The following is a 56,160-nucleotide window of genomic DNA, read 5'->3' as shown; positions in this document are numbered from 1 at the left end:
AACGACGGCCCTCGTGACGGGCGCCAGCTCGGGGATCGGCGAGGCGACGGCTCTCGCCCTCGCCGTGGAGGGCGCCGCCGTGAGCCTCGTCGCCCGCCGGGGCGACCGCCTCGAGGCCCTCGCGGAGCGGATCCGCGGCGCCGGCGCCCGCGCGCTCGTCGTCGAGGCCGACGTGACCGACCGCGACGCCGCGATCGGCGCCGTCGAGCGGACCGTGGGGGAGTTCGGCCGGCTCGACACCGTCATCAACAACGCCGGCGTGATGCTGCTCGGGCCCGTGGAGGACGCGCCCGTCGACGAGTGGGACCGGATGCTCGCGATCAACGTGCAGGGCCTCATGTACGTGGCCCACGCCGCGCTCCCCCACCTGCTGAAGGCCGCCGCCCACGACCCCCGCGGCGTCGCCGACCTCGTCAACGTCTCGTCCCTCGCCGGCCGCATCGCCCGCAACGGCTCGGCCGTCTACAACGCCACGAAGCACGCCGTCGGCGCGTTCTCCGAGGGCCTGCGCCAGGAGGTGACCCAGCGCCACGTGCGGGTCTCCCTGATGGAGCCGGGCGCCGTCGAGACCGAGCTCATCAGCCACAACCGCGACGAGATCCGTCCGACGGTGGACAGCCGCTTCGAGGGCGTGGAGAAGCTGCGCGCGGAGGACATCGCCGACGCGATCTCCTACATCGTCACGCGCCCCCGCCACGTGGCGATCAACGAGGTCCTCGTCCGCCCCACCGAGCAGCAGAGTTAGCCCACGGCGCGGAGGTAGGCGAGGACCGCCAGGACCCGGCGGTGGTCGCCCTGCGAGGCGGGGAGGCCGAGCTTCGCGAAGATGCTCGTCACGTGCTTCTCGACCGCGCCGCCGGTGACGACGAGGGCCTCGGCAATGCCGGCGTTCGTGCGGCCCTCGGCCATCAGCTCGAGCACCTCGCGCTCCCGCGGCGTCAGGCCGTCCAAGGCCGAGTTGCCGCGGCCGTGGTCACGCACCAGCTCCGCCACGACCTCGCGGTCCAGCGCGGTGCCGCCGTCCGCGACGCGCCGCACGGCGTCCATGAACGCGCGGACGTCCCCGACGCGCTCCTTCAGCAGGTAGCCGACGCCGCCTCCCCCGCCCGAGGCCAACAGCTCCGCGGTGTAGACCGGCTCGACGTAGGCCGAGAGCACGAGCACCGCCAGGGTGGGGTGCTCCGCGCGGGCGGCGATCGCGGCGCGCACACCCTCGTCCGTGAACGTCGGCGGCAGGCGCACGTCGACGATCGCCAGGTCCGGTTGGTGCCCGCGCACGATGCGCAGCAGGCCCTCGGCGTCCTCCGCGTGCGCGACGACCTCGACGTCGTGCTCGCGCAGCAGCGAGATCAGGCCCTCCCGCAGGAGCGCGTGGTCCTCGACGATCACGGCACGCACGGCAGCTCCGCCCGGACGAGGGTCCCGGTCGCGGGGACGTCGCGCACGACGAGCGTGCCGTCCAGCGCCTCGACGCGGTGGCGCAGGCCGGTGAGGCCGGAGCCCGAGGCGTCCGCGCCTCCCCCGCCCTCGTCGAGCACCTCGACGATCAGGCGGTGCTCCGCCGTGGTCAGCGCCACGCTCACGGGCGCACCGGGCACGTGCTTGGCCGCGTTGGCCAGCGCCTCGGCGACCACGAAGTAGGCGGCCGACTCCACGACGGGCGCCGGCCGGTCGTCGAGCCTGGCGCTCACCGTCACGGGCGAGCCCGAGCGCCGGCCGAGCGCCTCGGCGGCCGCCGCCAGGCCCCGGTCGGCGAGCACGGGCGGGGCGATGCCGCGGGCCAGGTCGCGCAGCTCGGCGATCGCGGCCGTCGCCTCCTCGCGCGCACCCCGGACGAGGTCGCGCGTGACGGGGTCGCCGGCGTCGTCGAGCCGCGCCTCGGCGCGGCCCAGCCGCATCGCCAGCGCCACGAGCCGCACCTGCGCGCCGTCGTGGAGGTCGCGTTCGATCCGCCGCAGCTGCTGGGCCTGGACGTCGAGCGCGCCGCTGCGGGTGCGGGTCAGCACGTCGACCCGCGCCTCGAGCGCGGCCTGGGCCCGGACCCACGGCAGCCGACGGCGGTGGACGATCGCGGCCAGCGTCGCCGCGATCGCCGCGATCGCCAGCAGCGGCCACGCCGGCCAGAACGGCCCCTGCCCGCCGAGCAGCCAGACCACGGGCTGGATTGCCGCCACGATTGCCAGGGCGCCGAGGGCCACGCGGTAGTCGCGGCGGCCGCCGGCGGGCGCCCGCACCGCGTACCGCACCAGCACGTGGACCGCCAGCAGCGCGACGAGCCCGAGCCACGCCCAACCGGCCCAGAACTCCGCGGATCCGGTGAGCACCCAGACCACGGTGACCACGCAGCCCGCGACCGCGGAGAACGCGACCTGCAGGCCGAGGACGGTGTCGGGCTCCTCGGCCGGGTCGTGGGGGTGCTCAGCGTGCATCGGCGTCCGTCGGGCCCGCCGCGACGGCGGGGACCGGGGCCGCATCGTCCCACGCCACGGGCGCGCGACGCCGATCCCCGCGGTCACGCCGGGCGCGCGGCAGCCGGAACGCGCGCTCGCCGAGCAGGGTCACTGCCGCGGGGAGGGCGACGCCGCGGACGATCGTGGCGTCGACGAAGATCGCCACGGACAGGCCGACGCCGAGCTGCTTGAGCTCGAGCAGGCCCAGGGTGGCGAAGATCGCGAACACGGCGACCATCACCACCGCGGCGCTCGTGACGGTGCCCGCGGTGGCGGCGATGCCCTCCGCTGCCGCCTCGCGCGGCGAGCGCCCCGCGATCCGCGCCTCCCGCATCCGCTCGAGCACGAGCACGCTGTAGTCCATCGAGAGCCCGAACAGGATCACGAAGGCCACGAGCGGGAACCAGGCGACGATGCTGCCGGAGGACGTGAACCCGAGCAGCCCCTCGGCCCAGGTGCCCTGGAACACCGCGACGACCGCCCCGTAGGCGGCGCCGACGGAGAGCAGGTTCAGCCCGACGACGGCGCCCGCGAGCCGCGGCGAGCGGAACACGGCGAGCAGCAGCAGGAACGCCAGGCCGAGCACGAACCCGAGGACCAGCGGGAGCTTGGCGGCGAGGACGGCGTTGAAGTCGGCGCTCTCCGCCGCGGTACCGGTCACGAGCGCGCGGGCGCCGGGGACGACCGTCGCCGCGGTCGGCGCGACGTCGTCGCGGAGCCGGCGCAGCGTCGCGTCGGCGGCGTCGTGCCCGCGGTCGGGCATCGGGGCGGAGACGAGCGCGGTGCGCCCGTCCCGGGCCACCCGCACGTCGACCGGACCGCGGCCGCCGGTGGCGCGCGCGGCCCGGGTGCCCAGCGCCGCGAGGCGCGCGGTCGCGCCGGCGCCGTCCAGCCCGGTGCCCGTGACCACGATGCGCGCGTCGTCGGGCGCGCCGGGGAAGGCGCGCTCGATGGCGACCTGGGCGGCGACGGTGGGCCGGTCCTGCGGGAGCCAGTCGATGCCGCTCTCGGCCGTGCGCATGTTCAGGGCCGGGGCGGCGATCGCGAGCAGGACGGCGGTGGACGCGATCAGCGCGACGGCGGGGCGACGCGTGACCGCGCCGGCCATCCGGCCCCACACCGTCGGCCGGGCCGCGGCGCCCGCGGCGGCCGCGGCGGCCCGGCGACGGTCGCGGCGGCGGGCGACGAACGGCAGGCGGCCGCGGTCGACGCGGTCGCCCAGCAGGGCGAGCGTCGCGGGCAGGACGGTCAGGGAGCCCAGGAGCGCGATGGCGACGACGAGGATCGTGCCGACGGCCATCGAGGTGAAGGCCGGGATGCCCGTCAGCAGCAGGCCCGCGAGGGCGACCATCACGGTGACGCCGGAGACGAGGATCGCCCGGCCGACGGACGACGAGGCGGCCCGCAGCGCAGCCTCGGGGCCGCGGCCGGCCCGGCGCTCCTCGCGCTCGCGGCGGACGTAGAAGAGGGAGTAGTCGACCCCGACGGCGAGCCCGATGAGCACGACGAGCGACCCCGTCGTGTCGCCGCTGGGCACGAGCTGCGAGACGGCCCCGAGCGCGCCCATGGCCGCCGCGACCGCGGTCACGCCGAGCAGCAGGGGCACGGAGGCCGCGACGAGGGCCCCGAACGCGACCACGAGGATGACGAGGGTCAGGGGGAGCGAGATGAGCTCGGCCCGCTTGAGGTCGGCCGCCACGACGGCGTCGATCTCGCGGTCGAGACTTCCGGACCCGGCCTGCTGGAGGCGCGCGCCGGGGTGGTCGCGGGCCACCGCGCCCACCGCCGCCTGCACCGGCTCGACCCGCTCCTTCGCCGTGGCCGGGTCGCCGCGCATCGTGACCTGGACGAGCGCGACGCGCCCGCCGTCCGTCGTGAGCGCCGCGGCGCGGCGGCCGCTGTCGAACGGTCCCTCGATCGCCCCCACGCCCCGCACGGTGTCGAGGCGATCACGCAGGTCGCGGGCGACCGCGGTCGTCGTCGCGGCGTCGCCCGTGCGAATCAGCACCGTCTCGGACGCGGGGGTACGGAGGTCGGAGCCGGCCAGCCGGGTGTTCGCCCGGCCGGACTCGCCGATGCCCTGCTCCGCCGCCGTGAGGCTGCGGGTGCCGGTCATCGCGCCGCCGACGATGCAGGCGACGACGAGCAGGAGCCAGAGGGCGACGACGCGCTTGGGCCGCCGGGCGGAGGCCCCCGAGACGGCGGCGACCGCGCGGGCGATCCCCCGCGGCGCGGGCTCGGCGGACGGCGTTGGCGGGGCGGCCGGGGGACGGGTGCGGCGGGAGCGGTTCATGGGTCCCAGCCTGCTGCGCGGCGGGCCGCCGAACCATGGGGCCCCACGCCGTGCCCGGGGCCGGGCGCCCCCGGCCCGGGCGGGGGTTGTCCCCACCCCCGGGCTGCCCCCGGACGTGGCGTCCCCCCACTCGTCTGGCATCGGGCCGCGGGGTCACACGACGGTCACGGACCGATCGGATCCGCTGATAGCTTGGGCGCCGATGAGCGTCCCCCGTCCGGCCGAGAGTCCCCCGACCGCAGGGGCGCCCCCGGGCGCCGGGGTCGTCGTGGACGACCTGTCCAAGCGCTACGGCGACGTCGAGGCCGTCCGCGGCATCTCGTTCTCCGTGCAGGCCGGCGAGGTCTTCGGGCTGCTCGGGCACAACGGCGCCGGCAAGACGACCACGATCCGGATGCTGACGGGCCGCACGCCCCCGTCAGGCGGCTCCGCGACCGTCGGCGGCCACGACATCGTCCGCGAGCGCGACCGGGCCCGCGCGCTGCTGAACCTCGTCTTCGAGGACCAGAACCTGTACGAGCGCCTGAGCGGCCGCGACAACCTCGCGCTCTTCGGCGAGCTCTACGGCGCCCCGAAGGCGCGCACGGACGAGCTGCTCGAGCGCGTCGGGATCGCGAGCGCCGCCAAGCGCAAGGTCAAGACGTACTCCACGGGCATGAAGCAGCGGCTGCTCCTGGCCCGCGGGCTCATCAACGACCCGCAGGTGCTGTTCCTCGACGAGCCGACCCGCGGGCTGGACCCCGTGTCGGCCCGCAACCTGCGCGAGATCGTCCGCGAGCTCAGCGCGGCCGGCACCACCATCGTGCTGACGACGCACGACATGGTCGAGGCGGACGAGCTCTGCCACCGCGTCGCGTTCCTCTCCGAGGGACGGATCGTCGCGCTCGACACCCCGCGTGAGCTCAAGCTGCGCCTCGGCGACGGCGACGCCCCCGGCGCCACGCGCCCCCGCCGGGCGCGGGTGCTGCTGGACGACCGCACGGAGCACGTCGTGGCGCTCGATGACCCCCAGGACGACGAGCGGCTGTCGGGCTGGCTCCGCGAGGGCCGGGTCCTGACGGTCCACAGCGACGAGCCCTCCCTGGCCGACGTCTTCGTCGCGCTGGCGGGTCGCAGCCTCGACGCGGACGACACCACGACGGAGACGGAGGCGACGCGATGAGCCTCGCACGCATCTGGGCGATCCTCCGCAAGGACCTCGTCGACGCCATCCGCGACGGCCGGGTGCTGGCGATCATCATCGTCCCGATCGCCCTCGGCGTCCTCTACTCCGTCATCTACCCGGACGAGGAGCCGCGCCCCACCGCGACGGTCGTCGTCGTCGGGTCGGCCGACGCGGGACGGGTGGCCCAGCAGCTGCCGCGCGACGTGCGGCAGGCGCTGGACCTGACCGTGAAGCGGCAGGCCGACGAGCGCCAGGCCCGCAAGCAGGTCGAGGACGACGACGCCGACGTGGCCGTGGTGATCCCGGACGGCCTGCTGGGTGAGGCCCGCGCGGGCCGGGCCCCGCCGCTGCGCATCCTCGTCGGGCCGCAGGCCTCCCCCGCGGCGCGGGCCGTCGTGGAGCTGGTGCCGGGGACGATCGGCCGGCTGACCGACCGCGCGCCGGCGGTCACGGCCGACGTGCAGGCCGTGCAGGCCACGTCGCCGTCGGTCATCGACGAGCTGGGCCTGCGCCGGTACTTCGTGCTGGCCGCGATCGTCATGGTGATCGGCTTCATCGCGCTGCTCGCCACGCCGATCGTGCTGGCGGAGGAGATCGAGAAGCGGACGATCGAGGCGCTGCTGCTCGCCGCGCGCGGCTCGGAGGTGCTGACGGCCAAGGCGCTCGTGGGCGTCGTCTACTCCGCGGTCGCGACGGCGATCACGCTCGCGCTGACCCGGGTCCCGATCGAACGCCCGGGCCTCTTCGTGCTCGGGGTGCTCGGCACGATCGTCTCGCTCGTGGGGTTCGGGCTCGTGCTGGCCTACCTGTTCCGCTCGGCGGACAAGCTCAACACCTGGGGTTGGGTGCTGCTGATGCCGATCCTGGTCCCGGCGTTCATCGTCGGCGTCCCGGTGCCGGACTGGCTCGACGTGGTCGCGCAGGCCACGCCCACGGGCCAGGGCATGCGGACGATGGTCGACGGCTCGCTGCCGGCCGACGTCTTCGGCGGGCTCGGGGTGGCTCTCGCGGTGTTCGCGGTCTGGGGCGTCGTGGGGTTCCTCGTGCTCTCCCGCGTGCTCCAGCGCCGCGGCAGCTGAGGACCCGCGGGCGGTCTCCGGGTGGCGCGCCGCGCTGGCGCGCCACCGGGACGCCCGCTACCCGGCCAGTGCCTCCGTCGGGGGCGTCCGCGCAGCGCGGATCGCGGGGTAGAGGCCCGCAGCTCCCCCGAGCACCGTGGTGAGCGCGACCCCGGCGACGAGCACGGGGACGGGGATCACGGGCGCCCACCCGTTGACCGCCGCGACCGTCGCGCTGATGCCCGCTCCGAGGGCCGCGCCGGCGAGCCCGCCGAGCGTCGACAGGACCAGCGCCTCCGCCAGGAACTGCAGGCGGATGTGGCGCCGCGTCGCGCCGAGCGCCCGCCGAAGTCCGATCTCGCGGCGGCGTTCGAGGACGGAGATCACCATGGTGTTGGCCACGCCGATCCCGCCGACGAGGAGCGCGATCGAGCCCACGGCGAGCAGCAGCCCGGTGAACGCGTCGTCCGCGGCGTTCTTCGCGGCGAGCGCGTCCGACGGTCGGGAGATCTGCACGCCGCTCGGGGACTCGGGCAGGACGGACGGACCGAGCAGCGCGCGGACCGCGGGGACGGTCGCGTCGGTCGAGCGCTCGTAGAGCGTGGTCGGCGCGCCGTCGTAGCCGAGGTCCCGGCGGGCGTTCGTCGTCCCGACCAGGGCGGCGTTGTCGAGCTCGGGCGCCAGCGGGACGGGACGCAGCACGCCGATCACGGTCGCGTTGCGACCCCCGAGCCACACGAGGCCGCCGGGGCGCTCGATCGCGAGACGGCGGGCCGCGTCGTGGCCGAGGACGACCGTGGGGTAGCGAGCGGTGACGGCGTTCAGCCACCGCCCGGCGGCGACCCGGCCACCCACGACGTCCAGCAGCCCGAGATCGCTGGCCTGCACCGCGATGCCGCCCGTCAGTCCCGGATCGACCATGCGGTTGCGGTAGACCTTGGCCTCGGTGAGCCGGCCCGTCGCCGCCGCCGCGCGGACGCCGGGGATGCGGGCGACGCGGGCGGCGGCGTCGGCGGGCAGCCGGACCGGGGGGCCGCCGAGGTTCTCCCCCGGCCCTACGGTCAGCAGATTGGTGCCGAGGGCGGCGAGTCGGGCGTTCAGGTGCTCCCGGCTCGACGCGGAGATCCCGACGACGGCGATCATCGCCGCGATGCCGATCGCGATGCCGAGGGCCGACAGGACGGCCCGCATCGGTCGGGCCCGCAGGCCGGTGGTCCCGAGGCGCGCCACGTCGGCCGCGCGCAGCCGGGACCTCGAGACCACGCCGGTGGACGCATCCGGGGCGGACCCGCCGACCCGGCGTGTCGTCCGGCGGCTCACGCGGGGCTCCCTGCAGGGGTGCCCGTGTCGGAGACCAGGCGACCGTCGCGGATCGCGATGCGTCGCGGCAGCAGCTCGGCCAGCTCCGTGTCGTGGGTGATGACCAGGACGGTCGTCCCGGCGCGGTGTAGGTCGTGCAGCAGGGCGATGATGCTCTCGCCGGCGTGGGTGTCGAGGTTGCCGGTCGGCTCGTCGGCCAACAGCAGGGGCGGCGCGCCGACGACCGCACGGGCGATGGCGACGCGCTGGCGCTCGCCGCCGGACAGCTGGTTCGGGGTGTGGTCGAGCCGGTGAGCGAGGCCGACGCGATCCAACGCGACGCGGGCGCGCTCCCGTCGCTCCCGCCGCGCCACGCCGGTGTACAGCAGGCCGTCGGCGACGTTGTCGACCGCGTCGACGCCCTCGCTCAGGTGGAACTGCTGGAACACGAAGCCGATCCGGTGAGCGCGGAGCGCCGAGAGCTCGGCGTCGTCGAGGCGTCCGACGTCTGCGCCGTCGATGAACGCCCGGCCCGACGTCGGGCGATCGAGGGTGCCGAGGACGTTGAGCATGGTCGACTTGCCGGAGCCGCTGGGGCCGACGATCGCTGCGAGCTCGCCGCGCTGCACCGTCAGGGTGACGCCGGCCAGCGCGTGCACGGGCGGCGAGCCGTACTGCCGGCCGACGTCCTCCAGCCGCACGATGGCGCTCATGTGCGCGGCACCACGACGCGCAGTCCCCTGCGGACCCGGGGCCCGCGGACCTCGACGAGGCCGCCGGAGAAGAGGCCGACCTGCACGGAGACGCGCTCCGTCGACCCGCCCGGCGTGGGCACCTCGAGGCCGAACCGCCGGTCGTCGAGCGCCACGAGGGCGGCGACGGGCACCCGCAGCACGCCGAGGCGGGCGGTGGTGACGAAGCGGACGTTGACCGACGTGCGCGCGAAGCGGGCGACGCGGCGCCCGTCCCGCGGGGTGACCGTCGTCGGGATCACCACGGTCGTGGCGCCCGAGTCGGGGTCCTTGCGCTCGACCGGCCTGGCGACCCCGGTGATGCGGCCCTCGGTGGACCGGCCGTCCGGGAGCAGGACGGTCACGGACGCTCCGCGCCGGGCCAGTCGGCCCTCGGCGAGTGGCACGTCGGCGCGCACCTCGGTGCCCCCGGTCGCGACGCCGAGCGCAGGACCGCCGACGGCGACGGTGCCGCCGACGGGCGTGGGATGGCTCGCCACGCGGAACCCGCGCTGGGCGAAGACCACCGTCCCGAAGGGCAGGATCCCGGTCCGTCGCAGGCCCTGCGCGCGCTGCCACCGCTTGATCGCCGCGGTCGTCGCGGCCCCGAAGCGCGCGTCGGCCGGTGTCCGCAGGTCGCCCCGGCGGTGCAGGGCGGACTCGAGCTGCCACACGTCCGGACCCGGAACCATGCCCCGCTCGAACGTCCTGAATGCCGGCACGGTGCCCCGCAGCAGCAGGACGGGGTGGGCGTCCACCGCCACGAAGGGCTGACCGAGCTCGACCCGCGTGCCGACGGCCGGCAGCCACGTGACCACGCCCGCGAGCCCGGCCCGGAGCGTCCGGCGGCCCACGGTGCGCGGCGTGCCCGGGAGCATCTTCTCCTGCCGCACCGCACCGCGAGTGACGGTGGCGGTGGCGTACGCCGGGGCGTTCCGGGACGGGGTGCGGTCGTCGGGCCCGCCCGTTCCGAGGATCACGCCTCCGCCGACCGCGGTCGCGGCGACGAGGCCGCCGGCCACGACGGCCACGCGACGCGGTCGTCGGGGCAAGCCCGTCGGTGCGCGCTGCTGCCCCGCGGTCACCGCTTCTTGACCGCCTCGTCGGCACACGCGTTGTACACGTTCTCGTCGACGCCCTCCTCGAGCTGGACGAACTCGCCCGGGGCCGGATCGGGGGTGTCGATCCCCTCCTTGCGCATGCACGCCGCCTGCCGGAGGGAGAACTCGTGCATCTCGCGCTCCTTGCCCGCGTTGCGCTTGACCGAGGGCGGGGCGCCGACGACGCCCTGGCACGCCTTCGACGCGGCGAGGTACGCGTCGTCGTGCTCCACGTCCGGAGCGCCCTTGACGGGGTCGGGATCCGCCACGTCGATGCCCTCCTTGCGCAGGCAGGCCGTGAACTTCATCTCCCAGCGGAACTGCGCGTCGCGGAACCGCGCGTCGTCGCCCGAAGCGGACTCGACGGGGGCCGTCTGGGCGTCCGTCTTGGCCGGCTCGTCGCTGCCGCCGCCGCACGCGGCGAGGGTGAGCGCCGCGAGGGGTGCCGCGGCGAAGGCGAAGCGGCGGGTCCAGTGCGGGCGGGTCATCGTGGTCGTGTTCATGCGTGCTCCTGAGGTCGTGCCCGGCGTACCGGGTCGTGGGTCGCTCGCAGTGCACCAACGCGGTCGTTGCACGACCGTCTGCTGCGGACCACACATCGACGCAACACGCCGCCGCCGGGGCTGCGCCTCACCCGCTCGTGGCGTCCGTACGCATGGCGGGGCAGGTCCCGCCGGGCTCGATCGGCCGCTCGAAGTGCCACACCTCGTTCGCGTAGATCTGGCACAGCCCGTAGGCGCTGCCGTGCTGGATGGTCCAGTAGGCCGCGTCCGTGGGGCCGATGTCGACCGCCCGACCGGTGACGTGCGAGGAGTCCTCCGGCGCCTTCACGAACCGCCGTGCGGCGTCGCGGCCGCCGTGGCGGCGGACCGCCTCGTCGAACAGCGAGCGCTGGTACGCGGCGCTGCGCCACCCGCTGTTCACGCGTAGGTCGATCCCGTCGGCGCGGGCGTCCTGCGCGGCGCGGCGCACGGCGTCGCGCAGTCCCGGATCGAGCCGTTGGATGGCCGGGACGTCGTCGAACGGCGAGAGCGACCCGCCGACGGGCACGAAGCCGTCGGCCGGGCCGGGCTCGTCGCCGCCCGGGAGCCCGCCGCCCGGCACGTGGTCCAGGACCGCCGTCGTCACGCGCCGCAGCCGCGACTGCGGATCGTCCCCCGGCACCCGCTCCGCCAGCCACGCGCGCGCCGCGTCGCCCTGCGATGTCCGGGGGAAGAACGAACGGTCACCGACCCACACGAACGCCGCGGTGGCGATGGCGGCGAGCAGGACGAGGGCGACGAGCCTGCGGCGCAACAGCCTGCGGCGGGGCGAGCGGGATCGGGACTGCGACATCGGGCGGACGGGCTCCTGGCGGTGGCGGGGCGTCGTGCGACGCGCCTCCGACACCACCAAGCCCGACGTTGCGTCCCCGTAGGCCCGCGGGCATACGGGGACGCAACATCGGCCGACCTAGACTGGCCCCGTGTCCGTCGCCGGCCCCGTGCCCACCGCCTCCTCCCCCGCCCCGTGCGCGTCCTGATCGCCGAGGACGAGCGCTTCCTCGCCGAGGCGCTCGGGACGGGCCTGCGGCGCGAGGGGATGGCCGTCGACCTGGCCCTCGACGGCGACGAGGCGCTGCGGCGGATCGCCGTGACGGAGTACGACGTGCTCGTCCTGGACCGCGACCTGCCCGGCACCCACGGCGACGAGGTCGCCGCGATCGTCGCCCGTGACCACCCCGGCCTGCGGATCCTCATGCTCACCGCCGCGTCGCGCCTGGAGGACAAGGTCGAGGGCTTCGAGCTCGGCGCGGACGACTACCTGACGAAGCCGTTCGCCGTGCAGGAGCTCGTCGTGCGGCTGCGCTCGCTCGCGCGGCGTCCGGCCGCCGTCGCCCCGCCGGTGATGGAGTTCGGCGACCTCCGCGTCGACCCGTTCCGGCGCGAGGCGTACCGCGGCGGGCGCTACCTCAAGCTGACCCGCAAGCAGTTCGCCGTGCTGGAGCTGCTGCTCCGGGCCGATGGCGGCGTCGTCAGCGCCGAGACGCTCCTCGAGAAGGTCTGGGACGAGAACGCCGACCCCTTCACGAGCGCCCCGCGGGTGACGATGTCGACGCTGCGCAAGGCGCTCGGCGCCCCCGACGTCATCGAGACCGTGACCGGGGTCGGCTACCGGCTCGTCGACCCCGCCGCCAACGCATGACGGCCGTCGACGGCACGGACTGGCGGGGCGGCGAGCCGGTCTCCTCCCGACCGCGTCCCCGGCGCGGGATGAGCGCACGGCTGCGGCTGGCCTTGAGCTACGCCATCTTCCTCGTCGCCGCCAGCGTCGCCGTGCTGCTCGGCGTGTTCGTCGTGCTGCGCTACGTGCCCAACGTGCCGATCGCGGACGAGCGGTTCATCGGGGGGCCCGGGGTCTCGTCCCGGGACGAGGTCGTCCGCACCGTCCTCAAGATGTCGGCGGGCGTCCTGGGAGCCATGGCCGTCATCGGCCTCGCGGGGGGCTGGATGCTGGCGGGATGGGTGCTGCGACCGCTGGAGGAGATCTCCGCCGCCGCTCGGATCGCCGCGACCGGACGGCTCGACCACCGCATCCGCATGACCGGCCGGGCCGACGAGTTCGGCGAGCTGGCCGACGACATCGACCACATGCTGGAGCGGCTGCACGACGCCTTCGGGGCGCAGGAGCGGTTCGCCGCCAACGCCTCCCACGAGCTGCGCACGCCGCTGTCCGTCACCGCCGCGATGCTCGAGGTCGCCCGCGCCGACCCGGAGGGTGAGGACGTGCCGAGGCTGCTCCAGCGCCTGCAGGTCACGAACGGCCGGGCGATCGGACTGACCGAGGCGCTGCTGCGGCTCGCCGACGCCAACGCGGTCCGGGCCGCGTCCGAGCCCGTCGACCTGGCCGCGATCGCGCGCGACGTCGTGACGGACCACGCCCCGGAGGCCCGCCGCCGCGAGGTCGTCCTCGAGACCGATCTGGCGGCCGCACCCACCGTCGGCGACGAGCCGCTCCTGTCCCAGGCGGTGGCCAACCTCGTGCAGAACGCGCTGCGCCACGGCACCGCCCCGGGCACCGTGCGGGTGGCGACCGGCCGCGACGCGGGCGCGGCGACGCTGCGGGTCGAGAACGACGGCCCGGTCTTCACCCGCGAGGCCGCCGCACGGCTGGTCGAGCCGTTCCACCGGGGCGCCGGGCGCACCACCCGCGACGGCGACCCGTCCGGCTACGGCCTCGGGCTGGCGCTCGTCGCCCGGATCGCGCAGCTCCACCACGCCACGCTGGACGTCACGCCCCGCCCCGGCCCCGCCGGCGGACTCGCGGTCCACCTGCGGGTGCCCGCCCCCGCCCCGTAGCGCGCGGAGGCGGCGCGTCGTTCACACCTGCGTTGCATATTTCACAACTCGGGGTGTGGGACGGCGCCACAGATCGCTACGCTTGTGGCGGAGCGCCGGGGCGAGTCCCCCGGCGGCAGACGGCGTGGGTGACCCGCCGCGCTGCCGCCGCCCCGGCCCGGTCGTCGTCCGCACGGCGACCGCCCCGCCCCCGCCCCCAGGAGCCCCATGAGCACACCCGCGCCGCAGATCCACGCCGACGACCTGGAGGTCCGCCTCCCCCGGACCGAGGCCCGCGCGGACACGCCGGACCAGGACGAGGAGTGGTGCGAAGTCGTGCTGCCGACCGGCACGGAGCGGCTGCGGTTCCACGACTACGACCGGATCTTCACGATCCCGGGGCTCTACGAGCGGCTCTTCTACACCGAGCTGCACTGCGACTCGCCCCGCGTGGTCCGCGGGCTGCTCCAGGAGCGGCTGACCGAGGCCGGCGTGTCCCCGACCGCCCTGCGGGTGCTCGACCTCGGCGCCGGCAACGGCATGGTGGCCGAGGAGCTGCGGACGATGGGAGCGCAGGCGCTCGTCGGCGTCGACATCCTGCCCGAGGCCGAGGCCGCCGCCGCCCGCGACCGCCCGGACGTCTACGACGACTACGTCGTCTGCGACCTGACGGACCCGGACCCGACGTGCGTGGAGCGTCTTCGCGACTTCGGCCCCACCGCGCTGACGACCGTCGCGGCGCTCGGGTTCGGCGACATCCCTCCGCGCGCGTTCGCCACGGCCTTCGACTACCTCGCCCAGGACGGCTGGGTCGCGATGACCATCAAGGACGACTTCCTCACGGACGAGGACCCGTCCGGGTTCAGCCTCCTCATCCGCCGCATGCACGCCGCCGGCGCGCTCGAGGTCGTCACGGACCACGTGTACCAGCACCGGCTGGCCGTCTCGGGCCAGCCGCTGCACTACCACGCCTACATCGCCCGCAAGCGCGGCGAGATCGGTGCGGGCTGGCTCGACGAGATCGAGGCCGCCGCGGGCTGAGCGGCTGCCGCGGGGCTCGCGCGTCACCGCACGCGGCGCCGCCCCGCCGCGCCGTCGCGCCGACCGCCCCCTGCGGGCGGTCGGCGCGGGCGCCCTCAGCCGCGGCCGTGCGGCGTGGTGAAGTCGATCTCGGGGCCGACGGGCACGATCCGCGTCGGATTGATCGACGGGTGCGTCGTGTAGTAGTGGGTCTTGATGTGGTCGAGGTTGACCGTGTCGGCCACCCCGGGCTGCTGATACAGGTCGCGCGTGTAGCCCCACAGGTTCGGCAGGTCGACGATCCGCTTCAGGTTCGTCTTGAAGTGGCCGACGTAGACCGGGTCGAACCGCACGAGGGTGACGAAGAGCCGCCAGTCGGCCTCCGTGATCCGGTCCCCGGTCAGGTAGCGGCGCTCGCCGAGGATGCCCTCGAGCCACTCGAGCGAGTCGAAGAGCTGGGTCACCGCCTCCTCGTACGCCTCCTGCGTCGTCGCGAAGCCCGAGCGGTAGACGCCGTTGTTGACCGTGTCGTAGATCCGCTCGTTCAGCCGGTCGATCTCGTCCCGCAGGTCCTCGGGGTAGAGGTCGACCTCGGGGTGCTTCGCGAACGCGTCGAACTCCGCGTTGAGGATCCGCACGATGTCGCCGGACTCGTTGTTGACGATGCGGTTGCTCTCGGTGTCCCACAGCACCGGGACCGTGACGCGGCCGTCGAAACCGGGGTCCGAGAGCTCGTAGGCCTCGGAGAGGAACTTCCAGTCGTGCAGCGGGTCGGCCTGGCCGGGCGGGGTGACGGTGCCGGGGCGGAACGCCCAGCCCTGCTCGTCGCGGTACGGGTCGACGATCGTCAGGTCGATCGCGTCCTCCAGGCCCTTGAGCTGCCGGACGAGCAGCGCACGCGACGCCCACGGGCAGGCCAGCGAGACGTACAGGTGGTACCGCCCGGCTGCGGCCGGGAACGGCCCGGAGCCGTCGGCGGTCACCCGGTCGCGGAAGACGCTCGCCTGCCGCTTGAACTCGCCCTTCTCCCCGATCTCGCGGGTCCAGCCCCCGGCGTCGCGACCCTCGTCGCCGCCCGTGTCCGTGTCCTGGCTCATGCGTTCCCTCGTCCTGATCGTTGCGCGTGCAACCACCAGGCTACCGGGACGACCGGGATCCGTCCAGCCCGTGACTCCGGCCGGAGGGCGAGCACCCGGCGGGACGCCACCCGCACGCTCAACCGGCACGAACGGGAGCGGCGGCGAGCTCCCCCGTCGCCTCCGGGTTCGCGGCGTCGCACGGCTGCCCCGTCCACTGCCCGCCGCCGCAGTCGGCGGAGGCGACCTCGCGGCGTGGGTTGCGGATGCCCGCCGCGCCGACCAGCCCGCCGAGGATCACCAGGCCGCCCGAGATCCCCATGCCCACGCGGAAGCTCTCGACGGACGCGCCCCGCGCCGCCTCGCGCAGCGTCGCGGCCTCGTCCGCCGGCAGCCCGGCGGTGTCGGGGCGCGAGAACGCGCCGTCGCGGAGCTCGGCGGCCGACCGCTCCCCGGCCGCGCTCAGCGGCCGGTCGCCCAGGCGCGCGTCGACGTCGCCGGCGAAGGACGACGCGACGACGACGCCCACGCCGGCGATCGCCACGAGGCCAGCGACCCGGGCGATCGCGTTGTTGACCCCGGACGCCGCGCCGGCGTTGCGGGCCTCGGCGTCCGCGAGCACCGTGGCGGTCAACGGCGCCACCGTCATCGAGAGGCCGAGCGCAAAAAGCGCGACGGCGGGCAGCAGGTCCGTGACGTAGGAGACGTCGGCGTCCATCCGCAGCAGCAGGAGCAGCCCGGACCCGGCGATGAGCGGCCCGACGCCCATGAAGAACCGGGGCCCGTAACGGTCGGCGAGCCCGCCGAACCGGCCGGCGGCCACCAGCATCACCGCGGTCACGGGCAGCAGGGCCGCGCCGGCCTCCAGCGCGTCCCAGCCCGCGACCTGCTGGAGGAAGATGACGAGGTAGAAGGAGAGCAGCGAGAGCCCGCCGTACATCACGAACGTCTCGACGTTGCCGACCACGAAGTTGCGCCGCCGGAACAGCCCCAGCGGCAGCATCGGGTCCGCCGTGCGGTCCTCGTAGGCGACGAAGACCGCCAGCAGCAGGACGCCGGCGACGAGCGGCCCGGCGACGTCCGGGGCGCCCCAGCCGCTGAGCGGCTGCTGGATCAGGCCGAAGGTGATGCCCCCGAGGCCGAGGGCGCAGAGCAGCGCGCCGGGCAGGTCCAGCCGCCGCGCGGGGGTGCTCGGCGCGCCCGGGCCGGCCGGCGCGGGCCGCGGGATCACCCGGGCGATGAGCAGCAGCGTGCCGAGCACGAGTGGGACGTTGATGAGAAACACCCAGTGCCAGGAGGCGACGTCGACGAGCCAGCCGCCGAGCACCGGTCCGACGGCGGCGCCGATGCCGCCCCAGGCGGTCCAGGTGCCGATCGCCCGGTTGCGCTCGCTCGCGTCGAAGGTCGCGACGATCACGGCGAGCGCGGCGGGGGTCAGTGCGGCGCCCGCGGCGCCCTGCAGCGCGCGCCCGATCACGAGCACCTCGATCGTCGGGGCCAGCGCGCAGAGCACGGAGGTCACGCCGAACCCGGCCACGCCGAGCAGGAACACCCGGCGCTCGCCGAGCACGTCGCCGAGGGAGCCCGCGACGAGCAGCAGCGAGCCGAGCGTCAGGAGGTAGGCGTTCGTCACCCACTGCTGGCCGGCGAGGCCGCCGCCCAGGTCGCCGCGGATCGACGGGAGCGCGACGTTCACGACGCTGCCGTCGATCATCACGATCGTCGAACCCAGCACGCAGGCCAGGAGCGTCAGGCGCTTCGTGCGGGCGTCGGCGCCACCGGCTGGTTGGACCCGGAGGTCCGGGGAGACGTCATCCATGGGGCTCATCCTCGCGGCGACGGGCGTCCTCCGCATCCGTCGGACGCCCGTCGCGGGGACGAAATCCGGGGCAGGCGGCCACGGGCATGCGGGGGTACCGCGGGAACCGGTCGTCGGTGCGGGAGAGCCCGCAGAGCGAGAACGACGACCCGCGCGTGTTGCCCACGACGCGCTGGTGCGCGCAGCCGGCGCAGAGGCCGAAGGGGACCGAGCTCACCGCCGCAGTATCGCGGCTGGGGCGGCGCGATCCCCGGTGGCATCTGGCCGCGGGAGCCGGTCCGTACCATCGAACCGTGGGTACGTTTCGTCGCCTGATCGGATTCCTGCGGCCGTACCGCCGTCTGTGGGCCGTCTCCTTCGTCCTCGCGCTGCTGGCGATGGGCGCCACCGTCGTCAGCCCAGCCCTCATCGGCCGGGCCATCGACCGCATCCGCGCGGGCGATCACGGCGGGCTGAACGAGCTCGCGATCGCCATCGCGCTGCTCGGCCTCGGCCGCATGCTGCTGACGATCGGCCGGCGCCTCGTGGCCGGCAAGGTCTCGCTCGGCGTGGAGCAGGACCTGCGCGACCGCCTCTACGGGCACCTGCAGGTGCTCGACCTCGGGTTCTTCGACCGCTGGCAGACCGGGCAGCTCATGTCGCGCGCCACGGTCGACCTGAGCGCCGTGCGGTTCTTCCTGGGCTACGGGCTCGTCTTCATCGTCCAGTCGCTCCTGACCGTCGTGCTCGCCGCGGTGGCGATGACGATCCAGCAGCCGCTGCTGACCCTCGCCTGCCTGCTGCCGGCGCCGCTGATCGTGTTCGTCGGCCACGCCTACGGCACGCGCGGCCGCCCGGCGCAGCAGGACGCCCAGCAGGCCGTGGCCGAGGTCACCGCCGCCGCGGAGGAGTCGATCTCCGGCATCCGCGTCGTCAAGGCGTTCGCCGCCGAGGAGCGCCGCGAGCGCGTCTTCTCCGACGCCGTCGACCACGCGTTCGCCAAGCAGCTGCGTGCGGTGCGGATCGACGCCGGGTTCCAGCCCGTCGTGCAGTTCCTGCCCCAGATCAGCCTGGCGATCGTGCTGCTCGTCGGCGGTCGAATGGTCGTGGACGGCACGATCACCGTCGGCCAGTTCACCGCGTTCTTCGTCTACGTGATGATGCTCGTCCAGCCGCTGCGCTCGCTCGGCGTGATGCTCGGCCTGGCCCAGCGCGCGACGGCGTCGGGCACCCGCCTGTTCGAGATCCTCGACCGCGAGCCCGCCATCGTGGCGCCGCCCGCCGACCGGGTCAAGACGCTGCCCACGGGCGCCGACGGCTCCGCGATCGGCGCGGTCGTCCTCGACGACGTCACCCTGCGCTACCCCGAGCAGGACGTCCCCGCGCTGCAGGACGTGTCCATCGAGGTGCAGGCCGGCGAGCGCGTCGCCGTCGTGGGCCAGACCGGCTCGGGCAAGACCGCGCTGATGCAGCTCCTCCCCCGCCTCTACGACCCCGTCGCCGGCCGCGTGCTGATCGACGGGGTCGATGTGCGCGACCTCGACCCGATCGCGCTGCGCCACGAGATCGCGATCGTCGACGACGACCCCTTCCTGTTCACCGCGACCGTGGCGGAGAACATCGCCTACGCCGCGCCGGGCGCGACCCGCGAGGAGGTCGTGACCGCCGCCCGCCGCGCCCGCGCCGACGAGTTCATCGGCGAGCTGCCCGACGGCTACGAGACCGTGGTCGGCGAGCGCGGCCTGACCCTCTCCGGCGGCCAGCGCCAGCGCCTGGCGATCGCCCGCGCCCTGTTGGCCGGGCCGGAGCGGCCCCCGGGTCCCGACGGCGTGCGGCCGGAGCGCGGCCCGCGCATCCTCGTGCTCGACGACGCCACCTCGAACGTCGACGCCTCGACGGAGCAGCGGATCACCGACGCGCTGCGCGAGGTCATGCGCGGACGCACGACGCTCGTCATCGCCCACCGGCTGTCGACCGTGCTGCTCGCCGACCGCGTCGTCGTGCTGCACCAGGGCAAGGTGGCCCACGTCGGCACCCACGCCGAGCTCGTCGAGCGCTCGAGCCTGTACCGCGAGATCGTCACCTACGGGCTGGCGGACCAGGTGTTCCTCACCCGCGAGGACCGCCCGACGGAGGTGCAGGAGGCATGAGCACCTTCATGACCGACGTGCGGCGCCGGCGCGCCGCCTCGCGCGGCCGCGGCCGCCGCGTGCGCGACCTGCTGGGCATGCTGCGCCCCTACCGGCTGCGCCTGTGGCTGCTCGGCATCGCGCTGCTGCTCTCCACCGGCGCGATGCTCGCCCCGGCGCCGCTCGTGCAGCGCGCGGTCGACGACGGCCTGGCCGACGGCGACCTGAACCAGCTGACGATCCTCGTCGTCTCGTTCGTCGTCATCTCGCTCGTGGGCCTGGCCTCGAGCGTCGCGCTCGCCCGCCTCGTGGGCTGGCTCGGCGCGCGCCTGCTCTCCGACCTGCGCGAGCGGATCTTCCGCCACCTGCTGCAGATGCCGGTCAGCTACCACGAGCGCCAGCGCGCGGGCGTCCTCGTCTCGCGCCTGACGAACGACGTCGACGCGCTGCAGCAGATGATCTCGTCGAGCCTCGTGACGCTCGTGCAGTCGCTGCTGCTGCTCGCGGGCTCCATCGTGATCCTGCTCTCCCTCGACGTGCAGCTCGCGCTCATCACGTTCATCACGATCCCCGTGCTGCTGGGCGCCTCGCTGGCGTTCCGCCTGGCGTCCGTCGACGCGTTCGCCCGGACCCGCGAGACGATCGGCGCCATCACCGCGCACCTGCAGGAGACGCTCTCCGGCGTCCGCGTCATCCGCGCCTACGGCCGCGAGCGCGGCCACCTGCAGCGGTTCTCCGAGCTCGGCGACGACAACCGCGCGGCGAACATGAAGACGGTGCACCTCAACGCGGCGTACTTCCCCGCCGTGGAGTACCTGTCGACGGCCGCGATCGTGATCGTGCTGCTCGTCGGCGGCGGCCAGGCCATCGACGGGGCCGTGACGATCGGCGTGCTGATCGGCTTCGTCACCGCGCTGGACAACTTCTTCGGCCCGATCACCGATCTGTCGAACGTCTACACGACGTTCCAGTCCGGCATGGCCGCGCTCGACAAGATCGGCACGCTGCTCGAACAGGAGTCGACGCTGACCGACCCGGAGGACCCGAAGCCGCTGCCCGACCCGCTCCGCGGCGAGCTGCGCTTCGACCATGTCACGTTCTCCTACGGCGGGACCCGAGGGCCGGACGGCGAGGCCGTGCTCGGCCGCACCGTGCTCGAGGACGTGTGCCTGACGATCCCGGCCGGCGCCACCGTCGCGCTCGTGGGCGAGACGGGCGCGGGCAAATCGACGATCGCCAAGCTCGCCACGCGCTTCATCGACCCCGTGCAGGGCCGCGTGCTGCTCGACGGCGTCGACCTGCGCGACCTGCGCCAGAACGACCTGCGCTCCCGGATGGGCATCGTGCCGCAGGAGGGCTACCTGTTCTCCGGGACCGTCGCGGACAACATCGCCTTCGGCCGCGTCGGTGCGACGCGCGAGGAGGTCGAGGCCGCGGTGGACCGCATCGGTGCGGGCGAGATCCTCGACGCGCTGCCCCGCGGGCTCGACACCGAGGTCGGCGAGCGGGGCACGTCGCTCTCCGCCGGCCAGCGGCAGCTCGTCGCCTTCGCCCGCGCGCTCATCGCCGGCAGCCCCGCCGACCGCCACGTCGGCGCGCCCGACGTCGCCCCGGACCCGGACGGGGGCGCCGGACCGGTCGTCTCCGGCCCCGCCACGGGTGTCGGTGGCCCGGCGATCCTCGTCCTCGACGAGGCGACGGCGAACGTCGACCTGCGGACGGAGCGCCGCATCGAGGAGGCGCTGCAGACGCTGCTCGCGGGCCGCACCGCGGTCGTCATCGCGCACCGGCTGTCGACGATCCGCTCCGCCGACCTCATCGTCGTGGTCGACCGCGGCCGGGTCGCCGAGAGCGGCACGCACGAAGAGTTGCTGCACCGGGACGGGTTCTACGCCAAGCTGCACCGGGACTGGCAGCACGGCACGGAGGACGCCGCGCCGTCGCTCCCCTGATCCGCCGCGCCGCGCGGTTCCCGACGTTCGTCGAGGACCGCAACCCTGCCCGCCCTCGCCTGTTTCGACGATCGATGCTCCCACGCCCCGCCACCGCCCTCGCGCGCACCGCGCTGGTGACCGCCGCGGCGCTCGCCGCGACCACCGGAGCCGCCCACGCCGCGTCGGGCGGCGTCTCCGCCGCCGCCTCGCCGGCCCCGTCATCGACCGCGGGGACGCCCTCAGGGGGCGGAGCCTCGGCGGCAGGGGCCTCGTCCGCGAAGGGCACCGCATCCTCCAAGGGCACCGCCGCCGCGAAGGGCTCCGCCTCTTCGAAGGCCGCCAAGCCGAAGCGTGGAGCGTCGGCGGCGAAGGGGCGGGCCACGAACCAGCGCCCCTCACCCTCCGCCGTCGTCCGCACCGGGGCCTCTCGGCTCTCGGCCCGCGTCAGCCCGACGAGCACGGCGTCCGCCGGCACGCTGCGCCGCGACGAGGCGTTCCGCGTGCGCTGCCAGGTCAACGGCACCCCCACCACCGGCAAGTACGGCACCTCGCGGATCTGGAACCGGGTGAAGCTGAAGAACGGCCGCACGGGCTACGTGCCGGACGCGTCGACGGAGACGTCGTCGAAGAACGCCCTCGTCGCCCCCTACTGCGGCTACCCCGACCCGAAGCCCGCCGCCACCAACCTCGGACAGGGCCGCTGCCTGTCCGTCGCCAGCGTCGCGCTCGACCCGGCGCCCGCGACCCGGGCGGACTTCATCGCCGCCGCCGGCCCGCTGGCGAAGGAGTCGAAGCAGACGACCGGCGTGCCCGCCGCCGTCACCCTCGCCCAGGGCATCCTCGAGTCGGCGTCGGGCACCCTGACCGCCGGGGCGAACAACTACTTCGGCATCAAGGCCCAGCTCGTGTCCCCCGGCACGTTCCGCTGGGGCACGCAGGCCGTCGGCTGCGTCCACAAGCCGACGAACGAGGTCGAGGGCGGCCGGACCGTCCGCCAGATCGGCCAGTTCCGCATGTACCCCTCCATGCGCGAGTCGTTCGACGACCACGGCCTGTTCCTCAAGCAGAACAGCCGCTACGCCCCCGCGTTCGCCCACTCCGACGACCCGGAGAAGTTCGCCCAGGCGATCCACAGGGCCGGCTACGCCACCGACCCGAGCTACAGCAGCCTGCTGATCAAGCTCATGAACGACAAGACCCTGCCCCTCAAGGGCTGGGACGCGTAGGAGCCGTCGACGCGGGCGACCGCGACGGCGCCCGCGCGGCCGCGCGGGCCGCGCGGCCGGAGTCGCCGCTCGACCCCGGCCCCGCCGGCCTCAGTCGCCGCCGCCGGCGGGCTCGTTGACGCGCGGCGCCGTCAGGGCGTCCTCGTCCTTCGCGTTGGGGGCCGGCGGCTCGGAGGCGTCCTCGATCGGGGGCAGCGCGGAGGGGCTGGCGCCGTGGCGGACGGCCTCGCGCTCCAGGGCGATCTGGTCCGGCGTGTCGAGCCGGCCCGGGTGCCCGAGCCGGCCGAGCTCGGAGCCGTCGCGGCCGAAGAAGAGGCCCACGGTCCAGTCTGCGACGAGGCGGACCTTGCGCTTCGTCCCCGGCATCGAGGCCAGGTGGTAGGTGCGGGCGAGGAACCAGGCCGGGGCGCCGCGCCAACGCAGCCCGAGCGTCGACGCCACGGCCTTGCCGCGGCCGAGGTCGACGAACACGCCGAGCGTCTTGTACGTGAAGAGCTCGGGCTTGCGGCCCGAGAGCGTGCGGACGACGTTCTCCCCCACCTTGCGCCCCTGGCGGATCGCGTGCTGCGCCGTCGGCGGCGTCGGGCGCTCGAGGTTGCGGGGGTCCGGCACGTGCGCCGCGTCGCCGATGGCCCACACCCCGTCGACGTCCTGCACCTGCAGCGTGCGGTCCACGAGGATCCGGCCGGTGCGCTCGTGCAGCGGCAGGCCCATGCGCTTGACCACGGGGCTCGGCTTCACGCCCGCCGTCCACACCACGGTGCGGGTGCCGACGGTCTCGCCGCCCGCCAGCGTGGCCGTCGACTCCGTCATCGCGTCGATCGTCGTGCCGGTGCGGATCTCGATGCCGCGGGCCGTGAGCTCGCGGATGGCGAAGTCGGCCAGCGACGTCGGGATCTCCGGCATGACGCGGTCCTGCGCCTCGACGAGGATGAACCGCACCCCCTGGCTCTGGCAGCGCGGGTAGCTGTCGAGGACGTCCGTGGCGAAGTCCTGCAGCTCGGCCAGCCCCTCGAGCCCGGCGTAGCCCGCGCCGACGAAGACGAACGTCAGCCACTCGGCGCGCTCCTGCGGGTCGTCGATGCCCTCCGCCACCTCGAGGCTCTGCAGCAGGCGGTTGCGCAGCGCGATCGCCTCGGGCAGCGTCTTCATGCCGACGGCGTGCTCGGCGAGCCCCGGGATCGGCAGCGTGCGCGAGACGGAGCCGACGGAGACGATGAGCTGGTCGTAGGGCAGCTCCTCCTCGCGGCCGTCGCCGGTGGTGACGAAGACGACCTTGCGCTCGGGGTCCGCGCCCGTCACCGAGCCGAGGCGCAGCCGCGTGCCGTTGAGCTGCTCGCGTAGCGGCACGACGGCGTGGCGCGGCTCGAGCGTGCCCGCCGCCGCGCCCGGGAGCAGCGGTGTGTAGAGCAGGAAGTTCTGGTCGGAGACGAGCGTCACCTGCGCACTGTTGTGCGGCAGGAGCTTCTCGAGCTTGCGTGCGGCTTCGAGCCCTCCGAATCCGCCTCCGGCGATGACGATGTTCCAGGCCATAGGTCGAGCCTATGCCCCATGGCGCCATGAGGCGAACGGCACGAACGCCGCGGGGCCGGCACGGAGCGTGCGCCCCCCCCACAAACGACACGAGCGCCGCCCGGGGGCGACGCTCGTGAGGACTGCGGGACAAGGACTCGAACCTTGAATGCTGGAACCAGAAACCAGTGTGTTGCCGATTACACCATCCCGCAACGGGGGCCACCGAGGCGGCTCCGCGGTAGCGGATGATAGCGAGGCCGCCGCGACGATGCGGCGCGCTCGCGAGGAGGGGTCCGAGTGGCCTCCGCGACCGCCCGTGGGGCCGCCGCGGAGCTCAGGCGCCGACGGCGAAGAGGCCCGTGATGGTGTCCTCGAGGCCCGGGTCGAGGACGACGAGGACCTCGTCGCCCGCCTCGATGACCGTCTCGGCCTTCGGCACGAAGCCGGCGCCCTTGCGCAGGACGGAGATGATGAGCGAGCCCTCGGGCATGGAGATGTCGGCGACGCGCATGCCGGCGGCGGGCGCGGCCTCCGTCACCTCGACCTCGACGATCTCGAGCCGCTCCGCGTGCAGGTCGAGCAGGTGCACCAGGCCGAAGCTCGGGACCTCGTGCTCGATCAGGCGCAGGATCAGGTCGGTCGCGGAGACGACGGGCGCGACGCCCAGCAGGTCGAACAGCTCGCGGTTGCGCGGGTTGTTGACGCGGGCGATGGTGCGCTGGATGTCGTACTTCTCGCGGGCCATCTGGCAGATGAGGATGTTGTCCTCGTCGTCGCCGGTGACCGCGACGACGAGCTCGGCGCGCTGGATGCCGGCGCGCTCGAGCACCCACATCTCGGTGCCGTCGCCGTACTGGACGGCGTGCTCGAGCTCCTCCTCGATCGTGAGGTAGCGCCGGCGGGTCTGCTCGACGAGCGTGACCTCGTGCCCCTTGTCGATGAGCTCGCGGGCGAGGTTCCAGCCGACCTTGCCGCCACCGACGACCACGACGTACATCAGGAGACCTCGACGATCGCCGACTCGAACATGGAGATGGCCTGCAGGGTCGGGCAGATCGTCCGCACCCCCTGCTCGGCGTACCAGGTGGCGCGCGCGGGATCCATCACGCGGGCGATCACCGTCTTGACGACGAACCGCTTCTGCGCGACCTGCGCGATCACGAGGTTCGTGTTGTCGCCCGAGGTCGACGCGATGAAGACGTCGGCGTCGGCGATGCCGGCCTCCTTCAGCGCCTCGAGCTCGATGCCCTGACCGACCGTGAAGCGGCCCCCGGCCTCCTCCCACGAGGACGGCAGGCCCGCGTCGAGCCGCTCATGGCTCAACGGATCCTGGTCCAGGACGGACACGTCGTGCCCCTGCGCGAGCATGGACTGCGCGACGGCAGCGCCGACGCGCCCGGCTCCTACGATCAGCACGAACATACGCGCGGCACTGTAGCGCGGCGGCCGGGCGCGACCCCCGCCCCCGCCCGGCGCGTACGGGCCCTTCGGCGGGCGACGGCCCGCCGCGGGGCGCCCGGGCGACCCCCGCGTCGGCGCCCCGTCAGGCGAGGTCCGCGCGGACGAGCAGCGCCGTGCTCGTCACCCGGAACGCCTGCGGGTCCTCGTTACCGGCCTCGAGCACGTCGATCAGCGGCTCGCGGAGCGCCGCGTAGCGCTCGTCGCCAAGGGTCGCGCGGGCCGAGACCCAGAGCGGGTGCAGGGCGAGCCACTCGTCGGCGAGCGCCGTCGCCGACTCGGCGGTGAAGGCGTGCGGGAACGGATCCGCCTCGGGCACGACGCCGTGCGGGGCGAAGAGCGCGCGGAGGTCCTCCTGGTCGCCCCAGTCCAGCGCCCGGGCGGAGGCGGGGCCATCGGTCCCGCCGGCACCGTCGTCCGTGGCCTCGGCGATCGCCGTGTCCAGCAGGCCCCTGGCGTTCGCGAGCGCGCCGTCGCCCACCCACGTCGTCAGCACGATGCGCCCCTCCGGGGCCGTGACCCGCACGAGCTCGGCGACGGCCTGCTCCGGCGGCGCCGCGAAGATCACGCCGAAGACGGAGAGCGTGGCGTCGAACGTGTCGTCGACGAAGGGGAGGTCGAGCGCGTCGCCGCGCACCCAGTCGGCGTCGATGCCGGCCGAGGCGGCGCGACCCCGGGCCACCTCGAGCAGGCGCGCGGCAGGGTCGAGCCCGGTCGCGCGGGCGCCGTGCATCGCGGCCAGCAGCGCGGCGTTGCCCGTGCCGCAGCCCACGTCGAGCACCCGGTCGCCCGGCAGGATCTCGGCCGCCTCGACCGCAGCGCCGGCCGCGGGCGCCAGCTGCATCGCGGTCCGCTCGTAGCTGCCCAGGCCCCAGTCGATCATCGGTCCGGATCCTAGGCCTCCGGGCATACGAAGGTCGAGTCCGGCTCTACAGTCGATGGCGCGTCGTGGCGGTCCCGTCCGTCCCAGTGGCCGCCCGTCCTTTTCGGACGGGAGCCCGCGGCGCGTCCCTATTCACCTGTCCGCACCGGCGGACGCCCCGACACCAAAGACGTACCCCATGTCCCAGAAGTCACCCCGGCCAGCCGCGCGGCGAGCGCGCCTCGTAGGCGGCCTCGCTGCCCTCGTCCTCGGCGTGGTTCCCGCTGCCGCCGCAGCCGACCAGATTACGTCGCTGCGCGTCGTCAATGGCGACCCCGTCGTGGACCGGCCCATCGTCTTCGAAGGGCAGGGTGCCGTGGAGGGGGAGTACAGCAGCTACATCGCGGTCGACATCAATCCCCAGGGCGTCCCGTGCGCCTCGACGCACGAGCTGAACGCGAACGGGCGGGTCGACACAGAGCAAGTGCGCGTCTCAAAGGGTGCGTTCGCGGCCCGGGTTGACTTCTCACTGCAGTCTTCCGGACCGCGCACCGCTTGCGCATACGTCTACGAGAGCGCGTGGCCCGATGATCGGGCAACGGTGGGGCCCGTTTCGATGGCGTTCGACGTCCGCAACCCGTCCGCATCGCTGTCGATGAGCCTGCTCGGAACGGCGGCTCCGGGCCAGTCGGTGCCCCTGTCCGTCGTCACGTCCTCCGAGGTGCGCCGTGAGCTGCGGGTCGACCTCAACAACGAGGGAATCCCGTGTGGTCTGAATGCCTCTGTGAACAACGGGGACACCGTGCTGTCCGGACTCGCCCTCCTAGGCGGCCCGACGACGACCGTCTCGAACATCGGCCTGCCGTACACCGCCGGCCGATACCACCTGTGCGGCTACATCGGCCGTGATTCCTGGGACGCCACGCCCTTGGTCGTGGTCGACTCCGGCACCTTCCTCGTCGGCACGCCGCCCGCGCCGCCTGCGCCGGTCCCCGCCCCCAAGGCCTCCTGCACCGTCGGCCCGCGCACCGTGGCGTCCCGCGGCACGCTCGGCATCCGCTGCAAGAACGCCTCCGGATCCGTGGAGATCCGGGCCAAGCGCGGCGGGCGCACGGTCAAGGTGACGCGCCGGCTCGTCGGTGGCGTCGCAAAGATCCGTGTCAAGACGCTGCGGATGAAGCGCGGCGTGACGAAGATCAGCGTGTTCCAGGGCCGAGCCAAGCTGGCCGGCCGTTCGGTCCGACGCCGCTGAACAGGACGGGGCGGGCGCTTCGGCGCCCGTAACTCACAGCTGCTCGAGCCAGCGCTCGTCCTCGTCCGTCAGGCCGCCGTCCGTCTCCGGACCCGACTCCGCCTCGCGGCGGCGGCGCATCACGGCCTCCGTCTCGTCGAGCGCCGGGGCGGTGAGGATGACCTGGCAGTCCGCCTTGTCCACGACGTAGCGCGCGGTCTCGCCCAGCGCCTCGCCGCGGCCGCCCGAGGCGCCGAGCAGCGTGCCGCTGCGCCCGCTGCGGGCGCGCCCGGTCGGCGGCGGGGCGACCATCACGATCGCCTGGCAGCCGCGGCGGTGGGCCTCGTCCACGATCGCGCGGCCCAGGGAGCGGGCGCGGACGGCCGAGGTCGCCACACGCACGCCGTCGTACTCCTCGCCCACCGCGCGGGCACGGGCCAGCGCGGCCTTCGCCTCCTGGCGGCGGCCGTCCGGCAGCGGGCCGTCGATCGGCAGCGACATCGGCAGCACGTGGATCCACACGGCCTCGACGACGGCGTAGCCCTCTTCGAGATCCGTCTCGTCGTCGCCGCCCGCGAGCCGGCCGGCGGTCTGGATCAGGTCGTCGTCCAGTGCCGTGCCGAGGACGGGGACCAGGATGGAGCCGTACTCGGGGCGCTTCTCCTCGCGACGCAGCGCGCGCTCCGGGACGGCGACGCGGCCCCGGATCGGCAGGCCACGGTAGCGGCGGTAGGCCACGTAGCCGACGACGCCGACCGCCAGCCACGCCAGGCCGACGGTGCGCGCCGCGGGGTGCGAGACGACGACGGAGACCCAGACCAGGGCGCTGAGGATCGCCCCGAGGACGGCCGGCACGGGCAGGGACGCGCCGCGGAAGGGCACGTTGAACGGCATCCGGTAGGGCCGCTTGAGGTCCGGCTCCGTGAACCGCAGGCGGATGACGGAGACGTGGGCGATCGTCAGCGCGAGGAGGACGCCGAAGGCCATGGTGCCGACGAGCGCGTCCATGTCGCGGAACGAGACGAGCACCGCCGCGACGACGCCCGTGGCGGAGATCACGATCCACGGGGTGCCGTGCTTGTGGTGCAGGCGGCCGACGCGCGTGGGCAGCTGCCGGTGGCGGGCCATCTGGGCGGCGACGCGGCCCGCGCTGGAGAGCGAGGCGAGCGTCATGCCGATGAGCGTGGCCGCCGCGGCGACGCCGACGACGATCTTCAGCGCGTCGACCGGCCACGAGCCCGAGAGCTGGTCCACGATGCCGATCACCGGCGCGTCGATCCAGCGACCGCCGAGCGGCGTCTCGCCGTCGACCACCGGCAGGGCCATCAGCCCGACGACGGCGACGCCCGCGAACAGCACGAGCATCACGAGCGGCAGCGAGACGACGAGCCGCCGCAGCGCCGCGCGGTTGGCCCTCACCTCGCCCGCCAGGCCCGAGGCCGACTCCAGGCCGATCACGACGATCATCGCGGCGCCGAGGCCGAACAGCACGCCCTGCCAGTCCGGGCTCGTGCCGAGGTCGAGGCCCCGGGTCAGGGAGCCCGGGTCGGAGAGCAGCACGAGGCCCACGACCACGACCGCGGCCTGCAGCAGCAGGTCGACGGCGACGACGGCGCTCAGCCGCTTGATCTTCGTGGCGGGCCCGCCCGTGCCGCCCCGCACCGCGCGGACGGTCGCGAAGGTCAGGATGAGCGCCGCGAGCACGAGCTCGACGACGCCGCGCGCGGTCTCGGCCCACACGACCGCCAGGTAGTTCGTCGCCGCCAGCGTGGCCGCGGCCGTCAGGAGCACGGAGTCCAGGAGCAGCGACCACGCCGCGACGAAGCTCCACGCCTCGTCCAGCGCGTGCCGGGCGAACGTCGGAGAGCCGCCGCGCTCGGGGTGCAGCGACGCCCCCTCGACGTAGGTCATGACGGCGAGGGCGAAGAGGAACGCCGCGGCGACCATCACGATCGGGGTCGCGCCCAGGGCGGCGCCCGCGATCGGCCCGAGCAGCAGGTAGAGCCCGCCGGCCACGGACGCGTAGGTGATCGCGAACAGCGTCGGCGAGCCGAGCGTGCGGCGGGCGACGCGTTTCGAGCGGTCCATCGGCTCACCCACGGTCGTCCTCCTCCTTCGGCGTCGCGAGGCTCGCGCCGCGCCACGCCATCCAGGCGCGGCCGCCGCCCGCGAGCACGAAGAGCAGGCCGACGAGCACGCCGCGGGCCAGCGGCCCGCCCCCGCCGGCCAGGGCGATCACGACCATCGCCACGCCGAGCAGCGCCACGAGCGAGGAGAGCACGACGGTGGCCCCGCCGTAGAGCCCGCGGCGGGCCCCGGCGGCATCCTCCGGCGCCTGCGGCCCGGAGTCGTCCGGCCGGCGGGCGCCGCTCACGACGCCACCCCGTCGCGCTCGGCGAGCTGGGCGACCGTCCGCGACTCCGGGTCGGCCTGGAGGATCACGCGGCAGGGGCGTTCGGCCATCACGGTGTCGATGCTGCGGTAGATGGATCCCGACCCGGCCTTGGGCGGGATCGACATCACGATCGCCCGGGCCTTCGTGAGGCGCGCGTCCTCGACGATCACGCGGCCGAACTGCCCGGCGCGCACCTTGACCCAGCGGGCCTGCAGGCGGTTGCCGATCTGCAGCCGGGCCTCCTCGATGAGGGCCTCGGCGGCGCGCTCCTGCTCGGGCATGCGGGCGTCGATGGGCGCGGACTGCGGGACGACGATCGGCACCATCAGGTAGATGCCGCGGCGGCGCTTGGCCGCCACCACCGTGGCCGTGTTCATCGCGGCCTCGGAGTAGCGCAGGCCGAGCAGCGCCACGATCACGGACTCGTACTCCGCCTCGTGGTCGACGATGACGTCGGGCGTGGCGATCTTGTGGGTCGTCTTGAGGTCGAGGCCCTGGTTGCGGCGGTAGAGCGGGTAGATCACCAGCCCGGCGACCATCCAGCCCACGCCGGCCAAGGCGACCGCCGGGTGCAGCGCGACCACGACGACGAACGCGATGCCGGTGCCCAGGCCGCCGACCACCGCGAAGAGCGGGTACGAGACGCCGCGGATCGTGATGTTGCCGGGGCCGCGGTACGGCCGCGGGAAGTCGGGGTGCCGGGCCCGCAGCCGGATCACCGAGATGTGGGCGATCGTGAAGGAGAGCATCGCGCCGAACGCGTACATGTTCGACAGGAACGTGGCCTGCCCCGGGATGACCGCCAGCGCCGCGAGGGCGCCGAAGACGAGGATGCCCACCCACGGGGTGCCGAACTTCGGGTGCAGCGTGCGCAGCCGGTCGGGCATCTGCCGGTGCACGCCCATGGAGTAGACGAGGCGTGAGACGCCGATCACGCCGGCGTTCGTGGCGAGGAACAGGATCGTCGCGGCGAGCAGGCCGACGTAGACCTGCACGGGCTGCTGGAGGACCCCGAGGTCCATGTTCTTCACGACGCCCAGGATCGGGTCGCCGGCGAACCCGCCCTGGTCCTCCTCCAGGCCCAGCAGCGTGAAGTACTCCCCGGTCTTCGGGTCCTGCTGCACCGGGAGCGCCGAGAGGGCGACCATCGGCAGGAAGGCGTAGATCGCGAAGACGGCGATCACGACGCGCTTGATCGCAGCGGGCACCGTCGTGCCCGCGTCCTTGGCCTCCTCGGCCATGTTCGAGATCGTCTCGATGCCCGTGTAGGCGACCATGCCGATCGGGATCGCGATCAGGAAGTCCTTCCACTCCGGAGAGACGCCCAGCTCGACGTTGTCGATGAGCGTCTCCGGGCTGAAGACGAGGAACATCCCCAGGCCGACGAGCAGCACCTGGGTGAGGAAGTCCGTGACCGCCAGCGCGATGTTGACCCCGGCGGACTCCTTCGCGCCGACGATGTTGATCGACGCGAGGATGCCGATGACCACGATCGCGAAGACGACGTCGCCCGGCGCGCTACGCAGGAACTCCAGCGGCTCGAACAGCCCGCCGATGTAGTGCGGCACGAAGTACGAGCTGATCGCGATCGTGATCGTGTAGTTCAGCATCTGCCCCCAGGCAGCGAAGAACGACCAGAACTCGTTGAACGCGCGGCGGGCGAAGCTCGAGGACCCGCCGGCCTCGGGGTACATCGCGGTCGCCTCGGCGTACGTGGCGGCCGTCAGGAAGAAGATGACGCCCGTGATGACGAAGACGACGGGCGTCAGGCCGAGCGCGAAGCCGGCCACGAGCCCGAGGGCGTAGTAGATGGACGACCCGACGTTGCCGTAGGCCGTCGAGAAGAGCGCGTTGGTCCCGAGGACGCGCTGGAGTCCGTGGAGGCGACGTTCGGCCATGGCCGGTCGGGCAGTCTACGCCTCGCCCACGCCGGACCGGCCGACCCCGTTCAGGCGGTGCGGGACGGGCCCGCACCGCGCCGGCCGCGGACCGTCGCCGCAGTGCCCCCGCGACGCGACCGCGCGTCAGCGCACCCGCAACGCGGCCCGCCCGACCGCCACGTCGTTCGAGACGAAGCGCGCCGTCCACCGGCCCTTCGCGAGGCGCCCGACCTTCAGGGTCGCGGTGCCCTCCGCCCCGACCGTCGCGCGGGCCGTGCGGCTGCGCTGGCCCTTGCGGGTCAGCCGGGCCGTCACCTCGCCGGTGAAGTTGCAGCGCAGGCGGGCGGCCCGCCCGCGACGGACGGACGAGGGCCGGAAGGAGCAGCCGGGCTGGGCGACCTGCACCGTGCGCTGGAACGACGCGACGTCGTCGGTGACGTAGCGCTGGTACGCGCAGAGCAGCACCTGCTCGACACCCAGCCGGACGACGAAGGGCGGCGACGTGATCGACCAGTCCTGGCCCGTGGCCGGGGGTGTCGGGCTGATGCGGATCGCGCCGTCGCCGACCACGAACCCGGTCGGGGAGGCCGACGCGTTGAGCCCCGGCAGGTTGATCACCTTCTGGAGCTGGCCGCCGAAGCTCGGGGCGCACGCGGGGTCGATGCGCGGGTCCTGCGCGTACATCGAGACGCCGAAGAGGATGCTCGTCGGCGACGTGGGCTCCCCCCACTCCGCGTGGCCGGAGAGCTTCACGGTCTGGGCCGTCCCGGCCACGAGCGGGCCGTCGGCGTCGACCTGCAGGGTGTTGCCCGGGTAGGACGGGGCCGTCACGCCCCCGTCGGCACCCGCCACCGCGGGCAGGGCGAGCAGCAGACCGGCCGCGAGGGCCAAGGGACGGACGGACGGACTCGGCACGGCGGGCTCCCGGGGACTGGCGGACGACGCCCCCGACCGGCGGCGGACGGGGACCGATCGGTCGAGCCTAGGCCCGCCCGATGCCCGCGGGTGTCAACGTCGCGTGAAGGCCGCGGGCGGCTGCGCCCGCGGCCCCCTGAGCGCTACTGGCCGGGCGTCCAGAGCCCGCTGCCGCCGGCTCCGGGGCCCGCGGGGCCGCCGGGGCCGCCGGACGCGCCGCCCGACGAGGGTGCCGGGGCGCCGGTGATCTTCGTGTAGGCGATCTGGAGCTGCGAGAGCGCCTGATCGACCTGGCTGGCGTTCGGGCCGAGCAGCGGGGCCGCCAGCGGCTGCAGCGCGCGGATGACCTCGATCGCGAGGCCGAGCTGGTCGGGGTCGGTGTCGCCGGCCTCCTCCGGGGGGCCGGCGAGGCCGCCGCGGCGGCCGCCGACCTCGATGATGCTCGCGAGGGCCTGGACGAGCAGCTCCTCGACGCGGATGTTCCGCATCTGCTCCTCGTACGCGGCCATCATCTCCTGCTCGGAGGGCTGGCCGCCCGGCTGGGCGCCGGGGTCGTTCGGGTCCTGGGTGCTCACGTGGATCGCTCCTTTAGGGGTCGGTGCGCGGGCTCGCGGAAGCGGGGTAGGAGTCCTGGGTCTCCTGCACGGCGGCGGCGAACGCCTCGGCGGGCGAGGCGCCCTCGGCGACGCGGTCCTGCTGGCGCTGGGCGCCGTTCCTCTCGGGGAACCGCGGCTCGATGCCGAGCTCGGAGCGCACGGGCGCCGTCCACTCCAGGAGCCGGTCGGCGGCCGCGGCCGCGGGGTACTCCGCGCGGGCGTCCCAGTCGACGAGCTTGCCGGCGCGGCCGTCGCGGATCGCGCGCCACATGTTCTCCTCGACCAGGCGCGCGACGGGCGGCTCGAAGGGGCGGCCCTCGTCGTGGTCGCGGGCGGCCTGCATCGCGCAGGCCACGATGAGCTGCGTGAGCGCCTCGGCCTCGGCCGCCGTGCTCTGGGCGTCGGCGATGCGGATCTCGACGGTGCCGAACGAGATGTGCGGCCGGACGGACCACCACACCTGGGTGTACTCCTGGATGGAGTCCGTGGCCTGCAGGAGCTCGAGGTACTCGCAGAACGCGCGCCACGAGCCGAAGTGGTCCGGCACGCCGCAGCGCGGGAACGACTTCGTGAACGTCTGCGTGCGCACGGAGTGCAGCCCCGTCTCGAGCCCGTCGACGAAGGGCGAGTTCGCCGAGAGCGCCAGGAGCTGCGGCAGCACGCCGCGCAGGCGGTCGCAGACGGCGACCGCCCGGTCGGGATCGCGGATGCCGACGTGGACGTGCAGCGAGAAGGTCGCGTTGCGCTGGGCGACCCAGCGCAGACCCTCCACGACGCGCTGGTAGTGCTCCGTGTCGATGAACGTCTGGTGGCGGTAGTCGTCCCACGGGTGCGTGCCCGTGGCGCCGAGGCAGACGCCGAGGTCCTGCGACGCGGCGAACAGCCGGCGGCGGTGCTCGCGCTGGAACCCGAGGGCGTCCGAGAGCGTCTCGCCCTTGCCCGAGCGGATCTCGACCTCGGTGCGGATGAGCTCGCCCGCCACGGACGTCGCCAGCAGCGGGTCCCGGTTCGTCAGCGCCTGCAGGTCCTCGAACCGCGGGACCAGGTCCAGGGTGGCCGGGTCGAGGAGCATGAACTCCTCCTCGATCCCCACCGTCCCGTCGGTGCCGGAGGCGTAGGCCGCGGTCGCCGCGGGCAGGTCGATGGCTGCGTCGGCACCCATCAGGCGGGACGCTCGGAGGTCGCGGGAGAAGGCATCTAGGCGAGGTAGTAGTACAGGGCGTGGAGCAGATCCACGGCGGGACTGGAGGTGTGCACCGTCACCTCGGGCGGCGTGCGCAGGAGCGTGCCGCTGTAGTTGAAGATGATCTGCACCCCGGCGTCGACGAGCTCGTCCGCCAGGCCCTGGGCGGCCTTCGCGGGGGAGGCGATGACGCCGACGACGACCTCGTTCTCGCGCACGACGTCGCCGAGGTGGCGGACGTCGCCGATCACGAGGTCACCCAGCGGGGCGCCGATCTTGCCCGGGTCGTTGTCGAGGACGGCCACGATCTCGAAGCCGTGGTCGGCGAACACGTCCGAGCCGGCGATGGCCCGGCCGAGGTACCCCGCACCGAGCAGGACGATGCTCACGTGCGTGCTGGTGTGCAGGATGGAGCGGATCTTCGTGACCAGCTCCTCGACGTCGTAACCGACGCCGCGCTTGCCGAACCGGCCGAAGCCGGAGAGGTCTCGGCGGATCTGCGTCGAGTTGACGTGGGTGTGGGCGGAGAGCTCCTGCGAGCTCATCGTCGCGCGGCCCATCTTCCGGGCCTGGGTCAGCGTCTGCAGGTACCGGGAGAGCCGCTCGGCCTGGCCGACGCCGAGCCGGACCTCCGGCACCGCGGGCTCTTCGCGCTCGACGGGCGCGAGCTCGACGGACGCCAGCTCCGTGGCGGCGACGGGTACGGCGGGCTCCACCACCGTCGGGCGGTCCTCGATCCGCCGCAGCGGCTGGGCGGCGATGCGGCGGGCGGCGACGGCGGAGAGGGGGGTGGCGGTGCTCGGCGGGCGCCGGCCCTCCGCGCCACCCACGGCCTCGCGGCGGGCACGCACGTCGCGGACGGCGGCCAGCACCTTCTCGGCGTCGACGGCGAAGTCGCACAGCTCCTCGCCCGCGACCGCCACCACGGGGATGCGCTCGAGGTAGCGGGCGTGCAGGCGGTCGTCGCGCTCGATGTCGACGGTCCGCACCGCGAAGGGCTCCTGGCCGCTCAGCGCCTCGAGATCGGCCAGCGCGTCCTCGCACAGGTGGCAGCCGGCGCGCAGGAAGACGACGACCTCTGGGGGCGGGGCGGGCACCCCCCGATCCTGTCAGACGTGGCGACCGGGACGGCGCCCGATCGGCCGGGGTGATGGCGCGATCAGCCGGGTGGCGGGGCCGGGCCATCCGCCCCGGGCGTCCCCCGCGAGCCCGTCGAGGCGGTGTCCGTCGGGCGCCCGGGCCGGGTGCCCGTCAGGCGACGGGCGCAGGTGGACGCTGTCCCGTGCCGTAGGCCTCGAGGCCCGGCACGTCGCCCGCCGCCAGCGCCGGCCGACGCAGCGCCACGGCGGCGATCATCGCGGCGTTGTCGGTGCAGAGCGCCCGCTCGGGGATCGCGACGGACGCCGGCAGGGCCCGCAGCCGCTCGCGCAGGGGGCCGTTCGCCGCCACCCCGCCGCCGACGGCGAGGCGGTCCGTACCCGTGGCCTCCAACGCGCGCTCGACGCGGATCGCAAGCGTCTCGACGACGGCGTGCAGGTAGGACGCCGCGAGGTCGGCGCGGTGGCGCTCCGCCTCGGCCTCCCCCATGTCGCGGATCCGGTAGAGCAGCGACGTCTTCAGCCCGGCGAAGGAGAGGTCGAGACCCTTGACGCCCTTCGCCGTCGGGAACGCGAACGCCGTGGGATCGCCGTCCCCGGCGAGGCGCTCGAGCGCGGGGCCACCGGGGTAGGGCAGCCCGAGCAGACGGGCGCCCTTGTCGACGGCCTCCCCCGCCGCGTCGTCCAGCGTCCCCCCGAGCTCCTGGATCCGCCCGTCGTCGTCGACGCGGGCGAGGAACGTGTGGCCGCCCGAGGCCACGAGCGCCACGAAGGGCGGGTCGAAGGAGAGCGGGGCCAGCGTGCAGGCCAGGACGTGGCCCTCGAGGTGGTCGACCGGGACCAAGGGGATCCCGCGCACGACGGCGAGCGCCTTGGCCGTCTGCAGGCCGACGAGCAGCGCGCCGACGAGCCCGGGGCCCTGGGTGACCGCGATGCGGTCCACGTCGTCCAGCACGATCCCAGCGGTCCGTAGCGCGTCGGCGACGACGAGGTCGCAGCGCTCGACGTGCGCGCGGGCGGCGAGCTCGGGGACGACGCCGCCGTACGCGTCGTGGATCCCCTGGCTCGAGATGACGTTGGACAGGATCCGGCCGTCGTCGTCGACGACCGCCGCGCAGGTGTCGTCGCAGCTCGTCTCGATGCCGAGGATCACCGCAGGCCCCCGTGGTCGCCGCGGACGTCGGGCGGGACGGGGCCCCGCGAGCCGGGGCCCGTGACCTCCTCGGCGCCGGGGACGTCGTCCACCCGGCCCTGCAGCGTCGCGGGGGTGCGCCACATGATGAGGGCGTCCTCGCCGTCGTCGCGGTAGTACCGCCGGCGGGTGCCGACGGAGAGGAACCCGAGCTCGTCGTAGAGCGCGCGGGCGCCCCGGTTCGACGGCCGGACCTCGAGGGTCAGCCGCGCGTCGTCCCCGCCGGCGCGGTCGATGACGTGCTCGAGCAGCGCACGGGCGATGCCCTCCCGGCGGCGGTTCGGGTCGACGCACACGTTCATGACGTGGAACGCGTCGTCGTAGCGCGAGACGATCGCGTAGCCCAGCAGCGCCGGCGCGGTGCCCGTCTGCCCCGCCCCGAAGCCACGCGCGACGACGCACAGCCCGCCGGGCTTCGCCGTCTCGAGCACGAACATCGCCAGGGACCACGGGGCCCGGTAGCTGCGGCGCTCGATCGCGAGCACCTGCGGCATGTCGGCGAAGGTCAGGCGCTGGATCGCCACCCCACGGCGGGTGGGGCTGTGCGAGCCGTCGCCGGAGGGCGGGCCCTGGGGGGCGGGATGAGGGACGGGAGGGGTCACCGGCGCTCCGCGGTCGGCACGGCGTCCGCATCCCGAACGTACACGGGGCGCAGCGCCTCCCGCTCCACCGGGGCGATCCGGGCGCCCGCGCGGATCAGGGCGACGCCGTCGACCTCGTGGTGGTGCGGCTCGTCGGGGACCTCGACGCCGGCGTCGCGCAGCTCCCCGGCGCGCGGCACGGCCCCGTCGCCGACCGCGACGGCGGGGAGCACGGGCAGCGCGGCGACGGCCGCGGCCAGCCCGTCCTGGGGCACCGTCCACGGGTGGGCGAGCGCGGCGTGGTCCTCCCCCGCGCCGTGCAGCGAGACGAAGAGCTCCCGGCGGCGCGCGTCCTGGACCACGAGCACGGGGCGACCGGCCCACGGGGCCCCGGGACCGCCCGCGGCCTCGGCCAGCGCGGCCGGGGTCTCCACGCCGACGAGCTCCGCGCCGGTCGCCAGGGCGACGGAGCGCCCCGTCGCGACCCCGACCCGGATGCCCGTGAAGGTCCCCGGCCCGAGGCCGAGCACGAGGCGCCCGACGTCGTCCCAGCCCGCGCCGAGCTCCCCGAGGCACTCCTCCGCCAGGCCGAGGAGCAGGCGGGTATGGCCGGGCCGCTCGCCCGGCCCGGGGAGGGCGATCCGGGACGCGGAGCGGCCGTCGGGGGACGTCGCGCCCGCCACGGTCGCGGGGGTGGCGGTGTCGAGCCCGAGGACGATCGGCCGCGCGGCGGTGCTCCCGCGCGCGCCGTGCCGGCGCCCCGCCGCGTCCGGGGTGCTCACGTCCGGTCCGCCTTCCAGCGCAGGACGGCCTCGCGGGCGTCGTCCCCCGCGTGCTCCAGCTCGACCTCGAGCACGACGCGGTCGGCGATCAGCGCCGCCATGGGCTCGGGCCACTCCACGAACGCGACGACGTCGCCCGTCAGCTCGTCGGCGATGAGGTCCTCGTCCTCCTCGCCCAGGGCGCGCAGGCGGTAGAGGTCGAGGTGCGCGATCCGCACCCCGTCGCCGTCGTAGCGGTGGGCGAGCGCGAAGGTCGGCGAGGTCACCCGCGCGGTCGCGCCCAACGCGGCCGCCGCGCCGCGGACCAGCGTGGTCTTCCCCGCGCCCAGGTCGCCGCGCAGCAGCACGACGTCGCCCGCCCGCAGACGGGCCGCGATCTCGGCGCCCAGCGCGGCCGTCGCGTCGGGGTCCGCCGTGCTTCGGCGCTCCGCCCGGACCTCGCCGCCGTGGGCGTCACCGGGCGCCTCTCTCGCAGGACGCATCGGTCCCCAGTCTACGTCCTCTAGGCTCCATCCCTCGTGCCGTCCGACGCCTCAGCGCCGACGGGGCGGCCCTCCTCGTCCTCGCCCACTCCCTCCGGACCCCTCGCGCGCCTGAAGGCGTTCCGCGGGACGGAGACGGGGCGCACGGCCGAGCTGGCCGCCGCGTCCATGCTCAACAACGCGATCCAGCTGCTCTTCACGGTGCTGCTGACGCGCCTGTTGGGCAAGACGGGCTACGCCTCGCTGGCGGCCCTCGTCGCGGCGTTCCTCATCCTTCAGGTCTCGGGCCAGGCGATGCAGGCCGCCGCCGCCCGCGCGATCGTCCGCTGGACGACGCAGGGCCACCAGGAGCCCTACCGCGAGGTCCGCGGCTGGACGGTCCACGCGCTCGCGCTGTCGTTGGTCGTCGCGGTGCTGGGCGTCGTCTTCCGGCAGCCGCTGGCCGATCTGATCGGCGTCGGCCCCCACCCGTGGGCCGCAGCCGTGCTGCCCGTCTCCGGCGCGCTCTACCTGCTCGTCTGCCTGCAGCGCGGGGCGCTCCAGGGCCTGGGCGACTTCGACGCCCTCGGCGGCTCCATCGTCATGGAGGCCGTGCTGCGCCTGGGCGCGGCGATCGTCCTCGTCTCGATCGGCATGGAGGTCACGGGGGCCTTCGCCGCCGCCCCCGTCGCCTTCGCGATCCTCGTCGTCGGCATGGACCGGCGCCTGCGCCACAAGCACGTCGACGGTGCGGTCACGGCCGCCGGCGAGGACGAGAAGCCCGTCACGCTGTGGCACCTGGCGAAGTGGGAGCGGACGGTCATCGTCTCGCTGCTGCTCGTGGCGATCATGCAGAACGTCGACACGATCCTGGCCAAGCGCGAGCTCGACGAGAGCGTCGCGGGCTCCTACGCCGCCGCCGCCGTCGCGGCGAAGGCGGTCGTCTGGGTCGCCGTCGGCGTCGCCCTGCAGCTGCTGCCGGAGGCCACCCGCCGGGCGGTGGCGGGCGAGAACCCGCACCCCGTGCTGCGCCGGGCGATCGCGTTCCTCTTCCTCATCGGCGTGCCGGCGATCCTCATCTTCGTCGCCATCCCGGGCTGGCTCCTGCGCACGGCGTTCGGCCCGACGTTCGACTCCGCCGCCGGCGCGCTGCCCCTGCTGGGCGTGGCGATGCTGTTGCTCTCGATCACCCTGATGTCGGTGCAGTACCTCTCCGCGATCGGCCGCCACCGCCACCTGCTGCCGCTGCTCGTGCTCGCGATCGCCGAGGTGACGATGCTGGCCCGCACGGGCTGGACCGCCACCGAGTTCGCCACGATCGTCCTCGCCGCCCAGGCCGCCGCGGCCTCCATCACCCTGGCGCTCGCCTGGTGGACGCCCCCGGCGCCCGGCGTCGAGGTCGAGTCGGACGACGAGCCCATCGGCCTCGCGGCCCGCGGTGGCCAGGACGCCCCCCCGCGCGGCGCGACGGCCGAGACGCCCGCCGTCGGCTGACGCGGCACCCGGCGGGCAAGGGGGCCTGCGGTCGTCGGCCCGCGACGCCCCGCGCGCCGAGCCGGCCGCCACCCCTGGTCCCGGCCCGACGCGTCCCCTAGGCTGCCGCCATGTCCGGGATCGAGGGGCGCCGGCGGGCGGCGGTCGACCGGCTCGGTGACGCCTACGCCGCCGGGCGGCTCGGCACCGGCTCGCTCGAGCTGCGGGTCGTGACCGCGCTCGAGGCCCGCGGCGACGACGGCCTGCGCCGCGCCCTCTGGGGCCTGCCCGACGCCACGACCGGACTCGTGCGACGGGGCAGGGAAGCGCTCGACGCGTTGCGCGGCCCGGCGGCCGGGCTGCTGCTCGCCGGTGCACCGCCGCTGCTCGTGGCACCCACGGGCGAGCGCCAGGCGTGGACGGTCGGTCGCGGCTCGGGCTCCGACGTCCACCTGGACCACCCCTCCGTGTCGCGCCGCCACGCGCGCGTGGCGTTCCGCGGCGGCTGCTGGACCGTCGAGGACCTCGGGTCGTGCAACGGCACCCTCGTCAACGGCGTCCGCGTCGACCGCCACGAGCTGCGCCGCGGCGACGTCGTCGCGTTCGCGGCCGTCAGCGCGCGGCTGGCGTGGGGTCCGTGACGCCGCCGTCCGCGTCCTCGTCCCGGGCCGCGTAACCACGCCAGCCGCCGAACAGCAGCGTCACGATCGCCAGCGGGACGGTGGCCGGCAACACGTCCACGACTGCGAAGAGCAGGTCGAACACGAGCGAGACGCCCAGCGTGGCCGCCGCGGCCGCGGCCTGGACGCGGCGGCGGGCGCCCTCCGCCGCGAGCACGGCGCCGAGGACGCCCGCGACGAAGACGTCGCCGTAGCCCATCGAGGCGCCCTCGAAGCGCACGAACTGCAGACGCGGCAGCTCCGTCGCGGCGACGGAGGGCACGGCCGCGTTGAGGGTCGCGTTCGGCGCTTGGAGCCCACCGGAGAAGACGAGGACCGCGTCGATCACGGCCATCGCCACGAGCGCGATGCGGATCCACGCCAACGGGGGCACGACGGTGAGCGCCCGGCGCACGGCGGCCGCGCCCGCGGGGACGGCGCGGGCCGTGCGCTCCGGGTCGACGCCCCCGACGACGCCGGCCAGCAGGCGGCCCAGCGTCACGCAGGAGAGGGCGGTGAGCAGCAGCGCGGCGACGTCGCCCGCACGGTCGTCCGGCAGGGCCACGGCGACGACGATCGCCGGGAGCGCCAGCAGCGCCAGCCACGGCCGCGCGCCGTGCATCGCCCACCCCACCGCGCCGGCCGCGAGCGGCGGGACGGCCAGCAGCGCCAGCCACGTCAGGCCGCTGGCCAGCGCGGGCACGACGGCCAGCGCGGCCACGACGATCGCGATCGACAGCGGCAGCACGAGCGACCAGCCGCGGCCGGCGAAGCGGCGTGCGAACGCGGGCAGGCCGGCGGCGGGCAGCGCGACGAGCAGCGACTGCATCGCCACGAGCACCATGTTCTGCCAGGAGTACGGGAGCGGGCCCACGTCAGAAGAGCCCGAGCTGGCCCGAAGCGGGGGCGTCGTCGTCCCGGCCGTCGCCCTCGCCACCGGCGTCCGCGTCGGCGGGCCGCGGCCCGCCCGTCGCGCGCCCCGCCCCGCCCGGCGTGGCGTCGGCGGCATCTGCGGACCCGGCCGCCGGCTCCGGGACGACCGGCTCCGGCGCGGGCTGCGGCGGCTCGGGGAGCGCGAGCAGCGCGGGCAGGAGCGCGAGGTCCTGGCGCAGCAGCTCGATGTGGCTCCGTTGGTAGAGCGCGGCCGCGGGGTGGTGGACGGGCAGCAGCCGCACGGCCCGGCCGCCCACCGTGCGGACCTCGACCCGGCCGCGCACCGCCTTGATCGACGCCGGGTCCTCGCGCAGGAGCTTCGTGGCGAAGTTGCCGAGCGTGACGACGACCTTGGGCCGCACGAGCGCGACCTGGTCGTCGAGGTAGGGCCGGCAGTTCGCGAGCTCCTCCGCCAGCGGGTCGCGGTTGCTCGGCGGCCGGCATTTCAGCGCCGTCGTGACGTAGACGTCCTCGCGGCGCAGGCCGACCTCGGCCAAGAGCTCGTTCAGCAGCCGGGCCGGGGCGCCGACGAACGGCACCCCCTGGCGGTCCTCGTTCGGGCCCGGTGACTCGCCGACGAAGAGGACGTCGGCGTCCGGGTCGCCCGCGCCGAAGACGACCGTCGTGCGGTTCGCGGCCAGCGCCGAGCAGCGCACGCACCCTCGGGAGCGGTCCTGGAGCTCGAGCAGTCGGGTGCGGCGCTCGGCGGCCGAGGCGGCGATGGCGGTGGCCGGCACACCCCCGAGGCTAGCGGGCCGCCCCGGGGCGGCCCGCCGTTCGTCGGAACGGGTTGCGTCGCTTGTGCGGAGTGCTACAACTCCGTTCAGGACGTCACCGCGACCGCGGGACGTACCGCCCAGCAGCACCCCGCACCACCACCCTGCACGCGACCGGCATCCCCTCGAGGGAGCTGGACCGGAGAAGCTCATGGACCCGTGTCCGAGCGCATCGCCCGATGCGCCCTACCCCAGGTGTTCCGTCGTCGGACGAGGCCGCCTCGGCTCCGCGCTGACCCGCCGCCTCACCGAGGTCGGGATCGCGGTCACCGGCCCCCACGGCCGCGGCCACGACGGGACGGGCAGCGACGTCGTGCTGCTCTGCGTCCCCGACGACGCGATCACCGCTGCCGCGGCGGCCGTGGCACCCGGCCCCCTCGTCGCCCACGTCTCCGGCGCCACGACGCTCGCCGCGCTGGCGCCCCACGAGGGCTTCTCGCTGCACCCGCTCATGACCGTCACGGGCGCCGAGACCGTCCTGGCGGGCGCGCCCTGCGCCGTCGCCGGCGACTCGCCGCGGGCCCTCGCGGTTGCCGAGGGCCTCGCCGCCGCGCTCGGGATGCGCGCCGTGCGGATCGCCGACGAGGACCGCGCGGCCTACCACGCCGCCGCCTCCGTGGCCGCGAACTACCTGCTCGGTGTCGAGGACCTCGCCACGCGCCTCGCGGCGACCGCCGGGCTGGACCCCGCCGCGCTGGCCCCGCTCGTCCGTGCCGCGGTCGACGGCTGGCAGGAGCGTGGGGCCGCCGCGGCCCTCACGGGCCCCGTCGCCCGCGGCGACGCCGGCACCGTCGCCCGGCAGCGCGCCGCCGTCGCGGAGCGGCTCTCCGCCGACGACCTGTCCCTCTTCGACGCCCTCACCGCCGCCACGGCCCGCCTGGCCGCGTCCGGAACCACCGTCCCCGCCGCCCTGGGAGCCACCGCATGAAGATCGTCCGCACCGTCGCCGAGCTGCGCGAGCACGTCCGGGCGGTCCGCCGCGCCGGCGGCACCGTCGGGCTCGTGCCCACCATGGGCGCGCTGCACCGCGGCCACGTGTCGCTGATCGCCGCATCCGCCCAGCGCACGGACTCGACCGTCGTCTCGCTCTTCGTCAACCCGCGCCAGTTCGGCGACCTGGGCGACCTGGCGGGCTACCCCCGCACGGAGGAGGCCGACGCCGCGAAGGCCGCCGCGGCTGGCGCCCACGTGCTCTTCGCCCCGGGCGTGGACGAGGTCTACCCCGACGGCTACACCGCCGAGGTCCGCCTGTCCGGTCCGCTGACCGAGACGCTCGAGGGCGCCCACCGCGGTCCGGAGCACTTCCACGGCGTCACGACCGTCGTCACGAAGCTCTTCAACATGGTCGGTCCCGACGTCGCCTTCTTCGGCGCGAAGGACGCCCAGCAGGTGCTCGTGGTCCGCCGGCTCGTCCGCGACCTGAACCTGCCGGTCGAGATCGTGGTCGGCGAGACGATCCGCGAGGACGACGGCCTCGCGCTGTCGAGCCGCAACGTGCGCCTCTCCCCCACGGACCGCGCGCAGGCGCTCGCGATCCCCCGGGCGCTCGAGGCGGCCACGGCCGAGCTGGCGGCGGGCGAGACGGACGCCGAGGTCCTGACGGCCACGGTCCGCCGGGTCCTCTCCCGCGCCGCGCTCCTGCCCGAGTACGTCGCCGTCGTCGACCCCGACACGCTGCAGCCGCGCACCACCGTCGACGTCCCGTCGCTCCTGGCCCTGGCCGTCCCCGTCGGTCCCGTGCGGCTGATCGACAACGTCGTCCTCGTCCCGGCCCCGCAGCCCGCCCTCGCCGGCGCGCCGGCCGGCGCCGCCGCCCCCGACGCCACGCCCGAGGAGGGGTGAGCCGCATGCAGCGCACGATGCTGAAGTCCAAGATCCACCGCGCGACGGTGACGGCCTCCGACCTCCACTACGTCGGCTCGATCACGATCGACCCGGAGCTGCTCGAGGCCGCCGACATCCTCGAGCACGAGCAGGTCGCCGTCGTCGACGTCGACAACGGCCAGCGCTTCGAGACCTACACGATCGCCGGCGAGCGCGGCTCGGGCGAGGTCAAGGTCAACGGCGCCGCCGCCCGGCTCGTCCACCACGGCGACACGATCATCGTCATCTCGTACGCGCAGTACGACCGGCGCGACCTCGAGGACTACGCGCCCGTCGTCGTGCACGTGGAGCGCGGCAGCAACCGCATCATCGACGTCGACGACGCCGTCGCCACCCTGCTCACCGACACCGACCGCGGCGCCGTCGCGATCCCGACCACCGCCGGCCCGGCGGCCTAGGAGCCCCCCCCCATGTCCGCCAGCCCCCGCACGTCCGACGCGACCGTCGTCGACCGCGCCCCCGTCACCGTCACGAGCCTGTTGGAGCAGAAGCGCCAGGGCCGCAAGATCGCCATGGTCACGGCCTACGACCACCCCTCGGCCGTCGTGGCCGAGCAGGCCGGCGTCGAGATGGTCCTCGTCGGCGACTCCGCCGCCACGACCGTCCTGGGCCTGGACTCCACCGTCCCGGTGACGATGGACGAGATGCTCATGCTCAGCCGCGCGGTGCGCCGCGGCCTGAAGGCCACGTTCATGATCTGCGACCTGCCCTTCGGCGCCTACGAGGCGTCCGACCTCGACGCCGTGCGCTCCGCCCAGCGGTTCGTGAAGGAGGCCGGCGCCCAGGCCGTCAAGCTCGAGGGCGGCGACCTCATGGTCGACCGCGCACGGGCGATCGTCCGCGCCGGCATCCCCGTCGTCGGCCACCTCGGCCTGACCCCGCAGACGGCCAACGCCCTCGGTGGGCTGCGCGCGCAGGGCAAGTCGGCGGAGCAGGCCGTGCGGATGGTGCAGGACGCGCTGGCGCTCCAGGAGGCCGGCTGCTGCGCCCTCGTCCTCGAGGCGATCCCCGCCGCCGTGGCCGAGGAGCTCATGCCGCTCCTCGAGATCCCCGTGATCGGGATCGGCGCCGGGGCGTCCACGGACGGGCAGGTGCTCGTGTGGCACGACCTGCTCGGCCTGCTCGAGGGTCACACCGCCAAGTTCGTCAAGCCCTACGCGGCGCTGCACGGCGAGATGGTCGCGGCCGTCCGCACCTACGCCGACGAGGTCCGCGAGGGCGTCTTCCCCGCCCGCGAGCACACGTACGTCATCGCCGCGGACGAGCTGGGCCGGTTCCAGGGCGCGCTCGCGCAGCTGCACGACGCGCCCGGGGCCTAGGGGCGCCGGCCGGGGCCGCGGCGTCCGCGGGACGGACGCGGCCTGACGGGTGGGGACCGCGGCCGGCGCGGGACCGCGGGTCAGGCCGGCGCGGTGGCGCCGGCCTCGTCGTCCCGACCGGCGTCGGTGACCTGCCGTCGGTCCGTCGCCCCGCCGGGGCCGAGGGCCTCGGGCGGAACCGGCCCCGCGGTGGCGGGCGCGGGGGTGCCGTCGTCGCCCTCGTCCATGTCGGCGTCGTCGTCGCGGGCCCCGTCCTGGCGGGCGTGCCACCACTCACGCACCCCGATCTGGATGGAGGCGGCGACGGGGACGGACAGCAGCGCCCCGGCGACGCCGAAGAGCTTGGAGCCGAAGAGCACGGCCACCATGACGCCGAGGGGGTGGATGCCGACCGCGCGCTTCTGGATGCGCGGCTGGATCACCGTGTTCTCGAGCTGCTGGTAGACGATCGCCCAGACCACCCAGACGATCGTGTCGGTCGGGAAGTCGTTGAACAGCGTGACCACGCCGACGATCACCGCGGCGATCGTCGCGCCGACCATGGGGATCAGGCCGAACAGCGAGACGAGCAGCGCCAGCGGGGCGGCGAACGGCACGCCGAGCAGCAGCATCACCACGTAGGCGAGGCCGCCGGCGATGACGGCCTGCACGAGGGCGCCGGCGATGTAGGCGCCCACCGCCCCCGCCATGCGGTCGAGCAGCGCGCCGGTGCGCCGGGCGTGGCGGGGCATCGTCGCGGCGATCCCGGCGTCGAGGATGCGGCGGCCCGAGCCGACCATGAACACGCTGAGGATGAGGATCGTGACCGTGGCGAAGACGGAGTTGACGATCCCGACGCCCAGGTCCCCGAGCCACGAGGCGGCGTCGCCGACGCGCGCCGGCAGGGCGTCGGCCTGCTTCTGCAGCTGGGAGACGAGGTCGAAGTCGTCGTCGAGATCCCGCAGCGTGTCGTTCTGCGTGACGAACCGCTGGACCTCGTCGGCGTACGCCGGGGCCTGGTCGACCAGGTCGCTCGCGGCGCGGACGAGCGGCGGCACGACGACGAGCCCCACGAGCACCGGGACGAGCAGGACCCCGAGGTAGACGACGGCGATGGCCACCCCGCGCGGCATGCGGCGCGAGAGCCGGTTGACGGGGCCCGAGACCGCGACCGCGATGAAGCCGGCGAGCACGAGCCACGACAGGGGTTGGCGCAGCAGGTACACGAGGGCGATGACCGCCACGACGGAGAGCACCGTCAGCGTGGCGATGAGGACGGTTCTGGAGAGGCTGCGGCGGGGGGTCACGGGTGCTCCGGCACTTCAGGGGACGGCGGGCACGCTAGCGGGCCGCGGGCCGACGGTCGGCCCGGCTGCCACACGGGCGCCGCCCCCACCGGTGCCCAGCCGGCGGGCCGGCAACCGGTCGGGGCGCAACATCGCCTGCACCGGGCGCCTGCGGGTTGCGCGATCCCGCAGCGTGCGCGGGGACCGACGGGCCCCCGTCACCCCACCCGAAGGGGCCGACCCGGGCGCGGCCTCAGTCCCCCGCCGCCGCCCCCGGCGCGTCGGGGTACTCGATCGTCCGGAGCACCTTCGCCGGTGCCCCGGCGGCGATCGAGAAGGGCGGCAGGTCGTCCGTGACCACCGCGTTGGCCCCCACCACGCAGCGGCGGCCGATCGTCACGCCGCTCGTGACGACGACGTTGGCGCCGAGCCACACGTTGTCGCCGATCCGGGTGGGGCCCTTCGTGGTGAACCCCTGCCACGGGACCGGCTTCTCCGGGTCGTCGAAGCGGTGGCTGCCGTCCGTGATCAGGCAGCCGTTGGCGGCCATGCAGTGCTCGCCGATCTCGACGAGCTCCTCCGCCGCGACCATCACGCCCTGGTTGAGGAACGTGCCGCCGCCGATGCGGATCCGCCCGCGGTCACCCGCGGTGAGCCACACGCCGGGCTCGAGGAACACCTGCGGGCCGAGCTGCAGGCGCCCGTCGAGCAGCATCCCCAGCACGTCGCCGTTCAGCCGGCCGCGGGCGAACGCCTCGCGGCGGGCCAGCTCGGCGTGCAGGCGCACCCGGTTCCACGGACGCCGCGGGCGCGTGTACCAGCGCCACTTCGTCAACCACTGGCGGACGCGGTCCAGGTCGAGCGGCGGGACGGGGTCGGGGTCGCTCACCCGCCGAGCGTACGCCCGCGGCGGGCGGCGCGCACGGGTGGTGCCCGTGGCGCGCAGCGCGCCAAGGCCCACCCCTCGCCGCGTCCGGGCTACCGCAGGATCTTCTTGATGCCCGCGATCGCGGCGGTGTTGCCGGGCTTGAGCAGGGGGGCGAGCAGGCCCAGCGGCAGGCCGCGGCCCTTCAGCGGCGAGACGGCCATCGTCCAGGTCAGCTCGGTGCCGGTGCCGGCGGGGCGCAGGACGAAGTCCTCGATCAGCGCGTCGAGGACCTTGCGGCTCTGGTGGGTGATGCGGAACGTCGCCCGCCGGTCCGTCTCCCAGCGGTAGAACTCCTCGTCGACCGTCAGGAACCGCCCGAGCCGCAGCCGCCGCACGGCGCCCTCGGTGTGCGGGCGCGGCGTCTGCCAGTCCAGCTGGTCGATGAGCGGGAGCCACGACCACATCTCGTCGCTGCCCAGCGCCTGCCAGACGCGGGCCGGCGGAGCGTCGAGCTTGACGGTGCTCGCGACGACGAGTGGCGCGTCCCGCAGGAACTGGTCGTCGACGGAGCGGAGCGGGTAGGCCGGCATGGCGCGGAGCATACCCGGCGGCCCCCGCCGAACCTACTCGTGCGTAGGAAGCGCTCAGAGCCAGCCGGCGCGCCGCAGGCGTCGGTAGAGCAGCAGGCAGACGGTCAGCGTGCACACGAGGACCGCCGGGTAGCCCAGATCCCACTTCAGCTCGGGCATGTGCTCGAAGTTCATGCCGTAGAGGCCGAAGATCATCGTCGGCACCACGGCGATCGCGGCCCACGCGGAGATCTTGCGGGCGTCCTCGTTCTGGCGGATCGAGATCTGGGCGAGGTTCGCGTCCAGCACGCCCGAGAGGATGTCGTCGAGCGAGTTCACGGCGTCGGCGTCGCGCGTGAGATGGTCGAGCACGTCGCGCAGGTACGGCCGGGCCCCCTCGGGCACCGGGAGCGTCTCGTCCTCGACGAGCCGCGTCATGGGGTTCACGAGCGGCCCCACGGCCTTCTTGAACGCGATCACCTCGCGCTTGAGGCGGTAGATCCGCTCCGTCGGGTTCTTCCGCTCCGCCGAGAAGACGGTCTCCTCGACCTGGTCGACGTCGGTCACGAGCCCCTCGAGCACGTCGGCGTACTCGTCGACGACCCGGTCGACGATGGCGTGGAAGACCGCGCCGGGCCCGCGTTCCATCCGCGCCTGGTCGTGGTCGAGCTGCTCGCGCAGCTCGTGGAGCGACACGCCCTCGCCGTGGCGGATGGAGACGACGAACTTCGGGCCGAGGATGAGCATGAGCTCGCCGATCTCGACCCGCTCCTCGGCGTCGACGTACTCCGCGGTCTTCATGACGAGGAACAGCAGCTCGCCGTGCCGCTCGAGCTTGGGACGCTGGTGGGCGACGATCGCGTCCTCGACCACCAGCGGGTGGAGGGAGAACTGGCGCCCGAGCGCCTCGACCGCGGCGGGCTCCGGGTCGTGCAGCCCGATCCAAACGAAGCCGTCGTCGGCCTCGTGCGCGCGGTCGATCGCCTGGGTCAGGGGCAGCGTGCCGCCCTTGCGCTCGCCCTTGTCGTAGACGGCGCAGTCCGTCAGCGCCGCGTCGACGGCCTGCGGGTCGACCGGCGGGGCCTCGGGGGCCTCGGGGGCCTCGGGCTGCCGCCCGGAGCGGTCGGCGCGCCCGTCGCGGGTGGAGGCGTGGTTCGGTGGGCGGCGCATGGGGGCAGGAGCGGCGGCCGGGCGGCCGCAGGTGGCGAAGCCTACGCCGCCGGTCCCGCGGTCGCCTGCGCCCGTAGGATCGGGCCGATGCGCCCCCTCCCGCCCGGGCCGACGGGCCCGCTCCCCACCGGCCCCTCCGCCGTCGCGACGCGCCGCGGCCCCCGCGTCCGATGACGACGGACGACCCCGTCCTGCGCGCCGTCGTCGAGCGCGAGCTCGCACTGCTGGAGCCCGCCGTCCGCGCGTCCCGGGAGCGCCTCGAGGACCTCATGCACCCCGACTTCGTCGAGATCGGCGCCGGGGGCGACCGCTGGGATCGTGAGACGATCGTCGCGCTGCTCAGCGGCCTGGGGCCGTCCGCGCACGCGCCCATCGACGTGGCCGACGTCCGCGCGTCACGGGTGACCGACGACGTCGTCCTCGTGGTCTACGAGACCGCGCACGCCGGCGAGCGTGCCGTCCGCAGCACGGTGTGGCGGCGTGAGGAGGACCGCTGGCGCGCGGTCTTCCACCAGGGGACTCCGCTGCCGGCCGTCGGGCCGCCGCGGTTCTAGGCGGCGGCCTGAAGGGCGGCGCGCTCCGAGGCGGAAGCCTCCGGGGCGGCGCGGGTGCCGGCGCCAGCCCGCAGGCTCGCGCTAGGCCGTGCCGAGCCGGCCGTTCGCCCGCAGGATCAGGAGCGAACCCAGCGTGGCCCAGCCCCGCCAGCCCGCCAGCCCCGCGGCCGAGATCGGCTCGAAGTTGATCTCCCACCCCCCGTCGGCGGCCTGCCGGTCCTCGAGGGCGTCGAGCGCGGCGTCGACCGCCGTGGCCGGGATCAGGGCGCGACCCGGGTCGTCCGGGAACGGCGCGACCTCGAGCGGGCCGATGTGGTGCCCGGGCGCACCCGGGGCGGTCAGGGCCGGGTCGAGCGCCACGTGCTCGCGCACCGCGACGGCCAGGCGCTCGCGGACCGCCGCCGGGTCGGGGGACGCCGGCACCGCGGGCTCCAGCAGCCAGAGCGCCGCCCGCACGCTGTAGAGGTCGAGGGCCTCGGGCGCCGCCGCGTCGGCATCCCCCACCCCGAGCGCGCGCCAGCACCACGCCGTGGCCTCGTCGCGCCACGGGTGCTCGATCCCGTGGCGGTGCAGCAGCCCGACGATCGCGGCCGTCGGGTTCAGCGACGCCGTCGTGCCGTCCGCGTGGTGCCAGTGCGGCGCGGCGGGGTGCGCGCGGGCGGAGGGATGCGTGAAGGGCACCCCGCCCCCGGGCGCCGAGACCGTCGCGAGCCAGTCGCAGAGCGCCTGCCCGACCTCGGCCGGCACGCCCCCGACCTCGTCGAGGACGCGGAGGGCGAGCTCCGCCGCCTGCGGCTGGCTGATCGGGGTGCGCAGATCCGGCTCGAGCAGGCCGGCGTAGCCCCCGTCGGCGTTGCGGTACGCCTCGAGCGCCCGGCGGACCGACGCGTCGTCGCCGTCCCCGAACGCGCGCTCGAAGCGGCGCACGTCGATGAGCCGCGCCTCGAGTCGGATGAAGGTCTCGGCCGCGGCGAGGTCGATGCGGGAGACGGCGGGGACGGGGGCGTTCATGCCGGCATCGTGACGGCTGGCGGGGCCGTCGTCTTGAACGTTTCGGCCGTCCGTGCCCTCACGCGCGCGCCGTCGGTGCGGGCCCGGGCGCCGGTGCGGGCCGGCGGGCGGCGACGAGCTCCCGCGGCGTGGTCGCCGCGAGTGCCCGGGCCTCGCGGGTGAGGTGGGCCTGGTCGGCGTAGCCCGCCGACGCGGCGAGGGCGGCCAGGTCGTCCGTCGTCGTGATCGCCAGGGTCAGGAAGCGCTGCAGCCGCAGGACGCGGTCGAGCGTCTTCGGGCCGTAGCCGACGTGCTCGAGGAACCGCCGGCGCAGCTGGCGGTCGCTGAGGCCGGCCCCCCGGGCGGCGCCCGCCACGGTGGCGCCCGGCCCGGAGAGCGCCGACACCGCCGCCGCGACCGCGGCATCGGGCGGCCCGGCCGCTGCCGCGCGGCGTGCGACGGCCGCGGTCAGCAGGGCCAGCCGCCCCCGGTCGTCGGGCGCGTGGGCGACGCGGTCGGCGAGCTCGGCGCCCACGCGCCCCCAGAGGGCGTCGGTCCCGACGCGCTCGTCGCGCAGCACCGCGGCCGACTCGCCGAGCACGGCGACGGCGCCGGGTCGCAGGCGCACGCCCACGGTCGTCGCGGAGGACGGCGCGGCCGCCACGGGCCCGGTGTCGGGCCCCGCGACCGTGAGGCGTCCGGCGTGCCAGACGAGGTCGACGCACCCGTCGGGCAGGACGAGGTGGGCGGGGGCGCCGCCCGCGGGCACCGCGTCCGGCGTCCGCCACCAGAGGCAGGCGACGCGGTCGGCCAGGGCCGGAGGCGGCGGAGCCTCGTCGTAGGCCACGCCGCCGGCCCCGTCCTCAGTCCGCGGCCGCGGCCTTCGTGCGGCGCGTGGCCGGGCGCTTCTTCGCGGCCGCGATCTGCGCCTTCGCGGCCTCGGCCTCCTGCTGCTTCTGGGTCTTGGACTTCATGTTGCGGGGGCGCTCGTCGGCCGGGTCGCGACGGGCGGTGCCGCCCGTGGCCACGGCCGTGGCGTCCGGCGTCACGAGCTCGCGCAGGAACCGCCCCGTGTGGGACTCGGGCGACGCGGCAACCTGCTCCGGCGTTCCCTCCGCGACGAGCAGGCCACCGCCGTTCCCCCCCTCGGGGCCCAGGTCGATGAGGTGGTCGGCCGTCTTGATGACGTCCATGTCGTGCTCGATGACCACGACGGAGTTGCCCGTGCCGACGAGCCGCTGCAGCACCTCGAGCAGCCGCTCGACGTCGGCGAAGTGCAGGCCCGTCGTCGGCTCGTCGAGGATGTAGAGCGTGCGGCCGGTGGCCTGGCGCGCGAGCTCGTGGGCGAGCTTGACGCGCTGCGCCTCGCCGCCCGACAGCGTGGTGGCGGGCTGGCCCAGGCGCACGTAGCCCAGGCCCACGTCGCGGATCGTCTCGAGCCGGCGGCGGATCTTCGGGACGTTCTCGAAGTAGTCGATCGCCTCGTCTACCGGCATGTTCAGGACGTCGGCGATCGACTTGCCCTTGAAGTGGACCTCGAGCGTCTCGCGGTTGTAGCGCTTGCCGTCGCACTGCTCGCACGGGACGTAGACGTCCGGCAGGAAGTGCATCTCGATCTTGATCTGGCCGTCGCCCTTGCAGACCTCGCAGCGCCCGCCCTTCACGTTGAACGAGAACCGGCCCGGCTTGTAGCCGCGGGCCCGCGCCTCGGGCGTCTGCGAGAACAGCGTCCGGATGTGGTCGAAGATCCCGGTGTAGGTCGCCGGGTTGGACCGTGGGGTGCGGCCGATGGGCGACTGGTTGACCTGGATGACCTTGTCGAGCTGCTCCATCCCCTCGATGGAGTCGTGCGCGCCGGGCCGCACGCGGGCGCGGTTGAGCTGCGCCGCGGCGGCCTTGTGGAGGATGCCGTTGATCAGGGTGGACTTGCCCGAGCCCGAGACGCCCGTGACCGTGCAGAGCACGCCGAGCGGGATCGTCACGTCGATGCCGCGCAGGTTGTGGTCCCGCGCGCCGCGGATCACGATCTCGCCCGTGCGCTCGCGGCGGGCGTCGGGCACCTGGATCGCGCGCTTGCCCGAGAGGAACTGGCCCGTGAGCGACTTCGGGTTGGCCTCGACCTGCTTCGGGGTGCCGTTCGCGACGACCTCACCCCCGTACTCGCCGGCGCCCGGGCCCATGTCGACGAGCCGGTCCGCGCGGCGCATGGTTTGCTCGTCGTGCTCGACCACGAGCACGCTGTTGCCCAGGTCACGCAGGCGCTCGAGGGTCTTGATCAGCCGCTCGTTGTCGCGCTGGTGCAGGCCGATCGACGGCTCGTCGAGCACGTAGAGCACGCCCACGAGCGCCGAGCCGATCTGCGTGGCCAGGCGGATGCGCTGCGCCTCGCCGCCGGAGAGCGTCGCGGCGCCCCGGTCCATCGTGAGGTAGCCGATGCCGACGTCCACGAGGAACGAGAGCCGCTCCTTGATCTCGCGCACGATCAGGTTCGCGATCTTGCGCTCCGTCTTCGAGAGCTCGACCTCGTCGATCCACGTCAGCGCGTCGTGCACGGAGAGCGCGGAGAACTGGTGGATGCCGATGCCGCCGATGAGCACGTGTCGCGGGCCGGGCTTCAGGCGCGAGCCCTCGCACTCCGGGCACGGCACCATCGACATGTACTCCTCGATCTTCTCCTTGACCTGCTCGGAGTCCGTCTCGCGGTAGCGCCGCTCGAGGTTGGCGATCACGCCCTCGGCGCGCATGTTGTACGTGCGTCGGCGACCCGAGCGGTTCTTGAACCGGACGGGGACGCGCTCGCCCTCGGGGTCGCCGAAGAGGATGCCCTCCTGCTCCTCGAGCGAGAGCGCGTTCCACGCGACGTCCATCCGCACGTCGAAGTGCTCCGAGAGCCCCTCGAGCAGCGTGCGGTAGAACGGGTTCGGGGACGACGACCACGGCTTGATCGCGCCCCCCTCGAGCGACTTGCCCCCGTCGGGGACGACGAGGTCGGGGTCGACGATGAGCTGCGCGCCCAGGCCCGTGCAGCGCGGGCAAGCGCCGTGCGGGGCGTTGAAGGAGAACGTGCGCGGCTCGATCTCCGACATGGAGAACCCGCACTCGAGGCACGCGAAGTTCTCCGAGAACGTCTGGCGCTCGTCGAAGCCCTCCGGGATCTGGTCGTCCTCGCGCAGCACGAGGGCGATCTCGACGAGGCCCTCGGCCTCCTTCGTCGCCGCTTCGATGCCCTCGGCCAGGCGCTTGCGCACGTCGTGGCGCATCACGAGGCGGTCGACCACGACGGAGATGTCGTGCTTGTACTTCTTGTCGAGGACGATCTCCTCGTCGAGCATCCGCAGGTCGCCGTTGACCTCGACGCGGAGGAAGCCCTCGTCCTTCAGGTGCGCGAAGAGGTCGCGGAACTCGCCCTTGCGGCCGCGCACGAGCGGGGCGAGGACCATGAAGCGCGTGCCGTCCGGCAGCGTCATGACGCGGTCGATGATCTGCTCGACGGACTGGCCCGCGATCGGTCCGTGCCCGTTCGGGCAGTGCGGGTGGCCGATGCGCGCCCACAGCAGGCGCAGGTAGTCGTGGACCTCGGTCACCGTGCCGACGGTCGACCGCGGGTTGCGCGAGGTGGTCTTCTGGTCGATGGAGATCGCGGGCGAGAGGCCCTCGATCGAGTCGACGTCCGGCTTGTCCATCTGCCCGAGGAACTGGCGCGCGTAGGCCGAGAGCGACTCGACGTAGCGCCGCTGGCCCTCGGCGTAGATCGTGTCGAACGCGAGGGACGACTTGCCCGACCCGGAGAGGCCCGTGAGGACCACGAGGGAGTCGCGCGGGAGCTCGAGCGAGACGTCCTTCAGGTTGTGCTCACGAGCTCCGTTGACGACGATCCGACCGCTTCCTGCCATTGGACCGAGTGTACGCAGGCGAACGGACGTTCGCCCGCGTGCGCGGGTGCGGGGGCCGGGATGCAGGGGAAACGCGACGGCGGGCCGGGCGCGACCGGCGCGGGCTCGACCCGACGGACGTCGAGGCCCGGCGCGCACGTCCCCGTAGGCTCGCGGGGTGGACTTCGGAACGCTCAGCCCGGAGCTGCGGGCGCAGCTCGAGCGCGTGCCGCCGTCGGACGACCGCGGCGTGGCCTACCGGCCCTGCCGCGTGCGTCTGCGCTCGGGCGCGTGGCGCGACTACGTGTACGTCCTCGACGCCGACGAGTACCACCGTGCCTGGGGCGTGTGGCCCGCGGACGACCGCGCGAAGCGCGAGATCCTCGTCGACGACGTCGTGGAAATCGAGGAGAGCCCCCATCGCCTCCCGGCCGCCCTGGCGAGCCGGATCTACGCGGGCGGCGAGTCCGGGATGGGGTACACGATGTTCACCGTGGTGCTGCGGGACGGCCGCCGCCTGCCCCGGGTCGTCGGCAACGCGGTCGACTTCCCCGTGCTGCCCGTCGGCGTGACGACGGACGACGTCGCCGACGTCGTCCGCGAGGGGCGAGAGGTCTTCCGCCACCGGTCCCCGCGCCCCGACGAGGGCGCCGCCCACTACGCGTGGTGCCTCTACCGCGCGACGTAGGACCACGCCGCTACCCGTGCGGGTGCGCCGAGCCTCGCCGCCGTCCAACACGGTCCGGCCCGAGACGCTCGGGGCGGGACCCGCTCCCCATGCGGGTGCGCCGAGCCTCGCCGCCGTCCAACACGGTCCGGCCCGAGACGCTCGGGGCGGGCCCCGCTCCCCATGCGGGTGCGCCGAGCCTCGCCGCCGTCCAACACGGTCCGGCCCGAGACGCTCGGGGCGGGGCCCGGTCCCCTTACCCCGCCGCGCGGCAGACCAGGTCCACCAGCGCGTCGCACACCGCCGGCGTCCCCGCCACGCACCACACGGGCCCGTCGGGGCGCGGGCGGAACTCGGCCGTGCGGCCGCCGGCCTCGCGCACGAGCAGCGCGCCGGGGACCCAGTCCCACGGGGCGA

53 protein-coding genes and 1 tRNA gene (1 of these 54 only partly in view) are annotated in these 56,160 nt (G+C 74.8%); 18 read left to right on the top strand and 36 right to left on the bottom strand.

Annotated elements, in window-relative coordinates; all coding sequences use genetic code 11:
- Positions 1-745, top strand: partial view of an SDR family NAD(P)-dependent oxidoreductase gene (locus F593_RS0108650; RefSeq protein WP_022928361.1) — the 3' portion only. 20 nt of this gene lie to the left of the window's left edge; only the last 745 of its 765 coding nucleotides appear in the window; the start codon falls outside the window, past its left edge; its stop codon occupies positions 743-745.
- On the opposite strand, the gene F593_RS0108645 is transcribed toward F593_RS0108650, so the two are convergent.
- The 3 genes from F593_RS0108645 to F593_RS23640 are packed head-to-tail and all read right to left on the bottom strand — an operon-like array spanning position 742 to position 4,743.
- Positions 742-1,398 carry a response regulator gene (locus tag F593_RS0108645; protein WP_022928360.1) on the bottom strand — a complete coding sequence of 219 codons (657 nt, stop codon included), beginning with the start codon at positions 1,396-1,398 and terminating at the stop codon, positions 742-744. The two genes, F593_RS0108650 and F593_RS0108645, sit on opposite strands and share 4 nt — an antisense overlap.
- A complete protein-coding gene (locus F593_RS23645; protein WP_051160483.1) occupies positions 1,386-2,429 on the bottom strand; it encodes a sensor histidine kinase in 1,044 nt (347 codons plus the stop codon). The genes F593_RS0108645 and F593_RS23645 overlap by 13 nt, the downstream gene beginning before the upstream one ends.
- Positions 2,419-4,743, bottom strand: coding sequence for an MMPL family transporter (locus F593_RS23640; RefSeq protein ID WP_022928358.1), 2,325 nt, complete (start codon positions 4,741-4,743; stop codon positions 2,419-2,421). The genes F593_RS23645 and F593_RS23640 overlap by 11 nt, the downstream gene beginning before the upstream one ends.
- A gap of 202 nt (positions 4,744-4,945) precedes the next feature.
- Between F593_RS23640 and F593_RS23635 the strand changes: the two genes are divergently transcribed.
- Both F593_RS23635 and F593_RS0108625 read left to right on the top strand, forming a co-directional pair.
- Positions 4,946-5,905: an ABC transporter ATP-binding protein gene (locus F593_RS23635; RefSeq protein ID WP_022928357.1), complete on the top strand. Its 960-nt coding sequence runs from the start codon at positions 4,946-4,948 to the stop codon at positions 5,903-5,905.
- The gene (locus F593_RS0108625) at positions 5,902-6,987 is read left to right on the top strand and encodes an ABC transporter permease (RefSeq protein WP_022928356.1); all 1,086 of its coding nucleotides are present in this window, start codon (positions 5,902-5,904) and stop codon (positions 6,985-6,987) included. The genes F593_RS23635 and F593_RS0108625 overlap by 4 nt, the downstream gene beginning before the upstream one ends.
- Before the next feature lie 57 nt (positions 6,988-7,044).
- Here F593_RS0108625 and F593_RS0108620 read toward each other — a convergent pair whose 3' ends face one another.
- From F593_RS0108620 to F593_RS0108600, 5 genes are all read right to left on the bottom strand, one after another.
- The gene (locus F593_RS0108620; RefSeq protein WP_028721544.1) at positions 7,045-8,229 is read right to left on the bottom strand and encodes an ABC transporter permease; all 1,185 of its coding nucleotides are present in this window, start codon (positions 8,227-8,229) and stop codon (positions 7,045-7,047) included.
- 53 nt (positions 8,230-8,282) lie between these two features.
- Positions 8,283-8,978, bottom strand: a complete 696-nt coding sequence (locus tag F593_RS0108615; protein ID WP_022928354.1) for an ABC transporter ATP-binding protein — start codon at positions 8,976-8,978, stop codon at positions 8,283-8,285.
- Positions 8,975-10,027: a peptidoglycan-binding protein gene (locus F593_RS23630; protein WP_022928353.1), complete on the bottom strand. Its 1,053-nt coding sequence runs from the start codon at positions 10,025-10,027 to the stop codon at positions 8,975-8,977. The genes F593_RS0108615 and F593_RS23630 overlap by 4 nt, the downstream gene beginning before the upstream one ends.
- A gap of 50 nt (positions 10,028-10,077) precedes the next feature.
- Positions 10,078-10,599 carry a hypothetical protein gene (locus F593_RS0108605; protein WP_022928352.1) on the bottom strand — a complete coding sequence of 174 codons (522 nt, stop codon included), beginning with the start codon at positions 10,597-10,599 and terminating at the stop codon, positions 10,078-10,080.
- A gap of 127 nt (positions 10,600-10,726) precedes the next feature.
- Entirely contained in the window at positions 10,727-11,431 is a 705-nt protein-coding gene (locus F593_RS0108600) for a M15 family metallopeptidase (protein WP_084629818.1), read from the bottom strand.
- Positions 11,432-11,605: 174 nt separating this feature from the next.
- Between F593_RS0108600 and F593_RS0108595 the strand changes: the two genes are divergently transcribed.
- The 3 genes from F593_RS0108595 to F593_RS23625 all read left to right on the top strand — a co-directional run bounded on the left by F593_RS0108595 (position 11,606) and on the right by F593_RS23625 (position 14,454).
- Positions 11,606-12,280, top strand: a complete 675-nt coding sequence (locus F593_RS0108595; protein ID WP_022928350.1) for a response regulator transcription factor — start codon at positions 11,606-11,608, stop codon at positions 12,278-12,280.
- Entirely contained in the window at positions 12,277-13,434 is a 1,158-nt protein-coding gene (locus F593_RS0108590; protein ID WP_022928349.1) for a sensor histidine kinase, read from the top strand. The genes F593_RS0108595 and F593_RS0108590 overlap by 4 nt, the downstream gene beginning before the upstream one ends.
- Positions 13,435-13,641: 207 nt before the next feature.
- Positions 13,642-14,454, top strand: a complete 813-nt coding sequence (locus tag F593_RS23625) for a methyltransferase domain-containing protein (RefSeq protein WP_022928348.1) — start codon at positions 13,642-13,644, stop codon at positions 14,452-14,454.
- A gap of 95 nt (positions 14,455-14,549) precedes the next feature.
- Here F593_RS23625 and F593_RS0108580 read toward each other — a convergent pair whose 3' ends face one another.
- The 3 genes from F593_RS0108580 to F593_RS29835 form a co-directional block, all read right to left on the bottom strand.
- Positions 14,550-15,530 carry a glutathione S-transferase family protein gene (locus tag F593_RS0108580; protein ID WP_022928347.1) on the bottom strand — a complete coding sequence of 327 codons (981 nt, stop codon included), beginning with the start codon at positions 15,528-15,530 and terminating at the stop codon, positions 14,550-14,552.
- Between the two features lie 118 nt (positions 15,531-15,648).
- Positions 15,649-17,328 (bottom strand): DHA2 family efflux MFS transporter permease subunit, encoded by a 1,680-nt coding sequence (locus F593_RS23620; protein WP_022928346.1) that lies wholly within the window; start codon positions 17,326-17,328, stop codon positions 15,649-15,651.
- A complete protein-coding gene (locus F593_RS29835; RefSeq protein ID WP_157251679.1) occupies positions 17,321-17,545 on the bottom strand; it encodes a hypothetical protein in 225 nt (74 codons plus the stop codon). Before F593_RS29835 ends, F593_RS23620 begins: the two co-directional genes overlap by 8 nt.
- A gap of 76 nt (positions 17,546-17,621) precedes the next feature.
- Here F593_RS29835 and F593_RS23615 point away from each other — a divergent pair, with 76 nt between their 5' ends.
- The 3 genes from F593_RS23615 to F593_RS28020 all read left to right on the top strand — a co-directional run bounded on the left by F593_RS23615 (position 17,622) and on the right by F593_RS28020 (position 22,596).
- Positions 17,622-19,457, top strand: coding sequence for an ABC transporter ATP-binding protein (locus F593_RS23615; RefSeq protein ID WP_022928345.1), 1,836 nt, complete (start codon positions 17,622-17,624; stop codon positions 19,455-19,457).
- Positions 19,454-21,388, top strand: coding sequence for an ABC transporter ATP-binding protein (locus F593_RS23610; protein ID WP_022928344.1), 1,935 nt, complete (start codon positions 19,454-19,456; stop codon positions 21,386-21,388). The genes F593_RS23615 and F593_RS23610 overlap by 4 nt, the downstream gene beginning before the upstream one ends.
- 74 nt (positions 21,389-21,462) lie before the next feature.
- Entirely contained in the window at positions 21,463-22,596 is a 1,134-nt protein-coding gene (locus tag F593_RS28020; protein ID WP_022928343.1) for a glucosaminidase domain-containing protein, read from the top strand.
- A 90-nt stretch (positions 22,597-22,686) separates the two neighbouring features.
- Here the strand turns inward: F593_RS28020 and F593_RS23600 are convergent, their stop codons facing one another.
- From F593_RS23600 to F593_RS0108535, 5 genes are all read right to left on the bottom strand, one after another.
- Positions 22,687-24,129, bottom strand: a complete 1,443-nt coding sequence (locus F593_RS23600; RefSeq protein WP_022928342.1) for an NAD(P)/FAD-dependent oxidoreductase — start codon at positions 24,127-24,129, stop codon at positions 22,687-22,689.
- A gap of 122 nt (positions 24,130-24,251) precedes the next feature.
- Positions 24,252-24,323 (bottom strand) — tRNA-Gln (locus F593_RS0108550).
- A 122-nt stretch (positions 24,324-24,445) separates the two neighbouring features.
- On the bottom strand, positions 24,446-25,108 hold the full coding sequence (locus F593_RS0108545) for a potassium channel family protein (RefSeq protein ID WP_022928341.1): 663 nt from the start codon (positions 25,106-25,108) through the stop codon (positions 24,446-24,448).
- Entirely contained in the window at positions 25,108-25,533 is a 426-nt protein-coding gene (locus F593_RS23595; protein WP_022928340.1) for a potassium channel family protein, read from the bottom strand. Before F593_RS23595 ends, F593_RS0108545 begins: the two co-directional genes overlap by 1 nt.
- A gap of 121 nt (positions 25,534-25,654) precedes the next feature.
- Positions 25,655-26,452 carry a class I SAM-dependent methyltransferase gene (locus F593_RS0108535; protein ID WP_022928339.1) on the bottom strand — a complete coding sequence of 266 codons (798 nt, stop codon included), beginning with the start codon at positions 26,450-26,452 and terminating at the stop codon, positions 25,655-25,657.
- Positions 26,453-26,630: 178 nt separating this feature from the next.
- Between F593_RS0108535 and F593_RS29830 the strand changes: the two genes are divergently transcribed.
- Positions 26,631-27,683, top strand: a complete 1,053-nt coding sequence (locus F593_RS29830) for a hypothetical protein (RefSeq protein ID WP_157251677.1) — start codon at positions 26,631-26,633, stop codon at positions 27,681-27,683.
- 33 nt (positions 27,684-27,716) lie between these two features.
- Here the strand turns inward: F593_RS29830 and F593_RS0108520 are convergent, their stop codons facing one another.
- The 11 genes from F593_RS0108520 to tsaE all read right to left on the bottom strand — a co-directional run bounded on the left by F593_RS0108520 (position 27,717) and on the right by tsaE (position 38,765).
- On the bottom strand, positions 27,717-29,750 hold the full coding sequence (locus F593_RS0108520) for an amino acid permease (protein WP_022928336.1): 2,034 nt from the start codon (positions 29,748-29,750) through the stop codon (positions 27,717-27,719).
- A gap of 4 nt (positions 29,751-29,754) precedes the next feature.
- Positions 29,755-30,036, bottom strand: a complete 282-nt coding sequence (locus F593_RS0108515; protein ID WP_022928335.1) for a hypothetical protein — start codon at positions 30,034-30,036, stop codon at positions 29,755-29,757.
- Positions 30,033-31,955 carry an amino acid permease gene (locus F593_RS0108510; RefSeq protein ID WP_022928334.1) on the bottom strand — a complete coding sequence of 641 codons (1,923 nt, stop codon included), beginning with the start codon at positions 31,953-31,955 and terminating at the stop codon, positions 30,033-30,035. Before F593_RS0108510 ends, F593_RS0108515 begins: the two co-directional genes overlap by 4 nt.
- Before the next feature lie 126 nt (positions 31,956-32,081).
- Positions 32,082-32,852 (bottom strand): hypothetical protein, encoded by a 771-nt coding sequence (locus F593_RS0108505; RefSeq protein WP_157251675.1) that lies wholly within the window; start codon positions 32,850-32,852, stop codon positions 32,082-32,084.
- A gap of 143 nt (positions 32,853-32,995) precedes the next feature.
- Positions 32,996-33,427 (bottom strand): hypothetical protein, encoded by a 432-nt coding sequence (locus tag F593_RS0108500; RefSeq protein ID WP_022928332.1) that lies wholly within the window; start codon positions 33,425-33,427, stop codon positions 32,996-32,998.
- Between the two features lie 13 nt (positions 33,428-33,440).
- The gene (locus F593_RS0108495; protein ID WP_022928331.1) at positions 33,441-34,610 is read right to left on the bottom strand and encodes a carboxylate-amine ligase; all 1,170 of its coding nucleotides are present in this window, start codon (positions 34,608-34,610) and stop codon (positions 33,441-33,443) included.
- Between the two features lie 35 nt (positions 34,611-34,645).
- A complete protein-coding gene (locus tag F593_RS28015) occupies positions 34,646-35,728 on the bottom strand; it encodes a redox-sensing transcriptional repressor Rex (protein WP_022928330.1) in 1,083 nt (360 codons plus the stop codon).
- Positions 35,729-35,882: 154 nt separating this feature from the next.
- Positions 35,883-36,881: a tRNA (adenosine(37)-N6)-threonylcarbamoyltransferase complex transferase subunit TsaD gene (gene tsaD / locus F593_RS23590; RefSeq protein WP_022928329.1), complete on the bottom strand. Its 999-nt coding sequence runs from the start codon at positions 36,879-36,881 to the stop codon at positions 35,883-35,885.
- On the bottom strand, positions 36,878-37,444 hold the full coding sequence (gene rimI, locus F593_RS23585; RefSeq protein WP_022928328.1) for a ribosomal protein S18-alanine N-acetyltransferase: 567 nt from the start codon (positions 37,442-37,444) through the stop codon (positions 36,878-36,880). Before rimI ends, tsaD begins: the two co-directional genes overlap by 4 nt.
- A 74-nt stretch (positions 37,445-37,518) precedes the next feature.
- A complete protein-coding gene (gene tsaB, locus F593_RS0108475; protein ID WP_022928327.1) occupies positions 37,519-38,283 on the bottom strand; it encodes a tRNA (adenosine(37)-N6)-threonylcarbamoyltransferase complex dimerization subunit type 1 TsaB in 765 nt (254 codons plus the stop codon).
- The gene (tsaE, locus tag F593_RS0108470) at positions 38,280-38,765 is read right to left on the bottom strand and encodes a tRNA (adenosine(37)-N6)-threonylcarbamoyltransferase complex ATPase subunit type 1 TsaE (RefSeq protein WP_022928326.1); all 486 of its coding nucleotides are present in this window, start codon (positions 38,763-38,765) and stop codon (positions 38,280-38,282) included. The genes tsaB and tsaE overlap by 4 nt, the downstream gene beginning before the upstream one ends.
- Positions 38,766-38,801: 36 nt before the next feature.
- On the opposite strand from tsaE, the gene F593_RS0108465 reads away from it, so the two are divergent.
- Positions 38,802-40,238, top strand: coding sequence for a lipopolysaccharide biosynthesis protein (locus tag F593_RS0108465; protein WP_022928325.1), 1,437 nt, complete (start codon positions 38,802-38,804; stop codon positions 40,236-40,238).
- A 110-nt stretch (positions 40,239-40,348) separates the two neighbouring features.
- Positions 40,349-40,858, top strand: coding sequence for an FHA domain-containing protein (locus F593_RS28010; RefSeq protein WP_022928324.1), 510 nt, complete (start codon positions 40,349-40,351; stop codon positions 40,856-40,858).
- Here the strand turns inward: F593_RS28010 and F593_RS0108455 are convergent.
- On the bottom strand, positions 40,830-41,750 hold the full coding sequence (locus F593_RS0108455; protein WP_022928323.1) for a hypothetical protein: 921 nt from the start codon (positions 41,748-41,750) through the stop codon (positions 40,830-40,832). The genes F593_RS28010 and F593_RS0108455 overlap by 29 nt on opposite strands.
- A 1-nt stretch (position 41,751) precedes the next feature.
- Positions 41,752-42,546 (bottom strand): uracil-DNA glycosylase, encoded by a 795-nt coding sequence (locus F593_RS23575; RefSeq protein WP_022928322.1) that lies wholly within the window; start codon positions 42,544-42,546, stop codon positions 41,752-41,754.
- A gap of 190 nt (positions 42,547-42,736) precedes the next feature.
- On the opposite strand from F593_RS23575, the gene F593_RS23570 reads away from it, so the two are divergent.
- From F593_RS23570 to panB, 4 genes are read left to right on the top strand one after another with little or no spacing between them, the layout of a single operon-like run.
- The gene (locus F593_RS23570) at positions 42,737-43,513 is read left to right on the top strand and encodes a DUF2520 domain-containing protein (protein ID WP_022928321.1); all 777 of its coding nucleotides are present in this window, start codon (positions 42,737-42,739) and stop codon (positions 43,511-43,513) included.
- Positions 43,510-44,427 (top strand): pantoate--beta-alanine ligase, encoded by a 918-nt coding sequence (gene panC, locus F593_RS0108440; protein WP_022928320.1) that lies wholly within the window; start codon positions 43,510-43,512, stop codon positions 44,425-44,427. Before F593_RS23570 ends, panC begins: the two co-directional genes overlap by 4 nt.
- 5 nt (positions 44,428-44,432) lie before the next feature.
- The gene (gene panD, locus F593_RS0108435; RefSeq protein WP_028721540.1) at positions 44,433-44,867 is read left to right on the top strand and encodes an aspartate 1-decarboxylase; all 435 of its coding nucleotides are present in this window, start codon (positions 44,433-44,435) and stop codon (positions 44,865-44,867) included.
- 12 nt (positions 44,868-44,879) lie between these two features.
- A complete protein-coding gene (gene panB, locus F593_RS0108430; protein ID WP_022928318.1) occupies positions 44,880-45,788 on the top strand; it encodes a 3-methyl-2-oxobutanoate hydroxymethyltransferase in 909 nt (302 codons plus the stop codon).
- 80 nt (positions 45,789-45,868) lie between these two features.
- Here the strand turns inward: panB and F593_RS0108425 are convergent, their stop codons facing one another.
- The 4 genes from F593_RS0108425 to F593_RS0108410 form a co-directional block, all read right to left on the bottom strand.
- Positions 45,869-47,074, bottom strand: coding sequence for an AI-2E family transporter (locus F593_RS0108425; RefSeq protein WP_022928317.1), 1,206 nt, complete (start codon positions 47,072-47,074; stop codon positions 45,869-45,871).
- Between the two features lie 232 nt (positions 47,075-47,306).
- The gene (locus tag F593_RS0108420; RefSeq protein ID WP_022928316.1) at positions 47,307-47,942 is read right to left on the bottom strand and encodes an acyltransferase; all 636 of its coding nucleotides are present in this window, start codon (positions 47,940-47,942) and stop codon (positions 47,307-47,309) included.
- A gap of 89 nt (positions 47,943-48,031) precedes the next feature.
- Positions 48,032-48,511, bottom strand: a complete 480-nt coding sequence (locus tag F593_RS28005) for an SRPBCC family protein (RefSeq protein WP_022928315.1) — start codon at positions 48,509-48,511, stop codon at positions 48,032-48,034.
- Positions 48,512-48,565: 54 nt separating this feature from the next.
- On the bottom strand, positions 48,566-49,660 hold the full coding sequence (locus F593_RS0108410; RefSeq protein WP_022928314.1) for a magnesium and cobalt transport protein CorA: 1,095 nt from the start codon (positions 49,658-49,660) through the stop codon (positions 48,566-48,568).
- A gap of 170 nt (positions 49,661-49,830) precedes the next feature.
- Between F593_RS0108410 and F593_RS0108400 the strand changes: the two genes are divergently transcribed.
- Complete coding sequence (locus F593_RS0108400) at positions 49,831-50,214, top strand: nuclear transport factor 2 family protein (RefSeq protein WP_022928313.1); 384 nt, start codon at positions 49,831-49,833, stop codon at positions 50,212-50,214.
- A gap of 81 nt (positions 50,215-50,295) precedes the next feature.
- On the opposite strand, the gene F593_RS23560 is transcribed toward F593_RS0108400, so the two are convergent.
- From F593_RS23560 to uvrA, 3 genes are read right to left on the bottom strand one after another with little or no spacing between them, the layout of a single operon-like run.
- Complete coding sequence (locus F593_RS23560) at positions 50,296-51,225, bottom strand: hypothetical protein (RefSeq protein WP_022928312.1); 930 nt, start codon at positions 51,223-51,225, stop codon at positions 50,296-50,298.
- Positions 51,226-51,283: 58 nt separating this feature from the next.
- On the bottom strand, positions 51,284-52,051 hold the full coding sequence (locus F593_RS23555) for a helix-turn-helix domain-containing protein (protein WP_022928311.1): 768 nt from the start codon (positions 52,049-52,051) through the stop codon (positions 51,284-51,286).
- Between the two features lie 16 nt (positions 52,052-52,067).
- Positions 52,068-55,097, bottom strand: coding sequence for an excinuclease ABC subunit UvrA (uvrA, locus tag F593_RS23550; RefSeq protein WP_022928310.1), 3,030 nt, complete (start codon positions 55,095-55,097; stop codon positions 52,068-52,070).
- A gap of 157 nt (positions 55,098-55,254) precedes the next feature.
- On the opposite strand from uvrA, the gene F593_RS0108380 reads away from it, so the two are divergent.
- Positions 55,255-55,764: a hypothetical protein gene (locus tag F593_RS0108380; RefSeq protein WP_022928309.1), complete on the top strand. Its 510-nt coding sequence runs from the start codon at positions 55,255-55,257 to the stop codon at positions 55,762-55,764.
- Positions 55,765-56,160: the final 396 nt, after the last annotated feature.

Origin of the sequence: Patulibacter americanus DSM 16676 (assembly GCF_000420025.1) — a bacterium.
Lineage (GTDB): Bacteria > Actinomycetota > Thermoleophilia > Solirubrobacterales > Solirubrobacteraceae > Patulibacter > Patulibacter americanus.
Note: the sequence above shows the minus strand (reverse complement) of the source record. Positions and strands in the feature narration are given on the sequence as shown.

Coding starts and splice junctions, on each gene's coding strand:
- F593_RS23640 (WP_022928358.1), bottom strand. CDS start 4,743: ATGAACCGCTCCCGCCGCACCCGTCCCCCGGCCGCCCCGCCAACGCCG.
- F593_RS23560 (WP_022928312.1), bottom strand. CDS start 51,225: ATGAACGCCCCCGTCCCCGCCGTCTCCCGCATCGACCTCGCCGCGGCC.
- panB (WP_022928318.1), top strand. CDS start 44,880: ATGTCCGCCAGCCCCCGCACGTCCGACGCGACCGTCGTCGACCGCGCC.
- panC (WP_022928320.1), top strand. CDS start 43,510: ATGAAGATCGTCCGCACCGTCGCCGAGCTGCGCGAGCACGTCCGGGCG.
- F593_RS0108600 (WP_084629818.1), bottom strand. CDS start 11,431: ATGTCGCAGTCCCGATCCCGCTCGCCCCGCCGCAGGCTGTTGCGCCGC.
- F593_RS0108410 (WP_022928314.1), bottom strand. CDS start 49,660: ATGCGCCGCCCACCGAACCACGCCTCCACCCGCGACGGGCGCGCCGAC.
- F593_RS0108545 (WP_022928341.1), bottom strand. CDS start 25,108: ATGTACGTCGTGGTCGTCGGTGGCGGCAAGGTCGGCTGGAACCTCGCC.
- F593_RS0108400 (WP_022928313.1), top strand. CDS start 49,831: ATGACGACGGACGACCCCGTCCTGCGCGCCGTCGTCGAGCGCGAGCTC.
- F593_RS29830 (WP_157251677.1), top strand. CDS start 26,631: ATGTCCCAGAAGTCACCCCGGCCAGCCGCGCGGCGAGCGCGCCTCGTA.
- F593_RS23625 (WP_022928348.1), top strand. CDS start 13,642: ATGAGCACACCCGCGCCGCAGATCCACGCCGACGACCTGGAGGTCCGC.
- F593_RS23600 (WP_022928342.1), bottom strand. CDS start 24,129: ATGGCCTGGAACATCGTCATCGCCGGAGGCGGATTCGGAGGGCTCGAA.
- F593_RS23635 (WP_022928357.1), top strand. CDS start 4,946: ATGAGCGTCCCCCGTCCGGCCGAGAGTCCCCCGACCGCAGGGGCGCCC.
- F593_RS23570 (WP_022928321.1), top strand. CDS start 42,737: ATGGACCCGTGTCCGAGCGCATCGCCCGATGCGCCCTACCCCAGGTGT.
- F593_RS0108510 (WP_022928334.1), bottom strand. CDS start 31,955: ATGGCCGAACGTCGCCTCCACGGACTCCAGCGCGTCCTCGGGACCAAC.
- uvrA (WP_022928310.1), bottom strand. CDS start 55,097: ATGGCAGGAAGCGGTCGGATCGTCGTCAACGGAGCTCGTGAGCACAAC.
- F593_RS28020 (WP_022928343.1), top strand. CDS start 21,463: ATGCTCCCACGCCCCGCCACCGCCCTCGCGCGCACCGCGCTGGTGACC.
- F593_RS0108605 (WP_022928352.1), bottom strand. CDS start 10,599: ATGAACACGACCACGATGACCCGCCCGCACTGGACCCGCCGCTTCGCC.
- F593_RS23610 (WP_022928344.1), top strand. CDS start 19,454: ATGAGCACCTTCATGACCGACGTGCGGCGCCGGCGCGCCGCCTCGCGC.
- tsaE (WP_022928326.1), bottom strand. CDS start 38,765: ATGCGTCCTGCGAGAGAGGCGCCCGGTGACGCCCACGGCGGCGAGGTC.
- F593_RS0108535 (WP_022928339.1), bottom strand. CDS start 26,452: ATGATCGACTGGGGCCTGGGCAGCTACGAGCGGACCGCGATGCAGCTG.
- F593_RS0108615 (WP_022928354.1), bottom strand. CDS start 8,978: ATGAGCGCCATCGTGCGGCTGGAGGACGTCGGCCGGCAGTACGGCTCG.
- F593_RS0108625 (WP_022928356.1), top strand. CDS start 5,902: ATGAGCCTCGCACGCATCTGGGCGATCCTCCGCAAGGACCTCGTCGAC.
- F593_RS0108590 (WP_022928349.1), top strand. CDS start 12,277: ATGACGGCCGTCGACGGCACGGACTGGCGGGGCGGCGAGCCGGTCTCC.
- panD (WP_028721540.1), top strand. CDS start 44,433: ATGCAGCGCACGATGCTGAAGTCCAAGATCCACCGCGCGACGGTGACG.
- F593_RS23645 (WP_051160483.1), bottom strand. CDS start 2,429: ATGCACGCTGAGCACCCCCACGACCCGGCCGAGGAGCCCGACACCGTC.
- F593_RS0108580 (WP_022928347.1), bottom strand. CDS start 15,530: ATGAGCCAGGACACGGACACGGGCGGCGACGAGGGTCGCGACGCCGGG.
- F593_RS0108520 (WP_022928336.1), bottom strand. CDS start 29,750: ATGGACCGCTCGAAACGCGTCGCCCGCCGCACGCTCGGCTCGCCGACG.
- F593_RS0108495 (WP_022928331.1), bottom strand. CDS start 34,610: ATGGGTGCCGACGCAGCCATCGACCTGCCCGCGGCGACCGCGGCCTAC.
- F593_RS23595 (WP_022928340.1), bottom strand. CDS start 25,533: ATGTTCGTGCTGATCGTAGGAGCCGGGCGCGTCGGCGCTGCCGTCGCG.
- F593_RS28005 (WP_022928315.1), bottom strand. CDS start 48,511: ATGCCGGCCTACCCGCTCCGCTCCGTCGACGACCAGTTCCTGCGGGAC.
- F593_RS28010 (WP_022928324.1), top strand. CDS start 40,349: ATGTCCGGGATCGAGGGGCGCCGGCGGGCGGCGGTCGACCGGCTCGGT.
- F593_RS23620 (WP_022928346.1), bottom strand. CDS start 17,328: ATGGATGACGTCTCCCCGGACCTCCGGGTCCAACCAGCCGGTGGCGCC.